Genomic DNA, 55,189 nt, shown 5'->3' with positions numbered 1-55,189 from the left:
CGGCGGTCGTCGGCAAGCACGCCACGGTCGAGAAGCAGGACGTCACCGTCAGCGGTTCCGGTGACAACTTGATGGTCAACAACGCCAAGGTCATCTGCGGTGGCGTGAAGACCGCGAACGCGACGGTCTACCTGATCGACACCGTCCTGCTGCCCCCGGCGGCCTGACAACGAACCGGTAGCCGCCCGGATCACTCCGGAATCGGCCACCGACTGAACTGACTGGGCGGCGCCACCTCTGCCGGGGCGCCGCCCAGTCGCGTGCCGGCGACTGTGCAAGCGCCTGCCGGCCAGCGCGGTACCACCTCGGAGGTCGACTTCTACGTCCGGATCAGGTTGCTGTCTGGTCATGCTCAGGCGCTCCTTCGAACTCGGCGAGGCAATGGATCAGGGCGCGGAGCTGAGGGCTCAGGTGATAGGGAAGGGGATGGTCGGGAAGCGCGATGGTGGCGGGGTGCCAGCCGGTTGCGTCGACGAGGTAGACGGTCGGAGTGAGGGGACCGGGTGCGCTCTCGAAGGCGGTGTGGGTGAGGTGAAGCATCGCGCTGAGGGCGGGCAGCACCGAGAGGTCGCGGATGACGTGGATCAGCAGCAGATCGCGGGCGGGAAGAGCCACCAGTACGCCGTACTTCGGGTCCTCCAGGTGGAGGGATTCCCGCAGGACGGTGTCGAGGACCAGGGCACGGGATGCGGACCAGCTGGTCTCGCTGAGCATCGCAAGTTGGGCTCCGTTGTGGTCGAGGTAGGTGACGTTGTCGGTGAGCTGGGTGAGGTTGGCCAGAGCGAGCCGATATGCCTCGGATCGGCTGAGGCCGAGGGCCGCGGGATCGAAGTGGAGGGTGAAAGTGCCGTCGCTGCTGGTCGCAGGCACGGCAACGAGCCCGGGCAGGAACTCCGGTAGGTCGGCAGTCCACTCCGGCGGGACCGCCGCCGTGGCTGCCAGCCGGAGACAGAGCCGGCTCGCCAGGTCAGCGGAATCGGCCGGCCGCCGCACGTTGGCGAGCAAGCCGTCGAAATGCTGCTCGACCTGTTGCGCCCAGCGTTGCCGCGGCTCCCTCACCACCGTTCTGGCTAGATTCCCCAGTCCGAACTGCGCGCCGCCGAGCTGATCGGACGACGTGGCGACGCTGAGCGTGCCGGTTTCGTGGACATAGCTCGTGGTCAGGCCTCGAGCGGACAAGGCCGCACGGGACAGCTGGATCAGGTGGTCGGCCTCGGGATCGGTGAGTGGGAGAAGTCCGGGATGGTTGCCTGCGGCCCGCTCGGCGGGAAGGTTGTGCTGGGTGGTCATCGTGTCCACCTCCTCGACAGAGAAAGTACGAGCGCGGGCAGCGTCGGCGAGGTGGCAATTCCGGGCCTGTGGACAACCGGCGGATATCCTGCGTCAACCCGCTGGGACGTCTTTGTCAAGGAGTGGATCCGATGATGACCGGTACGCCGGCTTCCAGAGCGACCTCGGCGACCCGGCTGTCGGTGTCGCACATCACCGCGCAGAACGAGACGAACCTGCTCGGCACGGTCCACGGTGGTGTGGTGATGACGTTGGTCGACTCGGTCGCAGGCGTGGTCGCCGCCAGGCACTCTGGCGGTCCCGCCGTGACCGCGTCGATGGACGAGATGGTCTTCCTGGTCCCGGTCCGGGTCGGCGACGTCGTGCACTTCAACGCGCAGGTCAACTGGACCGGCCGCAGCTCGATGGAGATCGGCGTCCGGATCACCGCCGACCGATGGGACTCGGTCGGCCCGCAGGTCCACGTCGCCACGGCGTACCTGGTGTTCGTGGCGGTCGACGAGGAAGGCAAGCCGCGCGAGGTGCCGCAGGTCGTGCCGGAGACCGACGAGGACCGCAGACGGCTGCGCGAGGCCGAGATCCGCCGCAGTCACCGGCTGGCTCGCAGGCAGGCCATCATCGCCTCCCGGGAGGCGCCCGAATGACCCTGCTGGCCAGCGCCAAGCGGCACCCGTCGGCGATCCTGCTCGTAGTCCAGCTGCTGGGCGTTCTGCTCTACCCGGCGATGGAAGGTTCCCGCGGCGGGCGCGTGGCGTTCGAGATTCTGGGCATCGTCGTACTGGTTCTCGCGGTCTTCTCCGTGCGCTCGACGCCGGGCCTGACCTGGGTCAGCATCTGTCTCGGGATCCCCGCTGTCGTGCTGTCGGTCGTGAACGCGTTCCGCCCGACGGACGTCATCGTGCCGGTCTCCGGCGTCATCCACGCTGCGTTCTACTTCTACGCTGCGTACAGCCTGCTGCGGTACATGCTGTCCGACCCGGATGTGAGCACCGACGAGCTGTACGCGACCGGTGCCACTTTCACCTTGGTGGCTTGGGGTTTCGCCTACCTGTTCGTCTTCGTGCAAGCAGTGGTGCCGCACAGCTTCACCGCAGCCGTCAATCCGAACGCCGACCGCACCTGGATGGAGTTGCTCTTCTTGAGCTTCACCACGTTGTCCAGCACCGGCTTGAGCGACATCGTCCCGATCACGTCGTGGGCCCGATCCGTAGTGATGATCGAACAGCTGGCAGGCCTCGGCTACGTGGCAATGGTCGTCTCCCGCCTCGTCGGCCTCACCGTCGCCAGGCGCAGCTCCTAGTCAGCCAGCCGAGCCCTAATCACCCAGCCCAGCCCTAGACTCGCCGCCAGCCCGCCAGCAAGTCAGCGGCCGCCCGATACGCCACCTCGGGTGCGTGCTCCATCGCAGCCACCCGGTAGCTCACCAACGCTCCCTCGTGCAGCAGGAGCAAGCGGTCAGCCAATTCCTCCGTACTACGGAACCCGGCCCGCTCCGCCTGCGCCCGGAACTCCGCACGCATCCACTGCTTCTGCCCCACGATCACCGGCATCGCCGGATGGTCCGGCGCGGCCAGTTCGACACTGGCGTTGATGAATCCGCACCCGCGTCGCGACTCAGCCATCCAATCGGTCAGTGCCGCGAACAGCGCGAGAATCACCTCTTCGGGAGTCTGCGGTGCCCGGCTCCGCAGTTGCTCGTCCAGGAACAGATGCCAGACCCGGTTCCGCTGCTCCAGATACGCGGCGATCAGGTTGTCCTTGGAGCCGAACCGGTCGTACAGCGTCTTCTTCGTCACCTCTGCCGCATCCGCGATCGCGTCGACACCGACAGTGCGGATGCCGCGCTCGTAGAACAGTGACGACGCCGCGGTGAGGATCCGCTCGCCGGCCGGCGTGAGCGGTTTCGCCGTACGGGGGCCACGATCGGTGAGCAGGACGGACGAGGCAACCATACTGACAGTATACCGACCGGTATGGTTACCTCGGAGCCATGACCGCTCAAACCCTCGAGAAGACAGCCATACGCCGCCGGGCGCTCCCGCTCCCGCTCCTCGCCGGTGCCGGGTTCGTCGTGTTCTGGAGCAGCGGCTTCATCGGTGCGCGCTGGGGAACGGAGTACAGCTCGGCCTTCGATCTACTCGCCTGGCGCTACCTGGTCGCGGGAAGCATCGCGGCGATCGTGTTGCTGGTGCGCAGACCGCGGCTCAGCAGGAAAGACCTGGTCACCCAGGCGGTGATGGCTTTCCTCTGCCAGTTCGTCTACCTCGGCCTCGTGTTCGTCGGTATCGATCACGGCATCACAGCAGGAGTCACTGCGCTCATCGGCTCCCTACAGCCCATCCTGATCGCCACGGTGGCCGGCCCGCTCCTTGGCGAGCGGGTGACCGGGCGCCAGTGGATCGGCCTGTTCCTAGGCGTCGCCGGGGTTGGCCTGGTAGTTGCGGACGACCTCACCGCCGGCAACGCAGCGCTTTTCCTGATTCCGGTCGGCGGCCTGTTCGGATTGGTGATCGGCACCATCTTCGAAAGGCGCCGCAAGCCGACTGTTGGACTGCTGACTGCCCTCTGTCTGCAGACTCTCGTGTCGGCAGTCCTCTTCGTCTCCGTGACTGCAGTGACAGGGCAGTTGACCGTGCCCCGCGACCCAGCGTTCTACGGTGCCGTCCTGTGGCTGGTTGTCCTCGCCACTGGAGGCGGCTGGGGGCTGTACCTGGTCAACCTGAGGCTGTCCGGCGCCACCAGGATCAGCAGCCTCCTGTACCTCGTACCGCCAACCACCATGCTGTTCGCCTTCCTCCTGTTCCACGAGACCATCGGCGTACTGGCGACGCTCGGCATCGTCGTGTGCGCGGCAGCAGTCGTCCTCATTCGGCTGAGAGACCAACACCGCACCTCCTGACGGCCTGCCCGGGCGGCGCATGTCGGTCGACCTGGCTACGCTGCCGTCATGGCGGAACCGCGGTGGCTGGACGAAAAAGAGCAGCATGCCTGGCGAGCGTTCATCGCTGCCCAGCGCGTGGTCAACGGCCGGATCGAGCAGCAACTGCAGCGCGACGCCGGCATGCCACACACGTACTTCGAAATCCTGGTCCGGCTTTCCGACGCCGCCGACGGCCGGCTGCGGATGAGCGAGCTCGCGGTGGCGACGCTGGGCTCGCGCAGCCGCCTGTCGCACGCCGTGAACCGGCTGGAGAAGGTCGGCTGGGTCCGGCGGGAGGGGATCGAGTCCGACCGGCGTGGGCAGGTCGCGATCCTCACCGAAGAGGGCAGGCAGAAGCTCAAGGAGACCGCGCCAGGTCATGTCGAGACCGTTCGGCAGGCGGTGTTCGACGCACTCACTGATGAGCAGGTCGGCCACTTGCACGACATCTGCGCGGCCCTGGCCCGGCACTCGGGCGGGTCGTACGACAGCGCTGCCTGGGAGACGCACTGACCAGGCCGGTGGGCGCAACCCGGGTCACGGCGGCGGTGGCGGCCGCAGCGCTCCTACTCGGCGGCTGCAGCGACAGTTCACCCACCGCCGGCCCCAGTACGCCGCCGTCGGACTCAGCAACCGTCACACCGACGACCCAGCCCACTGAGACACCGACCCAAACGCCAAGCCAGACGACGCCCAGCCAATCGCCGACTCAATCACCGACCACACCGCTCGGTTGTCTGGACCAGAAGCTGCAAGCCCTCACGCTGCACGAGCAGGCTGCCCAGCTGATCATGACCGGCATCAGCGCCTCCGGCATGACGTCGTCAGAGCGATCGATCGCCGACGCCCGCAAGCCCGGCGGACTCCTGCTGATGGGTAGCGGCGGCAGCCTCTCCCACACCCGTACTGCGACCGCTGCAGCGACTGCGACCGCCACAGTGAAAGGCATCCGCCCGCTGATCGCAGCCGACCAGGAGGGCGGTCAGATCCAGCGTCTCAAGGGCGCAGGCTTCGACAGGTTCCCATCGGCCACCGTGCAAGGCACCTGGTCCACGGCGAAGCTGACGAGCCGCTCCACCGAGTGGGGCAACCAGCTCAAGCAGGCTGGGGTCAACGTAGACCTCGCGCCCGTGGCAGACGTAGTACCGGCGTCGGAGCGCAGTACGAATGAGCCGATCGGCAAGCTGGACCGGGAGTTCGGCAGCACGTCGGCCGTTGTCGGGCCGCACGTCGCTGCTTTCGTGCGCGGAATGGCTGCTGCCGGTGTCGCGACCTCGGTCAAGCACTTCCCGGGGCTCGGCCGGGTCCGAGGGAACACGGACTTCTCCTCGGGCGTGGTCGACGACGTCACGGTTCGTGGTGACGCGAATCTGGCCGGCTTCGCGGCCGGGATGCAGGCCGGCTCGGAGTTGGTGATGGTCGCGACCGCGACGTACACCAAGATCGACCGCGCGAACCGGGCGGTGTTCTCCGCCACGATCATCCGCGGCATGCTCCGCGAAGATCTGCGGTACGCCGGTGTCGTCATCACCGATGATGTCGGCGCTGCCGCGGAGGTGGCGTCGGTGCCGGCCGGTGAGCGGGCTACCCGGTTCGTGGCGGCTGGTGGTGACATGGTGATCACCGCCAAGTCGTCCCTGACCTCGGTGATGATCAACGCACTGGTGCAGAAAGCCCAACAGGACAAGGCGTTCTCGGCCTTACTGCAGGCCAGCGTCCGCCGGGTCCTCACCCTGAAGCAGAACCACGGCCTGGTGAGCTGCAGTTGAGCCAAGAAGATCAGCAAGAACAAGAACCCGACTACCGCTTCACGCTGGCCAACGAGCGGACCTACCTGGCGTACCTGCGCACTTCCTTGGCCTGCTACGCGGGCGGTCTGTCTGCCGCGCAGTTCCTCAATCTAGGTGGCGCGCGCTGGCCGGGTCGGGTGATCGGGATCGTGCTGGTGACGGCCGGGATCGTCACGACCGTCGGCGCCTTCCGTCGCTGGCAGGTCAACCTGAGCGCGATGCGCCTCGGCGCGCGCCTGCCGGTCACCCGCATCCCTTTGGTGCTCGGGGCAACGATCGCCGTGGTCGGCCTGATCGGCCTCCTGTTCAGCCTGCTGCGATGACCCAGCCACCCGGGTTGCAGCCCGAACGCACCCTGCTCGCCTGGAGACGAACGTCACTCGGCCTGGTCGCGAACGGAATCCTGCTACTGGCCTCCGGCCTCGGTACGTCGAACGTGCGCCTTGGGCTCGGCATCGTCGTCACCGTGCTGGCCCTGTCCTGCTGGACCACTGTCAGTGCCGTCTACCGCCATCTCCGTCACGAACCAGGCGGTCTGGGCTCAGATCGCGTACTACGGGTCGCCGCCGGCCTGGTGCTGCTGGTGGGCCTGTTCGACCTCTATGCGGTGATCACTCGCTGAAACTGATCGGTAACGGATTGGTCGTGTTGAGTCTACGTGTTCATCATCTCGCGGTACCTTGACACCGCCGATGCTCCGTCAGCGGTCCGTTGCCCCTAGCATGTTCACGGTTTGTCCCTCGTTCACCCGGAGCTTGAAGTGCCGTTACGTCTGCGTCCGAACGACCCGACGTTCTACGACCTTTTCACCGAGTCCGCCAACCACCTGGTCGACGGATCCCGCATCCTCGCCGAACTGCTCGGCAGTACGGCCGGATCCGGCCTGTCCGCGAGCCACCAGATCGCCGCCCAGATGAAGGACGCCGAGCACGCTGCGGACGAGACCACACACTCGATCATCCGCCGCGTCAACTCGACCTTCGTCACGCCGTTCGACCGCGAGGACATCTACCGGCTGGCCTCCGACCTCGACGACGTGATGGATTACATGGAGGAGGCGGTCGACGCCGTCCACCTCTTCAACCTCAGTGAGCTGCCGGCCGAGGTCGCCGAGCAGATCGAGGTACTGCAGCGGATGGGCGCGCTCACCGCCGAGACGATGCCCAGGCTGCGCACGATGAAGGACCTCGCGGAGTACTGGATCGAGGTCAACCGGCTGGAGAACACCGGTGACGCGGTGCACCGCCGGATCATCGCCAAGCTGTTCAGCGGCGAGTACGACGCGCTGACGGTGATGAAGTACAAGACCGTGGTCGACCTGCTGGAGGCCGCGATCGACGCCTTCGAGCACGTCGCCAACACGGTCGAACAGATCGCCGTCAAGGAGAGCTGAGCGTGGAGTTCGCGCTCGTCGTCGCCGTCATCGTCATCGCGCTGGCGTTCGACTACACGAACGGTTTCCACGACGCCGCCAACGCGATCGCGACCTCGGTCTCGACTCGCGCGCTGACGCCGCGGGTCGCGCTGGCGATGGCGGCGGTCTTCAACTTCGCCGGCGCCTTCCTGGGCACCGAGGTGGCCGAGACGATCGGCAAGGGCGTGATCACCTTGCCGTCGGGCCGGCACGGGCTGGTGGTCGTCATCGCCGCCCTGATCGGCGCCATCAGCTGGAACCTGATCACCTGGTACTTCGGTCTGCCGTCCTCCTCCTCGCACGCCCTGATCGGCGGCCTGGTCGGTGCGGGGCTCGCCTCGACCAGTGTCGTGCTGTGGTCCGGCATCGTGGACAAGGTCGTCATCCCGATGGTCCTGTCGCCCGCGATCGGATTCCTCGGCGCGTTCCTGCTGATGCTCGGGATCCTGTGGATCTTCCGGCGCAGCAACCCCGGCCGGACCACCCGCGGCTTCCGGCTGGCCCAGTCGGTGTCGGCGGCGGCGATGTCGCTCGGACACGGTCTGCAGGACGCGCAGAAGACGATGGGCGTGATGTTCCTCGCGCTGCTGACGACCGGTCACGTGAACAAGGAGGACGGGATCCCGATCTGGGTCAAGTTCGCCGCCGCGACCGCGATCTCGCTCGGCACCTACTCCGGCGGCTGGCGGATCATGCGCACGCTCGGCCGGCGCATCATCCACCTGGATCCCGCGCGCGGGTTCGCCTCCGAAGCGGTCGCCGCGACCGTGCTGTACGTGATGGCGATCGGGCTGCACGCGCCGGTCTCCACCACGCACACGATCACTTCCGCGGTGATGGGTGCGGGCGCCACCAAGCGGCTGTCCGCGGTCCGCTGGGGCGTCGCGAAGGGCATCGTCGCAGCGTGGGTTCTGACCATCCCGGCGGCCGGCCTGGTCGCCGCGGGGGTCTACGGGTTGGTCCACCTCATCCTGGAGTAGCCGGGCGGCAGCTCGCAGTACGGGCCGTCGCCGGCAGCGCGTAGTACGGGCAGTGCCGGCTGTTCGTAGTACGGGCAGTTCAGCTTTTGAGTAGTTCACGGCGAATTAACCCCGGGGCCTTAGCGTCGAGAGCGTTCTCCTGACCGCCGCCCAGTCCCGGGATGTGATCGTGATGGATCTGTCGTTCCTCGTCGTCGTGGTGATCGTCACCGCGCTCGTGTTCGACTTCACCAACGGCTTCCACGACACCGCGAACGCGATGGCGACGTCGATCGCGACCGGCGCGCTCAGACCCAAGGTCGCCGTCGCGCTGTCCGCCGTGCTCAACCTGGTCGGCGCGTTCGTCTCCACCGAGGTCGCCAAGACCATCTCCAGCGGACTCGTCGACGATGCGAAGATCACCGTTCCGATCATCTTCGGCGGCCTGGTCGGCGCGATCCTGTGGAACCTGCTGACCTGGTACGTCGGACTGCCGAGCTCCTCCTCGCACGCGCTCTTCGGCGGGCTGATCGGCGCCACCTGGATCGCCGCCGGCAGTGGAGCGGTGCACTTCGGCACCGTGGTCCAGAAGATCATCGTGCCGGCCGTGGCGGCGCCGATCGTGGCCGGTGTGGTGGCGACGATCGGGACGTACCTCGTCTACACGATCACCGCGCGGGCGCGGAAGAAGACGGTCGACGACGGGTTCCGGGTCGGTCAGATCGCCTCGGCGTCGCTGGTCTCGCTCGCGCACGGCACCGGGGACGCGCAGAAGACGATGGGCATCATCACGCTGGTACTGATCACCTCCGGCAGCCTGGCGCACGGCTCGCGCCCGCCGCTGTGGGTGATCTTCGCGGCCGGGCTGGCGATCGCGGCCGGCACCTACCTGGGCGGCTGGCGAATCATCCGCACGATGGGCAAGGGGCTCACCGAGATCGAGTCGCCGCAGGGTTTCGCGGCGGAGAGCAGCTCCACCGCCGTACTGCTGGCGTCGTCACACCTCGGCTTCCCGCTGTCCACCACCCAGGTCTGCTCAGGCAGCATCCTTGGCGCAGGACTCGGCAAACGGCTCGCAGAGGTGCGCTGGACCGTCGCCGGACGCATGGCGCTGGCCTGGCTCTTCACGCTTCCCGCCGCAGCTCTCGTCGGCGCGCTAGCAGGCCGCGTCGCCAACTCGGGCAACCTCGGCGTCGCGATCATCGCCATCGCCGCCGCAGCGGCCGGACTAGGCCTGTACGCCGCTGCGCGACGCAAGCCGGTCACGTCGTCCAACGTCAACGAGTACCCCGGTACGCCGACCCCGGCACCCGCCGCCACCGCAGCCTGAGGAGACGCAGATGCACATCGACTGGACCGCCCTCGCCCAGGTAGCCCTCGCCAGCCTCCTCTTCGGAGTAGGCCTGGTCGTCCTGTTCGCAATCGGCATCACCGCCTGGTCCCGCCGAGCCGTCGCCGTCGAAGCCGGAAAGTCCGCGTCGCCTGTCGACACAGCAGCCGCCGCCTTCTGCTTCGCCGCTTGCGTAGCCGCAATCCTCTACGGCCTCTACTTGATCATCCCGCAGTTGCACTAGCCCTGAGCCTTCTCCTGTGGGCTCGGGAATGATTCCCGGGGAAGCGGGATGGTGGACCCTCCTAGCGGGATCGGCGCGGGCGCAGGCTGAGAGGCATGAGCGACGGCGCGGATTCTCTTGTACTACTTGAGATTGCTCTTGAAGAGTTTGGGCGGAGACTTCGGCTCGTCGGGCCTGGGGACTGGCGGCGGGCGACGCCGTGCACCGAGTGGGATGTCCGTGCCCTGGTCAACCATGTCGTCGGGGCCAACGTGCGCTATCAGTTGCTGCTCGACGGTGCCTCGACCGAGCAGGTCGAGGCGACTCGGTCCGTCGATCACCTTGGCGACGACGCGGTGGCGGCGTTCGTGGCGAGTGCGGAGCGCATGATCGCGTGCTTCCACAAGGGCGGGGTGCTTGAGCGCGTCACCCATCACGTGACGGGTGATCGGACCGGGCACGAGTTGGTGGCGATGCGGATCCTCGACGCCGCAGTCCACGCCTGGGATCTCGCCCGTGCGATCGGTGCGGACGAGACCCTCCCCGACGACGTCGTCGCCTTCCTGCTCGCGTACTCGGCCGAGCTCGATCTCGGTCCGCAGCAGCACGCGTTCGCGACGACGGACGCCGTACTGCGCAACGCGTCACTACAAGACCAGCTGCTCCACAAGCTGGGCCGCAACCCGAACACCAAGGAGATCCGATGAACCACACCCAGCAGTTCCTCGCCGAGATGATGCCGCGTATTCACGAGGCCGAGACAGCGCTGCACAACGGCGATGCCGGTCCGCGGTTCGCGATGTGGTCGCACACCGATCCGGTCACCGTCTACGGCGCTGCGTTCAGCCCGATCGGCTGGGCTGAGGTCGCTCCGATGTTCGACGACCTCGCCACCCGCTTCTCCGACTGCAGTTCGTGCGAGTGGGAGGTGGTGGCGGCAGACGTCGGCGAAGACTTCGCCTACCTGCTCGCGATCGAACGGACCACCTCGTCGATCGATGGATCCGAGGTGAGGTCGTACATGCTCCGCAGTACGACGATCTTCCGGCGCGAGGACGGCGAGTGGAAGATCGTTCACCGCCACGCCGACCCGATCGACGAGTCCGCCGACTTGGTCTCCCGGCGCCTGACGAAGAGCTGAGACGACGGGCGACAGCTCTTTACAAGACCGGAATTCTGCGCCCGAGGCGTGACCGTTTGATGCGCCATACTCCGCGGGTGGACGAGATCGAGTTGCCGTTCCGTGGCTGGTTCAAGGGGACCGTGCCGGTGATGCATGCGCCCGAGGGTGACCGGACCGTGCTGGAACTTCGCTGCCCACTCGGCAGCCTGAAGGTCTTCGGGCTTGTCGACACGCCTGACCATTCAGAAGGCGGCGAGGAACTGGGCCTGGGTATGTTCAGCCGCCAGCGGATCCGTTGTGTCGTACCGCGGAAGTACACCCACGTCCAGATCGTTCCATCGATCAGGTCACCCGGATTTGCCAGGTGGCACCTGGGTTATCGGCCCGCCAGCAGCCTTCCCGAAATCCACGGCTCGGTCAGCGGCGGTCACACGGCCGTGTTCCGTTACACCGGGCGCGCGACCACAGCCCAGCTCACCGTTCCGAAGTCGTACGCATACCTGAAGCACTACAAGTTCACCGGCAACCACTACACAGACCTGACTTTCGCCAACGCCCCCTTCCGCGGCAAGGTCGAGATCCCCGGCCCCGGCCTCATCGTCGTCGACAGCGTCGTCTCCTCCTGGACACTGACCCTGCCGGCGTAAGACCCGGCTGCGGCTCAGGGGTACTGCCGGCTGTCGATCGGGGCGGCAGGGGTGCGGAGGCCGGGGGTGCTTGCGGCGACGGCGGCTACCGCTGCGATGCACAGGAGTGCGCCGGAGGCGAGGGATCCGACAGGGGAGGTGAGTTGTGCGATGATCCCGCCGCGCAGGTTGCCGAGGTCGGGGCCGGCCTGGCCGACGATCTGCTCGGCGGCACTGACCCGGCCGAGAAGCTCGGTCGGTGTGTGCAACTGGACGATCGTGCTCCGTGAGACCACGGCGATGGTGTCCGCGGCGCCTGCGACCGCGAGACAGACCAACGCCAGCCACGGCACCGGCGAGAACGCGAACAGCAGCAAGGCGACACCCCAGCCGGCCGAACCGCACAACATGACCACACCGTGCCGCGGCAGCCGCGTGAACGATCCGGAGAACAGCGATGCGGCCACCCCACCGACCGCGATCGCGGTCAGGAACAATCCCAGCGTGCGCGGGTTGTTGCCGAACCGCTCCGCGTTGATCACCGGAAACAAGCTGATCGGCATCGACAGCACGGTCGCCGCCAGGTCGGTCACCAGCGCGCCACGGATCACCGGTGTCGACACCACGAAGCTCAACCCGTCCCAGACCCCGCGGAGCCCGGGCTTGGCGGTTGCCCCGATCCGCATCCGGGGCAGCCCGAGTACGCCGTACAGGGCGGCGAGGAAGCTCAGCGCGTCGATCAGGTAGCAGATGCCGACACCCCAGGCGCCGATGATCAGACCACCGAGCGCCGGGCCGATCAGCATCGCGCCCTGGAACCCGATCCGGTTCAGCGCGATCCCCGCCGCCAGTTGGTCGCGCGTCAGCAGCTGCGGCAGGACCGTCCTCGCAACGGGGCCCGCGGTCGCACCGAAGGAGGCCTGTACGGCGATGAGGCCCAGCAGCACCCCCACCGGGACCCGGCCGATCACCAACTGGCTCGCCATCACGGTTGCTGTGAGCAACTGTCCGCAGGTGGTGACGAGGTAGATCTTCCGTCGTTCGAGCCGGTCGACGAGCGTGCCGGCGAACAGCCCGAGCAGGATCAGCGGCAACGCCTGAGCCAGTCCGACCGCGCCGGTCCAGGCCGGGCTCGAGGTCTGATCCCAGACCTGGAACATCACGGCGACGAACGTCAGTTGCCCGCCGAATCCGGACAGCACCTGCCCGACCCACAACCGCCGGTACGCCGGTACGCGCAGCGGCCCGAGGTCGATGAACGCGCGCCTCACTTCGCTTCCCCTTCAAGGTGCTCGCTGACGCGCTGGTAGAAGCTCTTCCGCTCCAGAGCGGCCTCGACGTCGCGGACCACCTGGGTCATCGGGTACGGCAACTCGGCCTCGAGCTCGGTGATCGCGGCCTCTGTCGCCCGCCACTCGGCGGCGAGCAACTCGACGAGCTTCTTCGACTTGGCGGTCAGCGTGACCCGCTTACTCCGCGCATCAGCACCCGGCACCGTCCGCACCAGCCCGGCGCTGCGCATAGCAGCGACCTTCTGACTGAGCGCCGAATGCGTCCGCCCGATCACCTCGGCCAACTCGGTGATCGTCATCGGCCCACGCAGGTGCAACTGCAACAGCTCACGCACGTACGTCGGCTTCAGGCCCTGGATCTGGCGGTCGCTGTAGATCCGCCCGATCTCCCCATCCATCCGACCCAGCAACTCATGCAACGCCCGCCACTGACTCTGCTCGGTAGGATCGTCCATGCCAAAAGAATAACAGCACTTATATAAGTGCTGTTACTTCTTTAATGAGCCCGGAGGAGGAGCCTGCGTGGGTGGGGTCGGCGCGTTCGTAGTACTAGCGGTTCCAGCGGCGGACGGCTTTGGCGATGTCTTTGGTGCGGAGGGTGCTGATGCCTTCTTCCCAGCTGCGGTAGAGGGCTTCGCCGAGGAGGGTGGGGTTGAGGAGGGCTTGGGGGCGGACGGCCATCGCCCAGGTGGCCGCGGCGGCGTGGCCTTGCTGGAAGAGGAGGTGGTTCGCGGTGGCGTCGATGCGGCTCTTGGCTTCACCGTGCAGGCCGTTGGACGCCCAGTTCTGGACCAGCACCGGGTCCTTGGCTGTGATTCGCGCCAGATACGTCAACGGGCCGCGCCAGAAGCCGCGGCTGCCGATGTTGTCCAGGCTCTCCAGCGGAAACCAGCCGTTGGAGCAGCGTCGGCCGTTGACGGCCGCCTCGAGTTCTCGCGCCTGGTCCGGACGCAGGTCTTGCGTCGCCCAGGCGATGAAGAACCCACCGACGTCCGGAATCTCCTCTTCGACGTGAGGGGGGATCGTCAGCGTCCCCGGCTCGAAGAGGTGCAGTTCCTCGTCAAACTCGAACAAAATTCTTCCCCCACCCCGTGACGGCCGGCCAACCGCACGAGCGACCGGCCTGCGTCGAGAGGGACCCCCCAGGTACCTGCTTCGACAACAAAGGCCCTTCGTACTCCGGCCTCGCCACCTGGTCAAGGTGCTGTCCGGAAATCTTCCCGCAGGCGTGACAAAGCCAGGGAAATCGCTTACTCGCGGCGATGGGGCGGTTGCGTACTGCGGCAGGTGCTACTTGTTCTTCCGGCGCTCCGCGCGCAGCCGGAGTTCCTCGGCGTCGAGCCGGTCGGCCTCTTCGGGGGTCGGCGCGCCGCCGCCGTACGAGGCGGGCAGCCACCAGGCGCCCGGCGGCTGCTCGTGGTACTCCCGGATGGTCCGGTCGAGCAGACCGGCCATCGTCTTGTGCAGGTGCTCGGTCGCCTCGGTCGCGTTGTCGGCGCGCGTCACGGTGATCGGCTCGCCGACCGTGATGGAGACCCGCTGGTGCCGGGAGAAGTCGCGCGGGTGGTCCTTGGTCAGCATCCGCTGGGTGCCCCAGAGCACCATCGGGATGATCGGTACGCCGGCCGCCGCGGCCATCCGGACCGTCCCGGTCTTGAACTCCTTCAGTTCGAACGACCGGCTGATCGTCGCCTCCGGGAAGACGCCGACGATCTCGCCCTCGCCGAGGTAGCGCAACGCCTCCCGGTACGACGCGGAGCCGGCGTCCCGGTCGACCGGGATGTGGTGCATCCCCCGCATCAACGGACCGGAGTACCGGTTGCGGAACAGCACCTCCTTGGCCATGAACCGGACCAGCCGCTTGCTCGGCTGCGCGCCGAACCCGCCGATCACGAAGTCCACGTAGCTGATGTGGTTCAGCGCGAGCACCGCGCCGCCGGTGCGCGGCACGTTCTCGGTGCCGGTCATCCGGAACTTCAGATCGAGCACCTTGAAGGCAGTCTTGGCGAAGCCGATCACCGGCGGGTACAGGATGTCGCGCATGTCCTGACGCTACCGGTTCCACCCTGACGCCACACCGGTCCGCGCGGAAAGCCGAAGTGATGCGCCACACGGAGCCGGTACGCCGTAAGCCTGGGTTGGCTAAGGTTGCCGGTGACAAATTGATATCGCGGGAGCTCGCGCTGTAGCGGGCTGAGAGGGCGGCTGGACTGCGCACCGCTGCGCCGGGATCACCGGGCAGGTGGGGCGAACCGGCGCCGCCGACCGCCGAACCTGTCCGGGTAATTCCGGCGTAGGGAGCACAGACGTGACCTCGATCGACAATTCTGTTCGTCCGACCGTCACCACCGGGCCCATCTCCGGGTCCGAGAAGATCCATCGCGGGGAGCTCGGCGTACCGGCCAGGCGGGTGCACCTCACCAACGGGGAGCACTTCGACCTGTACGACACGTCCGGGCCGTACACCGATTCCAAAGCACAGATCGATGTGCAGACCGGACTCCCGCCGCTGCGGAGCGACTGGATCAGCAAGCGGGAGCCGCTCACCCAGTTGGCGCATGCGCGGGCCGGCACGATCACCGAGGAGATGCGCTACATCGCCGTACGGGAAGGCGTCGACGCTTCGTTCGTGCGCGACGAGGTGGCGCGCGGCCGGGCGGTGATCCCGGCGAACCACCGCCATCCCGAGTCCGAGCCGATGATCATCGGGAAGAAGTTCCTGGTGAAGGTCAATGCGAACATCGGCAACTCGGCCGTCTCGAGTTCGATCGAGGAAGAGGTCGAGAAGCTGGTCTGGGCGACCCGTTGGGGCGCGGACACGGTGATGGACCTGTCCACCGGCAAGAACATCCACGAGACGCGCGAGTGGATCGTGCGGAACTCGCCGGTGCCGATCGGGACCGTTCCGCTGTACCAGGCGCTGGAGAAGGTGAACGGCGATCCCACCGAGCTCACCTGGGAGGTCTATCGCGACACCGTGATCGAGCAGTGTGAGCAGGGCGTCGACTACATGACGGTGCACGCCGGAGTACTGCTTCGCTATGTGCCGCTCACCGCCCAGCGGATCACCGGGATCGTCTCCCGCGGCGGCTCGATCATGGCGGCCTGGTGCCTCGCGCACCACCAGGAATCCTTCCTGTACACGCATTTCGCCGAACTCTGCGAGATCCTGCGCGCGTACGACGTGACGTTCTCGCTCGGCGACGGGCTGCGGCCGGGGTGCATCGCGGACGCCAACGACGCCGCCCAGTTCGCCGAGCTACGGACGCTCGGTGAGCTGACCAAGATCGCCTGGGAGCACGATGTCCAGGTGATGATCGAGGGCCCGGGACACGTGCCGATGAACAAGATCGCGGAGAACGTGCGGCTCGAGGAGGAGCTCTGCGGCGAGGCCCCGTTCTACACATTGGGGCCGTTGGCAACAGATGTCGCACCGGCGTACGACCACATCACCAGTGCGATCGGCGCGGCCCAGATCGGCTGGCTCGGTACGGCGATGCTGTGTTACGTCACGCCCAAGGAACACCTCGGCCTGCCCGATCGCGATGACGTGAAGACCGGAGTGATCACCTACAAGATCGCTGCCCACGCAGCCGATCTGGCGAAGGGGCACCCGGGCGCGCAGGACTGGGACGACGCGTTGTCGAGGGCAAGGTTCGAGTTCCGCTGGGAGGACCAGTTCAACCTGTCGCTGGATCCCGACACGGCCCGCTCGTACCACGACGAGACGCTGCCGGCCGAGCAGGCGAAGACGGCCCACTTCTGCTCGATGTGCGGGCCCAAGTTCTGCTCGATGCGGATCACCGCCGACATCCGCAAGTACGCCGAGGAGAAGGGCCTGACCTCCACCGAAGCCATCGAAGCCGGCTTCGCCGAGATGTCGGAGACGTTCAAGTCCAACGATTCCCAGGTCTACCTGCGCCTCGTCGACTGACTGCGGTCCGCTCCCGCCTGCTCCGGGCGGGAGCGGCTCGTCGCGCTGGTGTTCCGGCGGCGGCACCAACGGGTGGAAAGATCAGTTGTTTGTTTCGAGACCGGCCGGTCCGGCGTTGAAACGGCCTGACTCGATCTTGACTCGGAGTGAAGGCGGGCGGTGAGTCGGGGCGCGGGATGGGCTGGATTGAGCGGAAAATAGGGGGATCGGCGGGTCCGCGGGGCGATCACACGGAGTGATCGGGTGAACCGATTCAGGTTTTTTCCTTCACTCTACGTGAATAAGACTGTAGCCTTAATCATGCGCTGGGAAGGAGGTGCAGGGCGGTGGTCTTCGTTCTCACGGTAGATCAGCGAGCCAGCCGAACGACATCGGACGTGGTTCCCGACCTGCTGAACACGCTCAACCGGCGGCCCCGGCGGACCGGGCTGCTGCGGAAGTTCGAGCGGACGGCAGGCGACGAGGTGCAAGGCGTGATGGCCGAGGCACGGGCGACCATCGACGTGATCGTCCAGCTGATCCGGGCCGACCGGTGGTACGTCGGGCTCGGGATCGGCGAGGTGGACGAGCCGTTGCCGCGCAGTACCAGGGCGGGCAGTGGCGCCGCGTTCGTGAACGCGCGCGAGGCGGTGAACCGGGCCAAGGCCAGTCCCCACCACATCAACGTGATCGGGACCGACGAGCACCACGCCGAACAGGTGGAGAGCGTGCTCTGGCTGATGGCTTCGGTACTACGGCGGCGCAGCGAGCGTGGCTGGGCGGTGGCCGACCTGCTCGCGGAGGGTCTCAGTCGTCGCGAGATCGGCGTGAAGCTGGGCATCAGCCAGTCGGCGGTGACCCAGCGGGCTCAGGCGGCGGGTGTCGTCGAGGAGCAGCGCGGCCGGGCACTCGCGGCCGAACTGCTCGGCTCCGGTGCTGCTGCATGACGGCAGTCGTGCTGTCGGTGACAGCCGTCGGGTTGGTGTTTGCGGTCCTCGCCTTGGTGCTCAAGGCCGGGTCTGTGCTGGAAATCGTGGTGAGCGGGCTGATGCTGGCCTGCCTGGCCGCGGTCGGCCTCATCCTGCTCGCGGGCGACGGCGTCACCGGCTGGCGCGAGGGCTGGTGGAACGTCCTGCTCCTGCTGGCCGGGGGCCTCGCGGTGACCGGCGGCGGCCCGTTGACGACCTCTGTGCTGTCCTTGGTCGACCGTGGCAACACCCGTGCGCAGTCGACCCAGAAGGCCGGTGAGGTACTGCGGGGTGGCGCGCTGATCGGCGCGCTCGAGCGCGGTGCCATCTACGCGTCGATGGTGGCCGGCTTCCCGGAAGGCCTCGCGATCGTGCTGGCGATCAAAGGGCTGGCCCGGTACCCCGAACTGCGGAGCCCGGACCAGCCTGCGTCGGTGACTCCGCAGGCGGTGGCCGAGCGGTTCATCATCGGCACCTTCACCAGCGTCCTGTGGTCTGTCGCCTGCGCCGGCCTGGTGCTCTCGCGCTGAGCGATATCGGCGCAGGCTTTGACTGTTTATGCGCATAACCTGACGTAATTCGCTAGCTATGCGCAGTTTGCTCTTGACTTCACCTCGCCTGCCGCGCACGATCCTGTCTCCGCCCCGCTCTTGTGAGGATCGCGATGAGGCCCCTGAAACCGCTGCTCGGTGCACTCGCCCTCGTCGTCGCTTCGGCCGCCACCCTTTCGGTGACGGTCGTTCCGGCGACCGCGCAGACCACGTCCAACCCCAGACCACAGACGATTCCCGCCCTGCAGGAGTGGACCGGTGGCACCGGTTCGTTCAGCTACTCCAGCGCGACCCGGATCGTCCGCTCGACCGCCCAGGCGACCACTTTGGCGACGACCAGCCAGGTCTTCGCCGATGATCTCCGCGCCCTGACAGGCCGAACGCCGACGGAAACGACCGGTACGACGGCCGATCTGCGCGCCGGCGACATCTACCTCGCCCTCGGGTCCACCGACACAGCTCTCGGTACCGAGGGATACGCGTTGTCGGTCACGGACCGGATCAGCATCACCGCCCGCGACGACAGGGGCGCCTTCTACGGCACGCGCACGGTCCTCCAACTGCTCAAGCAGAGCAACGCGATCCCGCAGGGCACCGCGCGCGACTGGCCGCTCAAGCCCGAGCGTGGCCTGATGATCGATGCCGGGCGCAAATACTTCACGGCCCAGTGGCTGAAGGACCACGTGAAGGAACTGGCCTATCTCAAGCTGAACTACCTCCACCTGCACCTGAACGACCACCAGGGCTTCCGGATCGAGAGCACCTCACACCCGGAGGTCGTCTCGGCCGATCACCTGACCAAGGCCGAAGTACGCGACCTGATCGCGCTGGCCGCGAAGTACAAGATCGTCGTCGTGCCGGAGATCGACGCGCCCGGTCACCTGACCCAGGTGCTCAACGCGCATCCCGAACTGAGGCTGGTCAGCAAGACCGGCGCGGTACAGAACGGCAACATCGACCTGAGTAAACCCGGCACCTACACGCTGCTCCGCGACCTCTACCAGGAGTACCTCGCGCTGTTCCCGGGCCCGTACTTCCACATCGGCGCCGACGAGTACCAGATCGGGAACTACAGCGACTTCCCGCAGCTCGAGACGTACGCCAAGGCCACCTACGGCGCCAACGCGATCGGCAAGGACGCCTACCTCGGTTTCATCAACTGGGCGAACGACATCGTCCGTGCCGCAGGCAAGACCACCCGGGCCTGGAACGACGGCATCGGCGGCGGCTCGGCCGTCACCGTGAACCCGAACGTCATCCTCGAATTCTGGTACAACTACGGCCAGTCCCCGCAGGCGCTCATCGACGGCGGGCACCTGATCTCCAACGAGAGCTGGGATCCGACGTACTACGTGCTCTATCAGGGCGGGCCTGGTGGGCCCGGCAGCCAATGGGGCTACGACACCTGGACTCCCGATCTGTTCCAGGGCAGCCAGACCATCACCGAGGCGTCGAAGGCCAAGAACCTGGGCACCAAGCTGCACGTCTGGTGCGACAACCCTGACGCGGCCACCCAGGACCGGATCGCCTCCGACATCCGCGACGGACTGCGCATGGTGGCGCAGCAGACCTGGGGTTCGCCCAAGCTCAGCACACCGTGGTCGAACTTCATCTCCGTGATCTCCACCATCGGGCGCAACCCGGCGTGGCCGTCAACCGTGCAGGACGGGAACCTCGCCGCCGGTAAGCCGGTGACGGCTTCGAGCACCGAAACGTCGAGTCTGGTGGCGGCCAATGCGGTCGACAGCGAGCTGAGCACGCGTTGGTCCAGCGCTTACAACGACAACGAGTGGATCACCGTCGACCTCGGCGCCGCTGTGCCGATCGAGCGAGTCAAGCTGCGCTGGGAAACTGCCTACGGCAAGGGCTATCAAATCCAGGTGTCCAACGACAACGCGACTTGGACGACCATCTACACGACAGCAGCAGGTGACGGTGGAATCGACGACCTGACCGGCTTGACCGGCACGGGCCGATACGTGCGGATGCAGGGGGTTGCCCGCGGTACGACGTACGGCTATTCGCTCTACGAGTTCGAGGTCTACGGTCCGGCGATTCAGTCGGGGGCGACGTACCAGATCAAGAACAGCGGGCTGGCCATCGACGTGCCGGCTTCCTCCACCACGGCGGGCACCCAACTGACTGTCTACAATCCGCATTCCGGGGCGAATCAGAAATTCGTTGCCACTGTCAACAGTGACAGCACGTTCACGCTGAAGAACGTCAGCAGTGGACTCTGCGTGGATCTCTACGGCAGCTCGAATGCCGCGGGCGCGGCGATCATCCAGTACGGCTGCAGTGGAAACGCCAACCAGAAATGGAAACTCGCCACTGTCGCCGGGGGCAACGCAATTGTCTCGGCCGCGAGCGGACAGGCGATCACGGCGGCGTCGGCAACGAGTGGAGCGCTGCTCGTCCAGCAGCCGAACACCGGTACAGCGTTGCAAAGCTGGACTCTGACCAAGGTCTGAAGCTTGTCCTGCCGGTGGCATCTCGCGGTGCCACCGGCAGGTGCTACTGCTTGACGACGATGCTGGCGACGACCTTGTCGTGCCACGTCTGGTGCTGCTGGTCCCACAGCGGCCAGAGCAGGTCGAGGAAGCATAGGTTGGCCAGAAAGATCCCGCACACCTCGCGCCCCAGGCACCGGCCGACGCCCAGCGGCCGTCCGGTGCTCTTGGCAACGAGTTTCAGGCCGAGCACCTTCTTCCCGAGACTCTGCCCGGTCCGGCCCTGGCGGATGATCCGGTTCCAGATGATCAGCACGAAGTACGCCAGGTAGCCGACTGCCATCGCGGTCCGGCCCGAGTCGGTCATCTGCTCCATGCTGCCGGAGATCGCGACGCCGGCGACCACGCCGATCGGGACCGGAAGCAACGCGAACAGGCTGTCGATGATCGACGCGCCGACCCGTGACCCCCAGCCGGCCAGCTGGCCGCCACCGAGCGGTGCGAAGCCGTAACCGCCTTGGTGGTAAGGGTCGTAGCCCGGCTGGACCGGGCTGTAGGGCTGCAGCCCCTGGTTGCCGCCGGGTTGCCCGGGCGGAAACTGTCCCGGCTGTCCTGGTGGGTATCCGCCTGGTTGCCCGGGCTGTCCTGGCTGTCCTGGGTATGACATCAGACCTTCACCACGTAGGTGTTGAGCACCTTGTCGTGCCACGTTTGTTTCTGGTCGTCCCACAACGGCCAGAGCGAATTGAGGAAGCAGGCCTGGTCGAAGATGCCGCGCAGCAGGTCACGTCCGAGCGCTTTACCGGGCCCGATCGGTTGATAGGTCCGGGCATCGACGAGTTTCAGGTGCAGCGCGCTCTTGCCGACGCTCTGCCCCGTGCTGCCCTGCCGGATCACGCGATTCCAGATCCACAGGCTGAGGCTGGCGAGTCCACCGAGCAGAAGGACGACGACAGCCCAGGCCTCTGGACGGTCATCGGGATAGGAGCGGTCTGCGCGGGACAGCACGTTGGCGAGGAAGATCGCGTAGCAGAACATGACCGGGACGCCACTGACCAGACCGTCGAGGAGGGCCGCACCGACGCGTGGGCCCCAGTTGGCCAGCTCCGCGCCACCAGGAGGGCCGTAGCCGAACCCGTACGAGTAAGGGTTCTGCGGTTGGCCATAAGCCTGCTGGGGATGCGGCTGCCCGTACTGCGGTTGCCCTGGTTGCCCCGGCTGCTGGCCGTACTGCGGTTGGCCCGGCGCACCGTAGTACGGGTCGGGGTTGTCCTGTGGGCCTAGGGGAGGGGTGCTCACGGGACTCCTTTCTGTCGCGCCGAGTATTTCGTACCGGGCGGGAACGCCGAAACGCCGTGGCCTTGTCGGCCACGGCGTTCGGATGTGCGGTGCTACGTCAGAGCTTGATGACGTAGGTGTTGTTGATCTTGTCCGCGAAGGTCTGCTTCTTCTCGTCCCACAGCGGCCACAGGTAGCCGAGGTAACACGGCAGGCCGTCCAGGATGTGGGTCAGCTCGCGCAGGAACGCCTTGCCCGGGCCGACGTTCTGGCCGGTGTCGGCGGTGATCAGCTTGAGGCCGACCGCCTTCTTGCCCCAGCTCTGGCCGGTCTGGCCCTGCTGGATGATCCGGTTGTAGATCCAGACGCCAATACCGATCAGCGTGAACAGCAGGCTGATGATCGAGGAGCCGTTGCTGCTCAGGGCGTTACCGATACCGATCGGGATGCCGTAGATGATCGCGTCGATCAGGAAGGCGCCGACCCGGACCGGCCAGGTCGCGAGGTTGCCACCCACCGCGCCGCCGTACCCGTAGGCGCCGTAGGGCTGCGCGCCGTACGGCTGCTGGCCGTACGCGCCCGGCTGCTGGCCATAGGGCTGCTGCCCGTACCCACCCGGCTGGCCCGGTGCGGCGCCGCCCTGGCCGTACTGAGCCGGCTGCCCCGGGTACTGACCCGGCTGGCCGTACTGCCCCGGCTGCTGCCCGTACTGCGGCTGGCCCGGCTGGCCGTACTGGCCTGGCTGACCGTACTGGCCCGGCTGGTCGGGGGTCTGGCCGTACTGTCCGGGCTGCTGCCCGTACTGACCCGGCTGACCGTACTGGCCCGGCTGGCCGTCTTGGGGAGACTGTCCGTACTGCCCCGGCTGCTGACCGTACTGACCCGGCTGCTCGGGCGTCTGGTCGGGCTCGCCCGGCTGGTTCGGGTTCTGCGGGTCGAAACCCGGTGGTGGCGTCGGAGTGCTCACGACGGTCCCTTCTTGAATGGTTGAGGAGTCACTGCAGGCTAGCGATATTGCGGCTCACCGGCTACGCACCGCTCCGGGGAGCCCGGATCCACAGCGCCGAAGCGGTTACCGTGGTCCCATGTATCCGGCACACCCTATGCGTCCAGACGCCCAGCCGGAACCAGGCGCACTACCAACTGGACCGGAGCCCCTGGACCGCCGCGTCCTCGGACTGGCAGCCACCCTGGCCGGCGGCGCAGTACTTGCCGGAGTCAACAGCCTCTCCAACGGCCGCATCGGCCTCCCGTGCCCCTTCCACGCGATCACCGGCCTGAACTGCCCGTTCTGCGGTACCACGAGAATGGCGGCGGCTTTCCTGCAAGGAGATCCCGGACGAGCCTGGTCGTACAACCCACCCATGTTCGTGGTTCTCCCCGTCGTAGCAGCGCTGGTCGGATACATGCTGCTCACCTGGACGCTGGAACGCCTCACCCGGTTCCGCCTGCCTCGGCCCCGGTTCGGGGCGCGCCTACAACGCGTCGTACCGCTGGCGTTCCTCGCGGCGATGGCTTTGTACGGCGTGTTACGCAATCTGTTCTGAGCGAAGCGCTGTTGGTTAGCTCGCATCGGGTGTTGCTGTGGGCATCGTGTTGGCAAGCAATCCCTTGTTTGAGAGGAAGATAGGCGCTCGCCTTTGCAGTTGCGACCGGAGGAGCAGCGTGGGGACTGCTCCTCCGCAGTACGAGGGAACTCAGCCGAAGCGGCCGGTGATGTAGTCCTCGGTGGCTTTTTCGTTGGGGTTGGAGAAGATCTGCTTCGTGGGGCCCATCTCGATCAGCCGGCCCGGTTTGCCGGTGGCGGCGAGGTTGAAGAAGGCGGTCTGGTCGGAGACGCGGGCTGCTTGCTGCATGTTGTGGGTGACGATGACGACGGTGAAGCGGTCCTTGAGCTTCTCGATCAGGTCCTCGATCGCCAGCGTGGAGATCGGGTCGAGGGCCGAGCAGGGCTCGTCCATCAGGATCACCTCGGGCTCGACCGCGATCGCTCGCGCGATGCACAACCGCTGCTGCTGGCCGCCGGAAAGACCCGCACCGGGCTTGTCGAGCCGGTCCTTGACCTCGTTCCAGAGGTTGGCGCCCTTGAGCGACGCCTCGACCACCTCGGCCAGTTTCTTGCGGTCCTTGACGCCGTTCAGCCGGAGCCCGGACGCGACGTTGTCGAAGATCGACATGGTCGGGAACGGGTTCGGCCGCTGGAAGACCATGCCGACGACCCGGCGTACGGCGACCGGATCGATGCCCGGTGCGTACAGGTCCTGGTCGTCGAGCACGACCTTGCCTTCGACCCGGGCGCCGGGGATGACTTCGTGCATCCGGTTCAGGGTGCGCAGGTAGGTGGACTTGCCGCAGCCGGACGGGCCGATGAAGGCCGTGACGGACCGGGGTTCGATCGTCATCGACACGTCCTCGACGGCCTTGAAGTCGCCGTAGTAGACGTTGAGGCCGCTGACCTCGATGCGTTTCGCCATATCGACTCAGTGCCTCTCGACTATTTGGACTTGATGGTGCTGAACCGCGCGATGGTGCGGGCCAGGATGTTGAGCAGGAGGACCAGCAGGATCAGCGTGAGCGCCGCCGCCCAGACCCGGTCCGCGGCCGGCTGCAGCGCCAGTTCGGTCCGGTCCTGGTTGATCATCGTGGGCAGCGCGCCCATGAAACCGTCGAACGGGTTCGTGTTGATGTTCTTGGAGTAGCCGACCAGGATCAGCAGCGGCGCGGTCTCACCCATCACCCGGGCCAGACCGAGCATCACGCCGGTGATGATGCCGCCGAAAGCCGTCGGGACGACGATCTTGAGGATCGTCTTCCACTTCGGTACGCCGAGCGCGTACGCCGCCTCGCGCAACTCGTCCGGGACTAGCTTCAGCATCTCCTCGGTGGAGCGCAGCACGACCGGCAACATCAGCAGGACAAGGGCCAGCGAGACCGCGAACCCGACTCGGTTGAAGCCGAGCACGGTGATCCAGACCGCGTAGACGAACAGTGCGGCGACGATCGACGGCACACCGGTGAGGATGTCGATCATGAAGCTGACGACCTTGGCCGCCTTGGTGCCCTTGCCGTACTCGACCAGGTAGACCGCGCCCATCACGGCGATCGGTACGGCGATCAGCGCGCACAGCAGCGACATGATCAGAGTGCCCATGATCGCGTGGTACGCGCCGCCGCCGACTCGCCGTACGGTGATGCCGCGCTGGGACTGGCTCCACCAGTTCGCGTCCAGGAGCAGGTGGTAGCCCTTGCTCACCACGGTCCACAGGATCCACAGCAGCGGGACGAGCGCGATCAGGAAGCAAAGGACGATCAGCACGGTCGCCAGCGTGTTCCGGAACGCCCGGGCGCCGGACTTCCCGGTGAGGTCGAGCGCCTTGCCGTCGTACGCCGGCCGGTTGGCGGCGAGGGTGGTGGTCACGGAGTCGCTCCTTCGAGGGCCTTGTCCGGGCGGGGCCTGCGTTGCCGCTTACCTCCCGGCGTACTGCGGGCAACGATGATCCGCGCGGCCGAGTTGACCAGGAAGGTCACCACGAACAGCACCAGGCCGGCCGCGATGTACGCGCCGGTCTTCTCCGGCGAGTCGAACTCGGCGGCGTTGTTGGCGATCTTCGAGGCGAACGTCTCGCCGCCGGCGAAGATCGACGAGTTCCACGGGTCGTTGCCGTTCGGCACCGACAGGATGATCAGTACGGCGATGGTCTCGCCGAGCGCCCGGCCGAGACCGAGCATCGAGGCGCTGACCACGCCGGAGCGCCCGTACGGCAGGACCGCCATCCGGATCATCTCCCAGCGGGTGGCGCCGAGGGCCAGCGCGCCCTCGCGATGGGTGACCGGGGTCTGCGCGAAGATCTCCCGGCTGATCGCGGTGACGACGGGCAGGATCATGATCGCCAGTACGACGGACGCGGTGAACACGACGCCGAGGTCCTCGCTGGCCGGCTTCTCGAACAACGGGATCCAGCCGAGCGCGTCCGCGAGACCGTCGATCACCGGGCGCAGGATCGGTGCGAAGAAGAGGATGCCCCACAGGCCGTAGATGATCGAGGGCACCGCGGCGAGCAGGTCGACCGCGTGCGCGACCGGCGCGGCCAGCCGCTTCGGGGCGTAGTACGTGGTGAACAAGGCGACGCCGACCGCGATCGGGACCGCGATCACCATCGCGATCACCGAACTGATCAGCGTCGTGTAGAAGAGGGCCGCGATACCGAACTTGGGGTCCGCGCCGCCCGGCTCCCAGATCCGGGAGAACAGGAAGCTGCTCTTGTCGTCGGCCAGCGCCGGGATCGCCAGTGCCAGCAGGAAGATACCGACGAACGCGACGATCAGGACCACCAGCCCGCCGGATCCGCGGGCGAGTCCGGCGAACAGCCGGTCGCCGAGATGTCCGACCGGCCCGAGGTCGAGGTTCTTCGCCGGTGCCTCAGCAGCCGGTGTCGCACGAGCCGGTGGCTCGCCGGCCGATGGCTCACCGGCCGGCGGGTCGGGCGGTGCCGTGCCGTCTGTACTACTCATGGGTGCTGCTCCAAGCGCCTGAGTCGATGGCTTACGAGGCGAAGCCCCGGCCGCGGAAACCGGCCGAGGCTCACCTCACGACGTACTGCGGTAGTCAGTTCAGCTGATCGACTGGATGGCCGCGTCGACCTTCGTCCGCAGCTCCTCGGGGAGCGGCGCGTAGTGCAGATCGGTCAGCGCGCCCTGGCCGTCGGCGCTGGCGAAGTAGCTCAGGAAGCTCTTCACCAGAGCGGTCTTCTCGGCGCTCAGGCCCTTGCTGCAGGCGATCTCGTACGTGGCCAGGATGATCGGGTACGCACCCGGGGCCTTGGTCGCGTAGTCCAGCTTCAGCGCCAGGTCGCTACCGGTACCGGCCGGCTTGGCCGCGGCGAGCGCCTTCGAAGCGGAGTCGGCGGTCAGCTCGACCGGTCCGGCGCCGGTGTCGATCTGCGCGATGCCGAGCTTGTTGTCGATGGCGTAGGACCACTCGACGTAGGTGATCGAGTTCTTGGTGCTCTTGACGCCCTCGGCCACACCGGCCGACTTCTCCTTGCCGGCGCCCGTGCCGGTCCACTTCTTGGCCGGCTTGCCGGTCCAGGCGCCGCCGCCCGCGGCGGACAGGTACTTGGCGAAGTTCTCGGTGGTACCGGACTCGTCCGAGCGGAAGAAGACCGCGATCGGTGCCGACGGCAACTTCGCGCCGGCGTTCAGCTTCGCGATCGCCGGGTCGTTCCAGGCCTTGATGGTGCCCTGGAAGATCTTCGCGGCGGTCGGGCCGTCCAGGACCAGCTTGTCCAGGCCGTCGACGTTGTAGGCGACCGTGATCGGGCCGATCACCATCGGCAGGTTCAGCGCCGGGCTGCCCTGGCAGCGCTTGGCCGCGGCGGCCGCCTCGGTCTCACCGCCGTCGGTGGCCACGGTCTTCAGCGCCGAGTCCGAACCGGCGAAGTCGACCTGGCTCGCGTTGAACTGCTTGATGCCCGCACCGGAACCGGTCGGGTTGTAGTTCACCGTGACGTCGGCGCACTTCTCGTTGTACTTGGCGATGACTTCCTCGATGGCGTTCTTCTGCGCCGTGGAGCCCTCGGCGTTCAGCGTGCCCTTCGGGCAGTCGCCGCCGGAGGCGGAGGTCGAGCCGGAACTCGACGGGTTCGAGGAGCCGGACGGCTCCGGGTCACTGCCACAGGCGCTCAGAGCGAGGACGCCGAGGGATGCCACGGCGACGGTGCCGACGCGGAGCAGGCGGTTGACGGACACGAGAGTGTTGCCCTTCTGCGGGAATCAGACTTGGTGAACTTCCACAAAAGGTAGGGAGACCAAGTGACCGGGCGGGCGGTCGCGGATGAACGAGTGGTGAACGGTTCAGCTAACTTTCGCGACGACCGGCATGCCACCAGGCGGCCATCAGGTGAACTGAGTTAAGACCCGTGACTCTGCGTGATTTCGAGCGCTCGTTCGTCACAGTCCGAGGCCGTCTCTATGCACGCGGAGTACGACGTACCGGCGTACTCCGATCAGCTGGAGAAGTCTTCCGGGGCGACGCCGTCGAGGAACTGGCGGAAGCGTTCGAGCTCGGCCTGCTCTTCTTCCGGGGTGGCCACGCCGGCTTCGAGCAGGACCTGTTCGGTGCAGCGGATCGGCGTACCGAGCCGGACGGCCAGGGCGACGGAGTCGCTGGGGCGGGCGGAGACGCGGGCGCCGTTGCCGAGGACGAGTTCGGCGTAGAAGACGGCGTCGCGCAGTTCGACGATCTCGACGGCTTCGATGTGGACGCCGAAGGCTTCGATCAGGTCGCGCATCAGGTCGTGGGTCAACGGCCGGGACGGGCGCAGGCCCTGCTCCTCGTACGCGATCGCGGTCGCCTCGACCGAGCCGATCGAGATCGGCAGGTAGCGGTAGCCCTCGGTCTCACGCAGCATCATCACAGGCGCCCGGTTCGGCGATTCCATCCGGATCCCGATCAGGGTGAGTTCTCGCATCTTGGTCATGGTGCGCCCGAACCTCTCCGTGAGCCGGCGCCGGTCGGGCGCCCCTAATGCAGCCTCGATAGGAAGATACCCGCTGGTTCTCGGGTAACTCCGGCCACCGCCCCGTGGAGACAGTCTCTTGACGTAAACATGTTGTCACCAACTGTTGCCGACGGCAGCCGATCAGGGCGCGCCGAATCGTTCGTGGACGATCCGGCCGCCGGCCAGCCTGTGGGCGACGACGAAAGCGCCCGGCGCGTACTTGCCGACGGGCAGTCCCAACTCCCGAGCCAGCGCGGGCAACACCGGCCGGTGCGAGCAGATCGCCGTCACCTTGCCCTTGCGCCACGCCTTGTCGCCCAGCCCGCGCATCGCCTTCGGATGAGCTTCGTAGCCGAGCTCAGAGATCTCTGGATGCAGGTGGACCTTCTTACCGATCTCCTGCGCGTACGGCGCCACTGTGGTCGCGCACCGCTCCGCATCGCTACTCAGCACCCGATCGACACCAAGAGCAGCCAGTACTGCGACCAGCCGCTCGGCCGTCGCCTGCCCGTCCCTGGTGAGCGGCCGGTCGGTGTCCTTGCCGTCCCAGTCCTTGCGCTTCACCGCCTCCGCATGCCGGACGACCACCAGCGACGAGGTGACCTTCGCGGTGCCGTCGAGCAGATCGAGGATGTCGACGTCGCGGGGATAGCTGAGTCGGTCGCGGGCCTCGTCCGGGCCGAGCCAGTCGAGCTTGTCGACCTCGTCGTTCGGACTGAACTCGCGCGACTTGCCGTCCACGGCGGCGGACCAGTAGTGCACCAGCTTCGGCACGGACGCGCCGTTCTTGCGTACGTCGTACCGCTGGACGCCGAGCGGCGGACCGAGGATCACCCGCTGACCGGTCTCCTCTTCGATCTCGCGGCGCGCGGCCACCAGCACGTGCTCGCCGGCGACCAGCTTCCCCTTCGGGAGAGACCAGTCGTCGTACCGGGGGCGATGCACCAGCAGGACCTGGCGCTCGCCGCGGTGCTCCCGCCAGACCACGCCACCCGCGGCGATCACTGTCGCCGTACTCACGGTCTCAACCCTACGGAGTCGGATCCGTCGGGAGACGGCGGCGCCCCCGAGTCGCGATCAGACGTTCTTGCAGATCGCGCAGCGGCTCGCCGTCCGGACCGGTCAGCCGGGCCTGCCAGGTGTCGTCGGGCTGCAGCCACCACGACCCGGTGCCTTCGTCGAAGCCCATGTCGAACAGGTCGCCCAGCTCGGTCACGTGGTCGGCCTCCTTGAGCTGGACAAGCACCTCGACCCGGCGGTCCAGGTTGCGGTGCATGAGGTCGGCCGAGCCGATCCAGACTTCCGGCTCACCGCCGTTCTCGAACCAGAACACCCGGCTGTGCTCGAGGAACCGGCCAAGAATGCTGCGGACTCGAATGTTGTCGGACATCCCTGGGACGCCGGGCCGGATCGTGCAGATGCCCCTGATCCAGAGGTCAACAGGTACGCCGGCCTGCGATGCGCGGTACAGCGCGTCGGACAGAGCCTCGTCGACCAGGCTGTTCACCTTGATCCTTACCCGTGCCGGGCGACCAGCGAGGTGGTGCTGGACCTCTCGCTCGATCCGCTCGAGCAGACCACGGCGTACGGACTGCGGTGCGACCAGCAGCCTCCGGTAGCCGCTGCTGCGACCGAAGCCGGACAGGTGGTTGAACAGATGCCCGACGTCCTCGGTGACCACTCTGTCGCTGGTCAGCAGCCCGAGGTCCTCATAGAGCCGTGCGGTCTTCGGGTGGTAGTTCCCCGTGCCGATGTGGACGTAGCGCCGCAGGCCGTCGGGTTCCTCGCGGACAACCATTGAGAGCTTGCAGTGCGTCTTGAGCCCGATCACGCCGTACACGACGTGGCACCCGGCGTGCTCCAGCTGACGGGCCCACTTGATGTTCGCTTGCTCGTCGAAGCGCGCCTGGATCTCGACCAGCACCAGCACCTGCTTGCCGGCCTCGGCGGCGTCGATCAGCGCGTCCACGATCGGGGAGTCACCGCTCGTGCGGTAGAGCGTCTGCTTGATCGCCAGCACGTGCGGGTCGGCCGCGGCCTGCTCGATGAACCGCTGCACGCTCGTGGAGAACGAGTCGTACGGATGGTGCACGAGTACGTCGCGTTGCTTGAGCGCGTGGAACAGGTCGGCCGGGTTGGAGGTCTCCACCTCGGCGAGGTGCGGGTGGGTCGACGGTACGAAGGCCGGGTACTTCAGCTCGGCCCGGTCCAGCGCCGCGATCGCGAACAACCCGCGCAGGTCGAGCGGACCGGGCAGCTTGAATACCTCGGCCTCGGTGACGCCCAGCTCGGACACCAGCAGATTGAGGACCTGCGGCTCGATCGACTCTTCGACCTCGAGCCGGACCGGGGGACCGAACTTGCGCCGCAGCAGCTCCTTCTCCAGCGCGGCGAGCAGGTTCTCGGCGTCGTCCTCCTCGACCTCCAGGTCCTCGTTGCGGGTGACCCGGAAGGTGTGGACCTGGGTCACCTCCATGCCGGGGAACAGCTGGCCGAGGTGGACGGCGATCACGTCCTCGAGCGGCACGAACCGGTCGTCGGCCACCCGGACGAACCGGGGCAGCAACGGTGGCACCTTGACCCGGGCGAAGTGCTCGCCACCGGAGTCGGGATTGCGGACCACGACGGCCAGGTTGAGCGACAGGCCGGAGATGTAGGGGAACGGGTGCGACGGGTCGACGGCCAGCGGAGTCAGCACCGGGAAGACCCGGTCCTTGAAGAACGTCGTCATCCCTTCCCGCTCGGCGGTGTCCAGCTCGTCCCAGCGGAGAATCTCGATGCCTTGCTCGGTCAGCGCCGGCTGCACGATCTTCCGCCAGGTCTCCGCCTGCCGGTCCATCAGCTCCCGGCTCCGGGTCAGGCTGCGGTCGAGCACTTCACGCGGCAACAGCCCGCTCGCCGCCCTGACCGCGACGCCGGCCGCGATCCGGCGCTTCAGCCCCGCGATCCGGACCATGTAGAACTCGTCCAGGTTGTTCGCGAAGATCGCCAGGAACTTGGCCCGCTCGAGCAGCGGCACGCGCTCGTCCTCGGCCAGCTCCAGCACCCGCTGATTGAACGCGAGCCAGCTCAGCTCCCGGTCCGAGAACCGGTCCGGCGGCAGATCGCCGGCCTCCGCGATGTCGTACGGGGGCTCGACGTCGTACTCCCGGTTGTGCGACGCCAACAAGTCTCCAGCCACGTCGTCCAGCATCGCATCCCCGGGTGAACAGCAGGTTGCGCAGGCGGCGAGCCGGGGGTTGTTGCTAGCGTCCTTCCTTGTGAACCGACGAGTGGACACCCTGCTGCGAACCGCGCTGGGCACGGTGCAGGGCAACGCCCTGAAGCCGGTGACCGTACTGCCGGAGGCGCTCCGGCGCCGCCTGGCGGGCGCCCCGATCCAGATCGACGGCAACGTCCTCGACCCGGATCTCCAGGTCCTGATGCGGCTGGAAAACCTGCTCCCGTCGGGCCGCAAGTCGGTCGCGAGCGCCCGGTCGAACGTGGTGACGATGGCCAAACTGGTCGCCGGGCACCCCCGCGACCTACAGCGCGTGACCGAACTCACCGTCCGCGGCGCCGACGGCCAACTCGGCGCCCGCCTCTACGTACCCCGTACTGCGGGTCGCGGGCTGCTCGTGTTCTTCCACGGCGGCGGCTGGGTCGTCGGCGATCTCGACAGCCATGACGCCTACTGCCGCGATCTCGCCGCGGAAGCCTCGATCGGGGTGCTGGCGGTGGACTACCGCCTCGCGCCTGAGGCAGAAGCGCCGGTCGCGGCCGAAGACGCCATCGCAGCCTTCAGCTGGGCCGTCGAGCACGCTGAAGACCTGGGCGCGGACCCTTCTCTGGTCGCCGTCGGTGGAGACAGTGCCGGAGGCAACCTTGCCGCAGTGGTCGCCCAGCAGTGCGTACTACGCGGTCTGCCGTCGCCCGCACTCCAGTTGCTGCTCTACCCGTCGGTCGACATGGTCGGCCGCCGCCCCAGCCGGGATCTCTTCGGCGAGGGCTTCTACCTGACCGAAGAAGACATCATCTGGTACCGCGAGCACTACACCCCGGATCCCGCTGTGCGCTCGAACCCGCTCGTCTCCCCGATCTTCACCAAGGACCTGTCGGGCCTGCCCCCGGCCCACATCGTCACCGCCGGCTTCGACCCCCTCCGCGACGAAGGCAACGAATACGCCGCCCTCCTGAGGGACGCAGGCGTCGAGGTGACCCACATCTGCGAACCGGGCATGATCCACGGCTTCGCCAACATCCTCGCCCTGGGCGGCGAAACCCGAGCCGCCCAACTCCGCATCGCAACCCGCCTCCGCGAAGCGCTCTTCTGACCCTTCAGCGCTGCGGATCCACCAACACAGGCACCGCTTCCCGAACAAGCAACGCAGTCGCCGGCCCAGCGATCGGCACAGTCCCATCCACGTACTGCCACCCCGTGCCGGCCACGTCATACCGCGCCGCGTAATTAGTAGTCAACGTCACCTTCACACTGCCCCGCTTCATATACTTATGCGTAATCTCCTTAGCCGGATACGCCTTCCCCGGCGTAGTAGTCGTCACCACCACCCCATCCCCAAAATCCCACGTATAACTAACCGGCGTAGCCTCCACCACCACCGCAAACCCCAACAAATCAACAGTCTTCACGGACACCTTGCTCTCATCCGTATAAACAATAGTGTCGAGGTTAACAAGTGTCCGCCCTACCGGCTGAACCTTCACCCCAAGCCCCGGAAACAAAACATTCTTGTATTGCGCCAATATCTGCTCCCAAGTAACATCCTCCGGCCGAGGCAACCGCCGCACCACCCCACCCGGAGGCGGCGGCACATCCCGCCGATCCGGCGTAAACGGCTGACACCTGGTAGGCCCCGGCACGGTCCCATCAGTACCCATCCGCCCACAAATCCCCAGATTCAACCGGAAGGGTTGTCTTTCTGCATCGGAAGCAGGGGTGGCTCTGCGGGATGAGGGCCGATTTCTTCCGGTGCCAGAAGTCGTCGATCGTTGGGACTTGGGATTGGGTTCCGTCGCCTCATGGAGGCGACTGCTCTGCCTCGCGTCGACCGTCAAACCCCATCGCCGCTTCTCGACATGAGTTTTGGGTGGAGGCTTGGGCTTTGTATAGGTCGCGGCGCTTAGAGATGTCTCGGCAGCAGCGGCGAGGGTTCCGGCTGAGGCTAGCAGCAGCCAGCAGGTGACAGTGGCGGTAGCCGAAAGCACCAACGAGCTCCACCACTTGTGGTAATTCATTGGTCGATCTGCATCTCGTACATCACCCAATTCCCTGCCGACGGCGAGAGGGTGAACTCCATCGTGCCTGTGCTTCCCGGTTGTGCTATCGGAGATGCCCCAGGCGTCGGGCGTTCCTGATACGTTCCAGTCTTGATCGTGGCGGATCCGCCAAGGCGGCCCGACTTACCGCGGTAGATCTCTTTGACGGCGACGAGTTGGTCCTTGAAATCGCCCTTCAGCCCTCCATTCTTGGCATTGGTCTTTCTTGCATAGTCGGCGAGAGCTTTGCAGCCGAGACAACCCTTGTCGCTCTCGGTCAAAAATGCTGATGGATCTCCGGTGATGTACGAGTAGTTGAGAAGTTCGACGTAGTAGCCGATGAAGGCTTCCCCAGCTGCGAGGCTGGAGCCGGATGCCGTGGTCGGTCGCTCGGGCGGAGCGACTGAGTTGGTGGGTGACGTAGGTGTCTCGCTGGGACCTGATGGCGTGCTGGTCGCTTCGGACGGTTGGGACAGTGTCGTATCCGGCCGACCGGCCTCTGGGCTTTTCTGCGTACACCCGGTCAGGAGCGCGACGCAGAGGCAGGCCAGGGTCAGGTAGGCGGGGAATGCGGGCCTGTTGCGGGTAGTCACGCTTGTCACCTCTCCGTAGTCGACCACGATCGTAACCGGGCGTGGGTGCGGAGGGTGATGGGAAAAGGTGCAGCTGTGGATAACCGCGTGAGGGCCAGGAGCCGCCCGGCTGGGGGGTAAGTGGCTCGGACGGCTCCTGGTTGGTGGTGGGACGGGTGGTGGGCCGGATTATGACGCCACGTGAGGGGACGAATCCGGTGTGACACCGTTCACAGGCGCGAACTGGACGTCCAGAGCCGCAGTCTCGAACCCGAGCTTCGTGTACAGAGCGTGAGCCGCGGTGTTGGTCCCATCGACATAAAGCACCACCGAATCCAGCCCGCGATCCTCCTGCAGATGCCGGATGCCTTCCAGCGTCAGCGCCTTCCCGAGACCCGTCCCCTGGTACGACGGCGCGACGCCCACGACGTACACCTCGCCGTACGGCGCCTCGCCCTCGTCCTCGTGCACCTTCGTCCAGTGGAACCCAGCCACCTCGCCCGAAGCATCGTCCACAGCGAGAAAGAACCCCGCCGGGTCGAACCACGGTTGTTGTAGCCGGTCGTTCAGCTCCGACTGATCCCAGCTGCCCTGCTCGGGGTGATGCGCGAAAGCGGCCGCGTTCACGGCAAGCCACGCCGCGTCGTCCTCACCCGGTACGAACGTCCGCACCGAAATCCCTGTCGGCCAAGCGGCCGCCGCCACGGGAGCGCTCGGTCGCCGGAGGAAATACAGCTCCCGCGCAACCTCGAGCCCCAGCCGGCCGGCCAATTCGTCCGCGCCCGGAAGCCGCCCATGGGCCCACACCCGCAACCGGGAACCCCCGTGATCGAGGAGCATGCGCAAGAGCGAAGTACCGAAGCCCTGACGCCTGTACTGCGGGGCAACCACCAGTTCGGCCGATCCGTCGGGTCCCAGGGCTCCGTACCCGGCGAGGTCGCTCAGACCGGGATCGCCGGCGTAAGCGAGCACGTGAACGTCGTCTGGATGCTCGCCGTCGAGGTGCAGCAAGGTGTGCTCGGAGAGCGGGTTGACGCCGTCGCTCTGAGCAGCCGAGCGAGCGAGCTCGGTGACGGCGGCGGCGGTGGCCGGGGGCAACGGGGAAGGTACGGCTTCGAGTGTCACCTCAATACCGTAAAAGGTCCGGTCGAGTTCATCGTCGAGACATTGGCCGGGCACGCCGTCGCAGGGTAATTTTCCCGGAACCGCGCACCAGCGGTGATCGAAACGACGACGGAGAAGACATGGCCTTCACAGGACGAGACAAGAAGTGGCTGAGTGGACCCCGGGCCGTCGGCCTGGTGGCCGCCGGTGCCGCTGTGGTGCTCGGGCTGGCCACGGGGGGAACCGTGACCCAGGCTGCGCCGGCGAGACCCAAGCCGACGCACACCCAGATCCAGCTGCTCGCGATCAACGACTTCCACGGCAACCTGGCGCCGAACCCGGCCACCAGCTCGAGCGGCAACGTGAACGGCACGCCCGCCGGCGGCGCGGAGTACCTGGCGACCCAGCTGGACCTGCTGCGCCGGTCCGCTCGCGCGCAGGGCCAGGAGACCGCCACGGTCGCCGCGGGTGACCTGATCGGGGCTTCGCCGCTGCTGTCGGCCGCGTTCCACGACGAGCCGACCATCGAGGCGATGAACGAGATGGGTCTGGACGCCACCTCGGTCGGCAACCACGAGTTCGACGAGGGGTACAAGGAACTTCTGCGGATGCAGAAGGGCGGCTGCCTGAACGACGGCGACGGCCAGAACAACCAGAACTCCTGCCCGGACCACAAGTTCGAGGGCGCGGACTTCAAGTATCTGTCGGCCAACGTGTTCTACGAGAACACCGACAAGACCCTGTTCGCGCCGTACACGGTGAAGAAGTTCCGCAACGGCCAGAAGGTCGCGTTCATCGGCATGACGCTGGAGAACACCCCGAACATCGTCACCAAGTCCGGCGTCCAGGGCCTCGCCTTCAAGGACGAGGTGGAGACCGCCAACGCGCTGGTGCCGAAGCTGAAGAAGCAGGGCATCGAGGCGATCGTCGTACTGATCCACGAAGGCGGCCTGCCGTCCGACCCGAAGGCGTTCAACAGCTGCCCGGGGATCTCCGGCCCGATCACCGACATCGCCAAGAACCTCGACCCGGCGATCGACGCGGTCGTCTCCGGTCACACCCACCAGTCGTACAACTGCTCGATCAACGACCCGGCCGGTAAGCCGCGCCTCGTCACCAGCGCGTCCTCGTTCGGCAAGATCGTCACCGAGATCCGGCTGAGCATCGACAACGCCACCCACGACGTGGACCGGCTGAACACGATGGCCAACAACCACATCGTCACCCAGGACGTGCCGAAGGACCCGCGGCTGACCAAGCTGATCACGAAGTACCAGACGCTGGTCGCGCCGATCGAGTCCAAGGTGATCGGCCACATCACCACGCCGTCGATAGTGAAGACGCCGGACGACTCCCAGGAGTCGCCGCTGGGCAACCTGATCGCCGACGCGCAGCTGGCCGATCCGTCGACCGTCACCAACGGCAAGACGCCGGTGGTCGCGTTCATGAACCCGGGCGGTATCCGGGCGGATCTCGCCTCGACCGGCGGCGCGGTCACCTTCGGCAGTGCGTTCACCGTGCAGCCGTTCAACAACTACCTGGTCTCGATGGACATGACCGGTACGCAGATCAAGGCCCTGCTGGAGCAGCAGTTCTCCGGTCTCAACCAGGCCTCGAACAAGGTGCTGCAGGTCGCCGGCATCACCTACACCTACAACCCGGCCGCGGCGCCGGGTGCCAAGGTGGTCGCCGACTCGATCAAGATCGCCGGTCAGCCGCTGGTCGACGCCACGACATACCGGATCGTCACGAACAACTTCCTCTCCGACGGCGGTGACGGCTTCCCGGCTTTCACCACCGCGACGGACAAGTTCTTCGGCGGTCTCGACATCGACGCGTTCGCCAACTACCTCACCGCCCACGACCCGTACACCCCGGGCCCGACCGACCGCATCAGCATCTCCTGACCTCACCCGCCGGCGTACGGATCAGCTCCGCCTGGACCGTACGCCGGTACGCCGGTACGCCGTACGTCGGCCGCCCGTCGCGCTCTACCTCGAGCGGGATGGGCGGCCGGGTGGCGTCTCGGGCTGATCCGGTGGCTACATCAGGAACCTGACGATGACGAAGGCGAGCGCAAGAGCGGTCGAGAGGGCGGCCTTGCCGGAGCCGAGGCCTCGGCGGAGGGCGGCGCCGAACACCGCGAAGGTCAGCGGCACCAGCATGATCAGCAGCGTGACCCCGGCCGCGTGAACGCCGACGTGGGCGCGGCCGACGAGTACCAGGCCGAAGATCAGTGCGAACGTGAGTCCGAGCCAGGTCATGGTCTGGATCGGCCCGTCCGCGGTGCGGTCGCCGCGATGTGATGCGCGGGTCGCGCGGCGGTGCGAAGTCGGAGCAACGTGCGCCATCGGTCACCTTCCGTGAAAAGACCGAATACGCACGGTAGCAGCAAAAACACACCTTGGTCCAAGGTCCATTTTCCAGTCGCTCCGCACCCAGCAGACGTGGTCGCGGAAGGCCGGGCGTACCGACGGACAGGAGGTATGCCCGCAAACAGGCCGCGCACAGACCAGCCGAGCGTGGCGACCACCTCTCGAACCCAGTACGTCCTGTCCGTCGGTACGCCACCCCCGCTCAGAGCCGGTCCGATGGGTTCGGCTGACTCAGCCGGGTCGAGCCAGTCCGAAGGATCGGGCTGACTCAGCCGGACCGAGTCGCGGCCGCAGTACGGTTTGCGGGTTGTGCGCCCGCGCCCAGAGCCGGAGTGCGTACGAAGGCTGTCGGCGCGTGGCGGATCAGACGGTGGTGTCGGCGGTTTCGCGTTGGGTGGTGGGTGGGATGACGAAGCGGTAGCCGACGTTGCGGACTGTGCCGATAAGGGATTCGTGCTCGGGGCCGAGCTTTGCGCGGAGGCGCCGGACGTGGACGTCGACCGTGCGGGTGCCGCCGAAGTAGTCGTAACCCCAGACCTCCTGGAGCAGTTGCTCGCGAGTGAACACCCGGCCGGGGTGCTGCGCGAGGAACTTGAACAGCTCGAACTCCTTGTACGTCAGGTCCAGCGCGCGCCCGTTCAACTTCGCCGTGTACGAGGCTTCGTCGATCACCACGTCACCGCTGCGGATCAGCGAGGTGTCGGGATCCTCGTTCCGGGCCGCGGCCAGGCGGCCGATGACCAGGCGGAGCCGTGCCTCGATCTCGGCCGGGCCGGCCGTGTCGAGCAGGACGTCGTCGGCGCCCCAGTCGGCGTTCACCGCGGTGAGGCCGCCTTCGGTGACGACGAGGAACAGCGGTACGTCGATGCCGGTGGTCCGGATCAGCCGGGAGACGCCGCGTACCGTGACCAGGTCGCGGCGGGCGTCCAGCAGGACCGCGTCCGCGTCCGGCGCGTCCACGAGGGCAGCGACCTCGGACGGCAGGATCCGGATCTGGTGGGGTAGCAGGGCGAGCGAAGGCAGCACCTCGGTAGAGGCCTGCAGCGCGTTCGTCAGCAGAAGCAACGTGCTCACGCTGTCTCCTTGTGCTGGTCGGCGGATCCCTGGTGAGTGATCCGGGCCTTTTGCACGTCAGGCCCCAGCGGCGTCATTGCCGGGGGCCCGAGACACACTGGTTTGGAACAGCAAGCTGACATAATACCGGAAGACTTAACCGATTAGTGAGGCTGCTCCCACATGCCGGAAGTGACCATCAGGTACTTCGCCGCGGCGCGCGCTGCGGCGGGGGAGTCCACGGGGACCGCGCGGGCGGGTTCGCTGAAGGAGCTCGTCGACGCGGTTTCGGCCGATCGTCCTGAGCTCGCCCGGGTGCTCGGCATCTGCACTTTCATGGTCGACGGCGAACGCGTAGACCTCGACACCTCCCTCCACGACGGCGCCCTGATAGACGCCCTCCCACCCTTCGCCGGCGGCTGACCGACAGAGGCTGCGCTCCCGCGTCGATCGCTGCGGCCGGCTGAACTGGCGTGTGCCTGCGCCTGCTCTTGCTGTGCGTTCGTCGTGGGGCTGGCTGAGCTGGCGGGTGCCCGCCGACGTTCTTGCTATGCATCCCTCGTGGGTGGCCGGCTGAACTGGCGTGTGCCCGCCCCTGCTCTTCCTTGCTGAGTTTAATCGTTTGGGTGCGGGCGGGGAGATGGTTATCCACAGGCAGGCCCGGGGAGCGGGACCGCGGTGGGCGCTGCGGCGGACCTGGGGGGCGGTAGGTTTTGGGGGTGGCACAGGAGTCGGGGGATTTGCTGACTACGGTCGGGCGGGCCGGGGCGTTGTTCGGGCGGGCCTGGCCTCGATTGTTTGCGGTGTTCTTGATCGCGCAGCTCGTGCATCGCGGGGTCCAGTGGGTCGCGGTGCAGGCCGGGGCGAAGGCGGAGGCCGCGGGCATCGCCGTACTGGCGCTGGTTGTGCTCGTCTCGCTGGCGATGTATGTCTCGATGTTCCTCGTACTGCGGGGCGAGTTGCCGTTCCATCGCCGGGCTGTGGCCGAGGGCGTGCTGGCACCGGACGGGATGGAGCCCGGCAAGGAGTACCGGCCGCTCGACGCCATCGCTTCGGCGCTCCTGCCGTTCCTGGCGTTCTACGCGGCGTACAAGTTCCTCCAGTCGGAGGCGATGGACTACGAGTACAGCCTCGCCGTTCACCGGGTGAACGAGATCGGCGCCACCGTCATGAACGGCGGTACGGTCGCCGCCCAGCCGACCGGGCTCCATGCGCTGTCCACCTGGTTGTTCATCGGATTGGGCGTCACCGCCTACCTGCTCAGGCTGATCTTCAAGAAGCGCAAGGGAACCGACGGCGGGCCGGTCCGGAAGCTGTTCGTCACCTACCTCGAGGCGTTGTGGATCTTCGTCGTCGCCTATCAGGCCACGTCGTTCATCCCTTCGCCGAAGACCTGGCTGAAGGAGCGGCAGGTCTGGTTGTGGGTGCACGACTCCTACATCTGGGTGCTCGACCACGTGCTCGGCGTGGAGAAGGTCCGCGAGGTCTGGGACTCCGTCACCGGATTCGTTGCCGCCGGCATCGGTGATCTGTGGAGCGCGGCCGTGCTGCCGCTGATGTGGATCACGATGACCGCGGTGATCTACGGCCGGGCCGTGCACAAGGCCGAGAAGCCGCAGCAGGTGCGCTGGCGGTTCGACCGGATCACCCATCGCTGGCAGCGGACGCCGCAGATCGTCCGCGCGGCCGGGAACTCGATGGTGTCGGACTGGAAGGACCGCTGGACGCCGGTGATCTCCGCGTTCCGCCTGGTGGCCCGCTCGGGGATCCGGCCGATGCTCGGCTACTTCCTCGCCTGGGCGGTCGTCACGTACGTGGCCGCCGAGGTCGGGATCATCCTGCGCGACTACGTCCTCGGGCCGCACTCGCTGGAGTTCTGGAAGGTCATCGACGAGCCGTTGAGCCTGGTCACCGACGGCCTCAAGATCGCCCTGCAGATCAGCCTGCTCGCGGCGGCGTACGACCGGATGATCGGCGGACTCGCAGGCTACTTGCGGCCGCGAACGAGAGCCGTCGTTCCCGCGCCCGAGGACAACAGCGTCACCGACCTGACCGCCGCTACCTCGGGAATGCCAGATAGTGAGGCAGTGACGTAGCCCAGGTGATCGTCGGCTGCACAGTCGCCGCGACATCCTTCGGTACGACGAACACCGCCACCGTCTCGAACGGCTTCCCCGCCTTCGGCTTCAGGTAGTACTGCGCGATCGCCGGCGGCCGGAAGCTCTGGGGCTTGTCGTCGTACCCACCGGTGCAGCCCGTCGGTCGATCCTGGAAGGCGTCCTCCAGGATCGACTCGTCCCACGTCCGCCCGTCGGGTGCCCGCAGGTGGATCTGGCAACCGCCGAGACCCTTCTCGAGGTTGGCGAGGTCGTCCACCTGCAACCGGAAGTACACCCGCACCCGAACTGTTCCGGCCGGCAGTTGCGCCGGGGTGTCGCGTTGATCCGACTGCTCCGGATCGACCTCCGTGGTGGCCGCGTACCAGGTGGCGCCCATGTACGCCGTACCGCCGGCCGCGACGACCACGGGGTCGCGCGGCTCGGAGTTGCGCCAGGACTCGTAGTCGCTGTGGGTGAAAACCCAACCAGACAAGGGGATCGCGGCCACCAGCGACACCAGGGCCAAGGTGTTCGTGCGCAGCCAGCCGCGCCGGGACCGCCGGGCGCCCCTCATGAGGCATCCGCGTTGGTGAGAACGGCAACGGGCTGGCGCAGGCCGGCCAGCTGGTCCTTCTTCACTCCCAGCGAGATCGTTGCCTGCGGCTCCAGTTCGGTGAAGAACGGCTTCTCCGTCACCAGCAGGACGGCGCCGGGCAGCTTGTCGGCCGGCATCTCCACCACGAACGAGCCGCGGGCCGGGATGTCGGGCGCGAACTGGAACCCGGTCAGGTCGGCCTCCTGTAACCCACTGCGGTTGGAGCCGAGGTACAGGTAGCCGTCCGAGGTACGGATCTGCACCTTGCCGAGGTGGATCGGCTCCTTGGTCGCCTTGACCGTGGCGTCGATCACGACGAAGTCGGACAGGGTGTCGCGATCCGGCGTGGTCCTGGGGACCCGCAGCTTCTTGCTGATCCGTACTCCATCGACAGTGAGGTCGAAACGCGGTGTGTGGACGGGTTTGCCGATCACGCCGTTGACGGCGACCGGCTGCTGGAAGTCCTGCTGGGTCGGCGTCCACCGGTACAGCGCGATGATCGCGACCAGCACGAACACCGTGAGACCGACGTTGACGATCCGCCGGCCGGTCATTTGACGACCTTCACGGGCACGGTGCTCTCGGCGGCGAGCTTGTCGGGGTTCCACTTCTCGTGATGATCCAGGATGGAGTCGTCGACGTGCTCGTAGCCCTGCACGGTGAGCTTCACCTCGGCCGGTGGTTTGGTGGCCTTCGGCAACTTCCATACGTACGCGACCTCTTCGGCGTACTCCGGGGTCAGCACAGGGTCGGCGGTCTGATCACGCAGATTGGTCGTGCCGAGCGGCGCGTCGGTGTCCTTGATCCCCGGTACGCCGATCAGCCGGATGAGGCCGTTGCCGTCGTCGCCGGGACGGACACCGGTGTCGTCGGTGAGCTTGAGCTTGGTCACCACGGCGATCAGCGTGCCGCCCGGGTCGGGGGTGTACAGCGGCTTGAGGTCGGGGACGACGACCACGCGCTCGATCGTCACCTCGAACCGGCCGGCGTCGATCGGCGTACCGGCTGCCACCTGCGGCGTCTGGTCGGCGGCCTTCTTCAGGCCGCCGAATGCCGCGGAAATCGCCAGCAGGACGACTGTTGCCCCGATCACCCAAGTGCGGAGCGTCCGGCCGCGCACCTTCACATCGCGAAGATCCGGCAGTTCCTCCGGCTCCGCGTTCCCCGTTTCCTGCACGCCCGAAGCCTAACGACCACAGGGGACCAACCGACGCCACCGGCCGTCTCCTGTGCAAGGCGACACCAAGCAGAGCCGGTCGATGCCGTGCGGTGTGGAAGTCGTAACCCCGGGATCGGCTCGGGTCAGCCGGGCGCAGCGTCAGTCGTGGGGGCGGCCGCGGAGGCGTTTGGTTTCGCTGCGGCGGCGCTTGTCCTCGGCGCGGCGGCGGATCGCGTTCTTGCTGGGTCTCGTCGGACGGCGAGGGCGGGGTGGCGCGGCGATCGCTTCGCGGAGCAGATTGGCCAGCCGGATCCGGGCGGCTTCGCGGTTGCGCCATTGGGACCGTTGCTCGGAAGCAGCGACGGTCAGTACGCCGTCCACCAGGCGCGACGCGAGTCGCTCGAGCGCGCGCTCACGTAGTACGTCGTTCAGCGCGGTGGTCGCGGCTACGTCGAAGCTGAGCTCGACCCGGCTGTCCGTGGTGTTGACGGACTGGCCACCGGGCCCGCTGGAACGCGAGAACCGCCATTCCAGCTCCGACTCGGGGATCACCACCCCGGTCCGCACCACCAGCCCGCTGTCCATACCTCCATTCAACCGGAATCCCTGGACCGCCAGCACTGATTAACCAGCCGCCCGAGACATCCCTCACGCTCAGCCGACCACCGAAACCCTGCTCGCAAGGGCTTTGGTCAGTGTTGGCGGTTCGGCGGAAGGTGCCCGGCCAGGGCGGACTGCAGCATCGCCTGGGCGGTCCAGGTCATCGTCTCGACGGCGTCCTCGCGCGACAGCCGGGCGACGTCGGTCAGCCAGCTGAGGGCCTCGATACCGACCGCCGAGCGAATGGCGACCGCCAGTCGGTGGATCGCGCCGTCCGGAAGCTGCTCCGCGAGCGGCGCGAGCGCTTCCTCGAACCAGCCGATGGCCCGGCCCTGGCGCAGCGGCAATGCGGCCCGCTCGACCGGGTCGGCCTCCAGCGACAGCCGGAGCATCGTGCGCTGCTGGGCCTCGGTCTCGACGATCAGCCCGAGGAAAGTGCGGATCGCCAGGTCCAGCCGATGCGCGATATCGCTCGGCGGATCGGCGGGCAGCATCGAGGTCGCGTCGGTCTCCGGGTGGGCAGCGGCCAGCAGCGCGCGCTGGTTCGCGAAGTACCGGTACGCCGTGGGCCGCGAGATCCCGGCCTCGGCGGCCGCCTCCTCGACGGTCGGTGTCACGCCATCGGCGACCAGCGATTTCGCCGCCTGGACGAGGGCGTCGCGGGTCCGCTGCTTCTGCCGGGTCCGGCCGCCGGCCTCGTACGGTGTTGACACGAGGCTCATGATACCCCAGTCTCGTGGTGAGACTTAAGTCTCACAAAACTGGAAAGGCGGGGAGCGCGATGGCTGTGAGCAGAGTGCGGGACGCGATCGTCAGGGCAGCCGATGAGGGAGACCGGCGCTGGTTCTTCGGCGGTGGAACGCATCGGTGGATGGCCACCGCGACCGAGACCGACGGGGCTTATCTGTTGTTCGAGGACAACATGGAGCAGGGCAAGACGACGCCGCTGCATCTGCACCCGGAGGCCGACGAGTCCATGTACGTTCTGGACGGCCGGATCCTGATGCACCTCGACGGCGAGCAGCGCGAGGTCGGTCCGGGCGGCCTGGTTCTGGTACCGCGTGGGATGCCGCACGCGTTCCTGGTGGTCTCGGAGACCGCCCGGGTGCTCTGCCTGCTCACCCCCGGCATCGGCCAGGAGTTCTACTGGGGTGCGAGCGAGCCGTTCGATCCCGATCAGCCCGGCGTCGTCGATTTCGGCCGGATCCACGCCTCCGCGCAGGCCAACGGTGGCATCGAGATCCTCGGCCCGCCGCCGTTCGGGTCCAAGGGGTGAACGTCCGGTTGAGCTGAAAGAGCACCGGCGTACTGTGGATTGTTGTGAGTCCTGGGATCATCGTGCTGGTCTGTGCGGTCGCCGTCGGCGTCGGTCTCAGTGTGTTCAAATCACGGTTCGACGGGCGCTTCCGCGGGACGCACCCGGTCAGGAAGGCAGCAGTGCGCGAGCAGGTCGAGAGCGAGGCGGGCGACAAGGTTCGGCTGACCGAGGGTGACCTCGGGGTCGAGCTCGGCGAGCGGGCGACGTTGCTGCAGTTCTCGTCCGCCTTCTGTGCGCCTTGCCGGGCGACCCGGCGGACGCTCGCCGAGGTCGAGTCGATGGTCGAGGGCGTCCGGCACGTCGAGCTGGACGCCGAGTCCCACCTGGACCTGGTGCGCCGGCTGGACATCCTCCGTACGCCGACCGTGCTGGTCCTCGATGCCGCCGGCGCCATCGTGACTCGGGCCAGCGGCCAGCCTCGTAAACCGGACGTCATCGCGGCCCTGGGTGCCGCGGTCGATCACCAGCCGCACTGAGTTCTCGCTGCCTGATTACTCAGACGACCTCGGTGTGCGGGATGCTGTGCCGGTGAGCTTTCCGCATGGCTGGTACGACGATCCCAAGGACCTGTCCTCGCAGCGGTACTGGGACGGCACGGCGTGGACCGATCACCGCCGCCCGCGGCCAGGCCCACCGCCGTACGAGGGCGAGTTCGGTCGACCGCAGCAGCAGCCTGCCCAGGCTCCGCAGTACGGACAACAGCAGTACGGACAACAGCAGTACGGACAACAGCAGTACGGACAGCCGCAGTACGGCGCCCCGCAGTACGGGCAGCCTCACCAGGGGCCGCACGGCGGGCCGCAGTACGGGCAGCAGGCCTTTGGTTATCGGCCTGTGGTGCCGTCGACGCCTGATGGTGTGCCGTTGTCGGGGTGGTGGAAGCGCGTCGGGGCGAGGTTCCTGGACGGCCTCATCGTCATGGTGGTGAGCCTGCCGCTCACCGGCTACTTCTGGTACCACTACCTGCAGGCGGCTCTCGACTACGAGAGCGACATGTTCGACAGCGCCCGGGCCGGGTCCACGCCGCGGTTCAACACGACCCTGCCGTGGGACGTCTACAAGTGGATCCTGCCGGCCACCGGGATCGCCTTGCTGGTTTACTTCGTGTACGAGTTCTTCTTCCTCACCAGGAAGGGCGCGACGCCGGGGAAGATGGCGGTCGGCATCAGCGTCCGGCTCCGCGACGTCGCCGGTCCGCCGACCCCGGTCGCCGTTCTCAAGCGCTTCGGTCTGTACGGCGCGCTCAGCATCCTCGGCGCGGTCCCGCTCGTCGGCACCCTGTTCGGACTGCTGGGTCTGCTCGACTACCTCTGGCCGCTCTGGGACGACAAGAAGCAGGCGCTGCACGACAAGGTCGCGGACACCAACGTCGTCGTGGGGCAGTCTCGCCACCGGTGACGCACAACTGGTCACTCAGTGTGGAGCTTCTCGCATAGTGATCAGTTGTCTCAATAAGTGGGACAATCGGATCCCGGCCTGCCGGCTTTCCGTACTCTCGGTGCCGTGGAGTACACGACATGGCTGACCAAGCGCAGGGCAGTGGACAACTGCCGCATGCGCTCGTCCCTGTGTCGTCCCTGCTGACCAGGCGGCGTCTCGAACGCTCCGGAACCGGTCGCTGAGCACGGTTCCCAGTACGTCGCCTTCCGCGTCTTCGGGCGGACCCGGCTCGTTCCACCTCCCACCGGAGAGTCGTCATGTCCAGTCGGACGGCAGCACAATCCCAGGTCGACCCCCGCGGACTCCGCTTCGCGGCCGGCGTCACGACGGTTGTCCTCGCGTTGACGCTGGTACTGAACAGCCCGTGGCCGCTGGCGGTCCAGGCCGTCGTGTTCGCGATCTCGGTCGCGTTCGGCGTCCAGGCCTCGCCGTACGGGCAGCTCTTCAAGCGGCTGATCCGGCCGCGCCTCGGTCCGCCGAAGGAGACGGAAGACGCGACGCCGCCCCGGTTCGCCCAGCTGGTCGGGCTGGTCTTCGCCGTCGTCGGCCTGATCGGCTACCTGGCCGGCGTCGAGGTGCTCGGGGTGGTCGCCACCGGTTTCGCTCTGGTCGCCGCGTTCGTTAACGCGGCGGTCGGGCTCTGCCTCGGCTGCGAGGCCTATCTGCTGATCCAACGCATGCGTACGCCAAGCACCGCTACTACTACCTGAACCGCTACTACCACCTGAGGAGCAGCACACATGAGCAGGGAATCCGCGCTCGTCTCGGCCGACTGGGTCGAGGAGCACAAGTCCGACGAGAACGTCGTACTGATCGAGGTCGACGAGGACGTCTCGGCGTACGACGCCGGTCACATCGCCGGTGCGATCAAGATCGACTGGCAGGACGATCTCCAGGACCCGGTCCGTCGTGACTTCGTCAACCAGGAGCAGTTCGAGGCGCTGCTGTCCTCGCGCGGTGTCGGCAACGACGACACCGTCGTGCTCTACGGCGGCAACAACAACTGGTTCGCGGCGTACGCGTACTGGTACTTCAAGCTCTACGGCCACAGCGACGTCCGCCTGCTCGACGGCGGCCGCAAGCGCTGGGAGCTGGACAGCCGCGAGCTGACCGACGAGGTCGTGAAGCGCGAAGCCACGCAGTACAAGGCAAAGCCGCAGAACCTCGACATCCGCGCGTTCCGCGACGAGGTCAAGGACGCCATCGGCGTGAAGAACCTGGTCGACGTCCGCAGCCCCGACGAGTACGCCGGCCGGCTGCTCGCCCCGGCCCACCTGCCGCAGGAGCAGGCGCAGCGCGCGGGTCACATCCCGACCGCGGCCAGCATCCCGTGGAGCAAGGCGGCCAACGACGACGGCACCTTCCGTTCCGACGACGAACTGAAGACTCTGTACGCCGACGCGGGTGTCGACTTCGGCAAGGACACCATCGCGTACTGCCGGATCGGTGAGCGCTCGGCGCACACCTGGTTCGTGCTGCACGAGATCCTCGGCCAGGAGAACGTCAAGAACTACGACGGTTCGTGGACCGAATGGGGCTCGCTGGTCGGCGTACCGGTTGCCCTTGGCGACGAGCCCGGGAAGGCCTGACCATGTGCGGAGCAAAGCAGGGTGGCCTCGACCTCAAGGGCGTCGACGTCGACAAGGAAGCCGTGATCCAGGGTCAGGTACTGCGCGGCGAGGAGCCGGTCGGCGGCGCCTACGTGCGGTTGCTGGACTCCACTGGTGAGTTCACGGCCGAGGTGCCGACCTCGGCGACCGGGCACTTCCGGTTCTTCGCGGCGCCGGGCTCGTGGACGTTGCGGACGCTGGCCCCGAAGGCGGAGCCGGTCGACCGCCAGGTCGTGGCGCAGTACGGCGAGGTCGCCGAGGTGGCAGTAGCCGTCTGACCCGTCCCCAGGAAGTAGTAGCAGGCCCCGAAGGGCCCGGATCTTGCGCGTCCGGGCCCTTTCGGCATTTCTCTAACGCACAAACGACTTTCGCCGGCAAGACCTCGTAGTTCTCGACGTTGGAGGCTATGTAACGGTTTGATCTCGGAGGGCACTCTTCTCGTTACCTACTGCGACCACCTGAGTTGTGTCTGTGTCCTGGCCCGCTCGTTAGGGTCACGTCATCACTCAGGGAGGAGGGGTCATGAGACCCCGCATCGGATACAAGAAGCTTGCCGCGGTCGGCGTTGCCGCCGCCGTCGGCGTGGTTTCTACGATCGCATTGACTTCGGGCTCGGCGTCCGCCGCCGAGGTTTTCGGTTACAGCGGTTACTCGATCGGCACCGACGCCAAGACCGGGCTGGCCAACAGCGGCCCGCAGGTGCTCAGCCAGATCAGCTGCACCACGAACCCGCACGCGTCGCAGAGCAACGACCTCGCGACCGCGAACGTGAACGACCAGGCCGTCGCGAAGACGGTCACCACCGACACGCACTCGTTCAACGACGCGCGTGGCAACGGTGTGACCAGCAACGCGACCGCCGCCGACATCCGGCTCGGCAACCTGCTGCACATCACCGGCGCGAAGACCACGACCACCGCGTGGTACAAGGACGGCAAGCTGCAGTACACGGGTAGCACCACCTTCGCCTCCATCCGGATCGGCGCTGTGTCGCTGCCGAACCTGCTGAACCCGAAGCCGAACACCAAGATCGCGATCCCGGGTCTGGGCTACGTCGTGCTGAACCGCGTCGGCGGTGTCAAGACGAGCACCGGCATCTACTCGTACGCGCAGGCTGTCGTCGTGCACGCCAACGTGCGCAACCAGTTCGTGCCCGAGGGCATCGACGTCGCGATCCTGAAGACGCGCGCCGAGGTCACCACGCCGTCGATCGCGATGGTCACCGGCGAGGCATACGGCACGAAGGCCAACGTCGACAAGCTGGTCACCTCCGGCCCCACGTCGTACCAGGCCACCTGCCAGGGCACCGAGGGCAAGACCGTCCGGGTCTCCGTCGGTGAGCTGAACATCCCGCGGGTCGCGTTCGTCGGTGCTGTCACCACCACCAAGAACGGCTACATCGGCAAGGACAAGGCCGCCATCACCTTCACCTCGAAGACGGCCAGCGTCAAGGTCGGCAACCTCGCGATCGGCGCGATCGAGTCGTCGGCGTCCGCGTGGAAGACCAAGGACGGCAAGGTCGGTCTGGCCTACAGCTCGGACGTGGTCTCCATCCGCGTCGGCAACAAGGTCTACTCCGTGCCGAACCAGCCGAACGCCACGCTGAACATCCCCGGTATCGCCAAGCTGACCTTCAACCAGGTCGTGCGCAAGGACCGGTTCATCTCTGTCAACGCCCTGGTGATCGACGTCTACAGCCTGAACACCAAGGTGATCGTGGGCCACTCGGCCGCCGGTGTGATCGGCTGATCAAGCCGGCCACCACCCCACCCTGAGTCGAACCTCACCGATTCAGACGGGCACCACCCGGACCCCCGGTCCCGGATCCCACCGATCCGGCCCGGGGGTCCGGTCTTTCCCGCACTACTCACCGCCCAACCCCCGTACTACGCGCTACCACGCCCCGCGCGCCGACTCCCGCGCTCGCACATGCCACCCCGCGCCCCGCGCCCCCGCGCTCGCACGTGCCACCCTGCACTCCGCATTCCCGCGCCCCTGCAGCCCGCGCTCGCACGTCCCACCCCGTACTCCCGCGCCCCCGCGCGGACCTCCGCGCTCGCACTCCCGCCCCGCGCCCCGCGCCCGCACTCCCCGCGCGCGCTCGCGCGTGCCACCTCGCACTCCCCGCGCGCGCTGGCGCGTGCCACCCCGCGCCCCGCCCCCGCGCGGACTTCCGCGCTCGCACTCCCGCCCCGCACTCCCGCGCCCCGCGTTCGCCGGCGCGCGTTCTCCGTGGTTTTGCGTTTTGCTTGGTTTGGTTCAGGTTTCGAGGGTGAGGGTGACTGGGCCGTCGTTGATGAGGGAGACCTCCATCTGGGCGCCGAACTTGCCGCGGGCAACCTTGGCGCCGAGGTCTTCGAGGGCAGCGCAGAAGGCGTCGTACAAGGGTTCTGCGACCGGACCTGGTGCGGCAGCGCTCCACGAAGGACGGCGGCCCTTGCGCGTATCGGCGTACAGGGTGAACTGGCTGATCGCGAGGATCGGCGCGCCCTCGTCGGAGCAGGAGCGCTCGTCGCGCAGGATCCGCAGTGTCCAGATCTTCGCCGCGAGTGCGGCTGCCTTCTCGACGGTGTCGTCGTGGGTCACGCCGAGCAGTACCAGCAGTCCCGGTTCCTCGATCGCGCCGACCACCTCGCCCTCGACGACCACCGAAGCCCTCGTCACCCGCTGCACCACAGCTCTCATGGGCAGAAGTGTGCCAGCCGGGAGAATGTCCGGTATTCGCGCCCACCGACCGGCAAATATCTCGTTTCCGGCCCGCATCTGGCACGATTCGTTCATGACGTCGACGTTGCTGACCGTTGCCCCCACCGGTGCCGAGACCGCGAAGGCCGACTGCCCGGCGCTGCCGACCACGCTCGAGGAGCTGGTCGAGACCGCGAAGCGCTGCGAGGCCGCAGGCGCGGCGATGATCCACATCCACATCCGCGACGGTGAGCACCGGCCGACGCTCGACCTCGGCCGGCTGCGAGAGACCGTGACCGCTGTCCGCGAGAACACCGCGCTGATCGTGCAGTTGTCGACCGGCGGCGCTGTCACTGACCCGTTCGAGCACCGACTGCGGGTCCTCGACGCGGCCCCGGACTCCTGCTCGCTCACGATGGGCACGGTGAACTTCGGCGACGACGTGTTCATGAACCCCTGGCCGTTCGTGACCGAGCTCTACCGGCTCACCCAGGAACGCGAGATCGTGCCCGAGTTCGAGCTGTTCGACCTCGGCCATGTCGCCGCGCTGCACCGGTTGCTGGACAAGTTCGGCCTGCCGTACGGCGGAAAGGTGCACTGCGACCTCGTGATGGGCGTGCCCGGCGGCATGCCTGGTACCACGGACGCGTTGGTTGCCGCGGTCAACGGCCTTCCCTCGGCGGTGACGTCGTGGTCCGCCACCGGAGTTGGACGCAGCACGTTGCCGGTCGCCCTGGCGGCGCTCTCCAAGGGCGGCCACCTGCGAGTCGGCATGGAGGACACGTTGACGCTGGCGAAGGGTCAGCCCGTTTCGCACAACGCGGAGCTGGTCGAGCGGGCTGCCACGCTGGCGACGCTTGCTCAGCGTCCGCCGATGAGCCCGGACGAGGCCCGCGACCTCCTGAACGTCAAGCGCCTGCGCTGAACCACCGCGACTACGGTCCCCGTCAGCAGGATTGTGGCCTCTAGCAACAACCAGTCGAGAAGGTAGTTGCGCGGCAGCACTGTCGGGTTGACGCCCTTGCCCTGGCGGATCAGGAGCGGGATCGCGACGAGGGTCGTGATTCCGGCGTACAGGATAGTCGTGCGGACTGTAGTGACCACGCGGTGCCGGTCGGGGCCGATCGACCAGCGGGCAACCAACCAGCCGACGGCCAGGGTGAACGGCATCAGAAGCAGATCGTCGACCACCACGGCACCCCCCAGCCACAGAGGCAGTCTCAAGAGCGCCCCGCCGGTGACGGCCTGCAGTAACAACCGCAGCCCCCAAAGCCCGACGCCGACTCCCAGTACGCCCAGCGCGCCACGAACAAGCAGAGCGATATTGGCCCGGTCACCTTCCCCTCCAGCGCCGGGGGAGGTGGCGCCACCGTCGGTCGCGCCGGCGCCGCTGCGCTCGCTCGGTGGGACTGCTGCGGCGTCGGCGCTGCGCTCGCTTGGTGGGACGGTTGCGCCTGCTGCGCCTGCTGCGCCGCTGGCGCCGCTGCGCTCGCTTGGTGGGACGGTTGCGCCTGCTGCGCCTGCTGCGCCTGCTGCGCCTGCTGGGCCGGCGGCGGCGCTGCGCTCGCCTGGTGGGACTGCTGCGCCTGTGGCGGCGCTCTCCGCCGTAGTGGGACGGTCGGGTGGGCGGCTCGTCATGCGAGCACCTCCAAGCGGTGGACCCACTTCGTCTGCAGGACGCCGGGGCGGTTGGGCGCGATGATGCGGGCGGGGAAACCGTGGTCGAGGTCCAGGTCGTCGCCGTTGAGCTTGAGGGCGAGCAGGGTGAGCGGATCGGACGCGAACTGAGGTGGTAGCTCACTCGTCGCGTAGAAGCCGCCCTTCTCCATCGAGACGACTCGCAACCGGGCGCCTTTGGGGGCACCGCAGAGTTCGAGCAGGTCGCGGACCCGGATCCCTTCCCAGCGGGCGCCTTGGCTCCATCCCTCGACACAGGCGATCGGCAGGTTCGATCGGCTCTGTGGCAGGGCGCGTAGTTCTTCGAGTGAGTAGGAGAGCTCCTGCGGTCCCTGCACCGTGAAACGCCAGTCGGCGTCGACCGCGGTCACGCCGGCGTCTTTGGCCGTGCGGTTGACGGGCAGACCCTGCGGCCCGACGTTGGGCCTGCGAGGAGCCAGTACTGCGATGGGCCCGAACGCCGGTACCGATTGACCGATCGAGGCGATACCGACAAGGGTTCCCGCGCCCACCACGGTGCGGAACAGTCCTCGCCTGGTCAAACCGGTGATTGCTGGCGGCAACGATTCGGGGTGCGTGGCGATCGGCGTACGGTCTGCTGGAGTGGCTCGCCAATGGGCGGTGATGAGGGGGAGTTTGACAGCGAGGTGGACGAGCAGGGCGCCGATGATGATCCAGGCGAGCGCGTAGTGGGTTTCCTTGAAGGGGAAGGGCCACGGGTACCACTGGAGGGTGTTCAGGAAGCCGATGAACAGTTCGAGGGCCATCGCGGCGACGAGGACGAGGATCGACAGGCGTTCGAGCACTGTGCCGAGGGCTTTGCGACTCGGCGGCCACGGGAGCTTGGCGAACAGCTTGGGGTAGACCGTCCACAGCTTCGCCAGCAGGAGCGGGACCGACACGGTGCCCGTCAGCACGTGGAGGCCCTGCGTCACGCGGTACAAGGAAGCAGGTCGCGTCGGGATGTCCAGCCAGCTGGGTGTCTGTTGCTGGAAATGGCTGAAGAGCCCGGTGAGGAAGCAGATCACCACGGCGATCCCCAGCCAACGGCCGATCATCGTGGCCGTGCGCGGATGATGCAGCGGCGACGGGAACGACTTCTCCGTCGGCGGATCGGGCAGCTTCATGTTTCCATCACAGCGCAGGAATCCGTACGCCGGTGGCCGCCGCCGATTACTGCTCGCGAACGCCCTCGCGCCCTGCCCGAAGCCGCTCTGGAGGCAACCCTTTATCGCTTACTTTTCGCAAACAACCCGCGGCCTGTGTCATCTCGACGCCCGGTCTACTGCATCCTCGAGGCTGGCCTGTGGGCGACCGGCTCTGCGTGCGGGGCAGGGATCAGAGGTGCGTCTCCAGCGGGGTGGCACCGGGCGGCTCTAGGCTGGGGAAGTTCGATCGAGAGGAGCGGGACAGGTGAGGACACAGCAGCGGTCGTCGGACGACGACGAGCGCGCTATGGCCGACCTCGCGGAGGTGTACGACTGGAATCGGGTCTGGGGACCGCCCGAGACCGGTCTGGACGCCATCCGCGCGCTGGTGTCGCGGGTGACCGCCGCCACCGGCTGGCGTCCCTGGGCTCCCGGCAACATCGACCCCGATCGGTACACCTGGGGACTGGTCACCCGGCGCGAGACCGTGATGCTGGTGCTGCCCGACGCGGTGCTGCCCGACAGTCCGCGGAGCGGCTGGTCGGCGTACGACATCGAGGCCGACGAGGTCGAGCTGGCCGAGGAAGGCCTCGACGATCGCTGGCCCGGGCAGCTGGCGCTGGCGCGCAAGCACTGGGGCGACCCGGTGTTCGTTGGCCCCGGCAACGATCCGCGAATCCCTGATGAGTGGCGTGATCGCCGCCGTCACCTGGCGGTCTGGCTGCGGCCGGGCGCCGAGCTGCACCTGTACGCGACCCAGCCCGAGGCCGGAAAGCCGAACGTTTCGGTCGGTTTCGGGTATTCCGTTTATGCGAGCGAGGTGGCCTGATGGCGTCGATCGAAGAGGACCTGCTGAGGGACCTGTACAAGATCTTCCGGAAGCTGACGGCCAGGCTGCTGCGCAACCGCCAGACCCGGCCGAGCAGCCGTGACCGCGAACTCCGTGTGCTGATCGAGGAGTTCCGCAACATGCTGCAGGAACACCAGGAGGCGAACCGCATCTACCAGGCGCTGTCGCCCGAGGAGCGGCAGCAGGTCCGCGAGCGGCTGGCCCGGCAGATGCAGGAAGACCTGGATCGCGGGCGGACGGACGACCTCGACCCCGACGTACGGCGTGAGGTCGACGAGCTGAATGCCGATCGGGACGGGGATCGGGGCGACCCGGACGACGCGGCGCGCCGTGATGCCGAGGCCGAGGCGGAGGCGAACCGGACGGACCTGAACCGCGACGGGGTCGACGATGTCGAGAACCAGCGCGACGCCACCGAGGACCGGGAGAACGAGCGCGACGACCAGGCGGTCGACGAGGAGCGCGAAGAGGTCGACGAGCAGGAGCGCGACGAGACCGAGGAGTCGCGGGAGGAAGAAAGCTCGAACGAGCGCGAGGACGAAGAGCGCGCTGAGCAGGACCCGGAACGCGACGGGCCGAGTGTGGTGCCGGCAGCGGCTGCGGGTGCGGCCGCTGGGGTGGCGGCCGAGGAGTTGGCCGAAGAAGTGCGCGAGGCGCAGGAGAACGAGTCGGACGGTGGCGGACTGGACGTACCGGAGGACAAGCCCTGGCTCGAGTCCGACCGGATGGACGGCAACCTGCGCGAGGAGGACCGGATCGATACCGCGCAGCCGCAGGCCCAGCCCGACCAGAGCCAGCCCGGCCAGCAGGCGGATCAACCCGGCCAGGAGGCGGACCAGCAGGGCCAGCAAGCCGAGCAGCCCGAGCAGGAGCAGGACGGTCAAGGGCCGCTCGTTGCCGAGGACGGGGCTGTTGAGCCGGTGATCGGGGCTGAGAACGAGCCGGAGCGGCAGGCGGAGCAGGAGGCGCTGGAGCAGGACGGGCAGGGGCCGGTTGTTGCTGAGGATGGTTCGGTGCAGCC

63 protein-coding genes (1 of these 63 cut by a window edge) are annotated in these 55,189 nt (G+C 67.2%); 34 read left to right on the top strand and 29 right to left on the bottom strand.

The features are described from left to right. Positions 1 to 167 carry the final stretch of a fasciclin domain-containing protein gene (locus DIZ26_RS30460; protein ID WP_112247837.1) on the top strand. The gene continues 505 nt to the left of window position 1, outside the view, so only the last 167 of its 672 coding nucleotides appear in the window; its start codon lies off the left edge, out of view; it ends in the stop codon at positions 165 to 167. Between the two features lie 163 nt (positions 168 to 330). On the opposite strand, the gene DIZ26_RS30455 is transcribed toward DIZ26_RS30460, so the two are convergent. Further along, positions 331 to 1,290 carry a hypothetical protein gene (locus DIZ26_RS30455; protein WP_112248124.1) on the bottom strand — a complete coding sequence of 320 codons (960 nt, stop codon included), beginning with the start codon at positions 1,288 to 1,290 and terminating at the stop codon, positions 331 to 333. 131 nt (positions 1,291 to 1,421) lie between these two features. Between DIZ26_RS30455 and DIZ26_RS30450 the strand changes: the two genes are divergently transcribed. Together DIZ26_RS30450 and DIZ26_RS30445 are read left to right on the top strand one after the other, a co-directional pair. After that, entirely contained in the window at positions 1,422 to 1,934 is a 513-nt protein-coding gene (locus DIZ26_RS30450) for an acyl-CoA thioesterase (RefSeq protein WP_232828708.1), read from the top strand. Next, complete coding sequence (locus DIZ26_RS30445) at positions 1,931 to 2,590, top strand: potassium channel family protein (RefSeq protein WP_112247835.1); 660 nt, start codon at positions 1,931 to 1,933, stop codon at positions 2,588 to 2,590. Before DIZ26_RS30450 ends, DIZ26_RS30445 begins: the two co-directional genes overlap by 4 nt. A gap of 34 nt (positions 2,591 to 2,624) precedes the next feature. Here DIZ26_RS30445 and DIZ26_RS30440 read toward each other — a convergent pair whose 3' ends face one another. Next, positions 2,625 to 3,242, bottom strand: a complete 618-nt coding sequence (locus tag DIZ26_RS30440) for a TetR/AcrR family transcriptional regulator (RefSeq protein WP_112247833.1) — start codon at positions 3,240 to 3,242, stop codon at positions 2,625 to 2,627. Between the two features lie 38 nt (positions 3,243 to 3,280). Between DIZ26_RS30440 and DIZ26_RS30435 the strand changes: the two genes are divergently transcribed. From DIZ26_RS30435 to DIZ26_RS30380, 12 genes are all read left to right on the top strand, one after another. After that, entirely contained in the window at positions 3,281 to 4,189 is a 909-nt protein-coding gene (locus tag DIZ26_RS30435) for a DMT family transporter (RefSeq protein WP_112247831.1), read from the top strand. 48 nt (positions 4,190 to 4,237) lie between these two features. Next, positions 4,238 to 4,723: a MarR family winged helix-turn-helix transcriptional regulator gene (locus DIZ26_RS30430; RefSeq protein ID WP_112247829.1), complete on the top strand. Its 486-nt coding sequence runs from the start codon at positions 4,238 to 4,240 to the stop codon at positions 4,721 to 4,723. A gap of 8 nt (positions 4,724 to 4,731) precedes the next feature. Further along, positions 4,732 to 5,979, top strand: a complete 1,248-nt coding sequence (locus DIZ26_RS30425; RefSeq protein ID WP_232828707.1) for a glycoside hydrolase family 3 N-terminal domain-containing protein — start codon at positions 4,732 to 4,734, stop codon at positions 5,977 to 5,979. Next, positions 5,976 to 6,323, top strand: a complete 348-nt coding sequence (locus DIZ26_RS30420) for a YidH family protein (protein WP_112247827.1) — start codon at positions 5,976 to 5,978, stop codon at positions 6,321 to 6,323. The genes DIZ26_RS30425 and DIZ26_RS30420 overlap by 4 nt, the downstream gene beginning before the upstream one ends. Further along, positions 6,320 to 6,622, top strand: a complete 303-nt coding sequence (locus DIZ26_RS30415; RefSeq protein ID WP_112247825.1) for a DUF202 domain-containing protein — start codon at positions 6,320 to 6,322, stop codon at positions 6,620 to 6,622. Before DIZ26_RS30420 ends, DIZ26_RS30415 begins: the two co-directional genes overlap by 4 nt. A gap of 138 nt (positions 6,623 to 6,760) precedes the next feature. Then, positions 6,761 to 7,393, top strand: a complete 633-nt coding sequence (locus DIZ26_RS30410) for a DUF47 domain-containing protein (protein WP_112247823.1) — start codon at positions 6,761 to 6,763, stop codon at positions 7,391 to 7,393. Between the two features lie 2 nt (positions 7,394 to 7,395). Then, entirely contained in the window at positions 7,396 to 8,394 is a 999-nt protein-coding gene (locus DIZ26_RS30405) for an inorganic phosphate transporter (RefSeq protein WP_112247821.1), read from the top strand. Positions 8,395 to 8,563: 169 nt separating this feature from the next. Continuing rightward, entirely contained in the window at positions 8,564 to 9,703 is a 1,140-nt protein-coding gene (locus DIZ26_RS30400; RefSeq protein ID WP_408610284.1) for an inorganic phosphate transporter, read from the top strand. A 10-nt stretch (positions 9,704 to 9,713) separates the two neighbouring features. Next, a complete protein-coding gene (locus DIZ26_RS30395; RefSeq protein ID WP_112247819.1) occupies positions 9,714 to 9,947 on the top strand; it encodes a hypothetical protein in 234 nt (77 codons plus the stop codon). Positions 9,948 to 10,042: 95 nt separating this feature from the next. Next, complete coding sequence (locus tag DIZ26_RS30390; RefSeq protein ID WP_112247817.1) at positions 10,043 to 10,633, top strand: TIGR03086 family metal-binding protein; 591 nt, start codon at positions 10,043 to 10,045, stop codon at positions 10,631 to 10,633. Then, positions 10,630 to 11,067, top strand: coding sequence for a YybH family protein (locus DIZ26_RS30385; protein WP_112247815.1), 438 nt, complete (start codon positions 10,630 to 10,632; stop codon positions 11,065 to 11,067). Before DIZ26_RS30390 ends, DIZ26_RS30385 begins: the two co-directional genes overlap by 4 nt. Positions 11,068 to 11,144: 77 nt before the next feature. Then, positions 11,145 to 11,696, top strand: a complete 552-nt coding sequence (locus tag DIZ26_RS30380; RefSeq protein ID WP_112247813.1) for a hypothetical protein — start codon at positions 11,145 to 11,147, stop codon at positions 11,694 to 11,696. A gap of 14 nt (positions 11,697 to 11,710) precedes the next feature. On the opposite strand, the gene DIZ26_RS30375 is transcribed toward DIZ26_RS30380, so the two are convergent. The 4 genes from DIZ26_RS30375 to DIZ26_RS30360 all read right to left on the bottom strand — a co-directional run bounded on the left by DIZ26_RS30375 (position 11,711) and on the right by DIZ26_RS30360 (position 15,010). After that, a complete protein-coding gene (locus tag DIZ26_RS30375) occupies positions 11,711 to 12,946 on the bottom strand; it encodes an MFS transporter (RefSeq protein ID WP_112247811.1) in 1,236 nt (411 codons plus the stop codon). Beyond that, positions 12,943 to 13,422, bottom strand: a complete 480-nt coding sequence (locus DIZ26_RS30370; protein WP_198676366.1) for a MarR family winged helix-turn-helix transcriptional regulator — start codon at positions 13,420 to 13,422, stop codon at positions 12,943 to 12,945. The genes DIZ26_RS30375 and DIZ26_RS30370 overlap by 4 nt, the downstream gene beginning before the upstream one ends. 94 nt (positions 13,423 to 13,516) lie before the next feature. Next, the gene (locus DIZ26_RS30365; protein WP_112247807.1) at positions 13,517 to 14,041 is read right to left on the bottom strand and encodes a hypothetical protein; all 525 of its coding nucleotides are present in this window, start codon (positions 14,039 to 14,041) and stop codon (positions 13,517 to 13,519) included. A gap of 216 nt (positions 14,042 to 14,257) precedes the next feature. Beyond that, positions 14,258 to 15,010, bottom strand: a complete 753-nt coding sequence (locus DIZ26_RS30360) for a lysophospholipid acyltransferase family protein (RefSeq protein ID WP_112247805.1) — start codon at positions 15,008 to 15,010, stop codon at positions 14,258 to 14,260. A gap of 265 nt (positions 15,011 to 15,275) precedes the next feature. On the opposite strand from DIZ26_RS30360, the gene thiC reads away from it, so the two are divergent. The 4 genes from thiC to DIZ26_RS30340 all read left to right on the top strand — a co-directional run bounded on the left by thiC (position 15,276) and on the right by DIZ26_RS30340 (position 20,870). After that, complete coding sequence (thiC, locus tag DIZ26_RS30355) at positions 15,276 to 16,901, top strand: phosphomethylpyrimidine synthase ThiC (RefSeq protein WP_112247803.1); 1,626 nt, start codon at positions 15,276 to 15,278, stop codon at positions 16,899 to 16,901. Between the two features lie 377 nt (positions 16,902 to 17,278). Then, positions 17,279 to 17,827 (top strand): SatD family protein, encoded by a 549-nt coding sequence (locus tag DIZ26_RS30350; protein ID WP_232828706.1) that lies wholly within the window; start codon positions 17,279 to 17,281, stop codon positions 17,825 to 17,827. Further along, complete coding sequence (locus DIZ26_RS30345) at positions 17,824 to 18,378, top strand: hypothetical protein (RefSeq protein WP_112247799.1); 555 nt, start codon at positions 17,824 to 17,826, stop codon at positions 18,376 to 18,378. The genes DIZ26_RS30350 and DIZ26_RS30345 overlap by 4 nt, the downstream gene beginning before the upstream one ends. Before the next feature lie 134 nt (positions 18,379 to 18,512). Then, complete coding sequence (locus DIZ26_RS30340; RefSeq protein ID WP_112247797.1) at positions 18,513 to 20,870, top strand: family 20 glycosylhydrolase; 2,358 nt, start codon at positions 18,513 to 18,515, stop codon at positions 20,868 to 20,870. Positions 20,871 to 20,913: 43 nt separating this feature from the next. Here the strand turns inward: DIZ26_RS30340 and DIZ26_RS30335 are convergent, their stop codons facing one another. The 3 genes from DIZ26_RS30335 to DIZ26_RS30325 all read right to left on the bottom strand — a co-directional run bounded on the left by DIZ26_RS30335 (position 20,914) and on the right by DIZ26_RS30325 (position 23,094). Next, on the bottom strand, positions 20,914 to 21,516 hold the full coding sequence (locus DIZ26_RS30335; protein ID WP_112247795.1) for an RDD family protein: 603 nt from the start codon (positions 21,514 to 21,516) through the stop codon (positions 20,914 to 20,916). Continuing rightward, positions 21,516 to 22,148 (bottom strand): RDD family protein, encoded by a 633-nt coding sequence (locus DIZ26_RS30330; protein WP_157979854.1) that lies wholly within the window; start codon positions 22,146 to 22,148, stop codon positions 21,516 to 21,518. Before DIZ26_RS30330 ends, DIZ26_RS30335 begins: the two co-directional genes overlap by 1 nt. 97 nt (positions 22,149 to 22,245) lie before the next feature. Further along, entirely contained in the window at positions 22,246 to 23,094 is an 849-nt protein-coding gene (locus tag DIZ26_RS30325; RefSeq protein ID WP_112247790.1) for an RDD family protein, read from the bottom strand. A 118-nt stretch (positions 23,095 to 23,212) separates the two neighbouring features. On the opposite strand from DIZ26_RS30325, the gene DIZ26_RS30320 reads away from it, so the two are divergent. After that, positions 23,213 to 23,674: a DUF2752 domain-containing protein gene (locus DIZ26_RS30320; RefSeq protein WP_232828705.1), complete on the top strand. Its 462-nt coding sequence runs from the start codon at positions 23,213 to 23,215 to the stop codon at positions 23,672 to 23,674. A 150-nt stretch (positions 23,675 to 23,824) separates the two neighbouring features. On the opposite strand, the gene pstB is transcribed toward DIZ26_RS30320, so the two are convergent. The 7 genes from pstB to DIZ26_RS30285 form a co-directional block, all read right to left on the bottom strand. Next, positions 23,825 to 24,601, bottom strand: a complete 777-nt coding sequence (gene pstB / locus DIZ26_RS30315; RefSeq protein ID WP_112247786.1) for a phosphate ABC transporter ATP-binding protein PstB — start codon at positions 24,599 to 24,601, stop codon at positions 23,825 to 23,827. A gap of 20 nt (positions 24,602 to 24,621) precedes the next feature. After that, positions 24,622 to 25,545: a phosphate ABC transporter permease PstA gene (gene pstA, locus DIZ26_RS30310; protein ID WP_112247784.1), complete on the bottom strand. Its 924-nt coding sequence runs from the start codon at positions 25,543 to 25,545 to the stop codon at positions 24,622 to 24,624. Beyond that, the gene (gene pstC, locus DIZ26_RS30305) at positions 25,542 to 26,639 is read right to left on the bottom strand and encodes a phosphate ABC transporter permease subunit PstC (RefSeq protein WP_112247782.1); all 1,098 of its coding nucleotides are present in this window, start codon (positions 26,637 to 26,639) and stop codon (positions 25,542 to 25,544) included. Before pstC ends, pstA begins: the two co-directional genes overlap by 4 nt. Positions 26,640 to 26,738: 99 nt before the next feature. Next, a complete protein-coding gene (pstS, locus tag DIZ26_RS30300; protein ID WP_112247780.1) occupies positions 26,739 to 27,875 on the bottom strand; it encodes a phosphate ABC transporter substrate-binding protein PstS in 1,137 nt (378 codons plus the stop codon). Between the two features lie 257 nt (positions 27,876 to 28,132). Further along, positions 28,133 to 28,606, bottom strand: coding sequence for a bifunctional nuclease family protein (locus DIZ26_RS30295; RefSeq protein WP_112247778.1), 474 nt, complete (start codon positions 28,604 to 28,606; stop codon positions 28,133 to 28,135). Between the two features lie 162 nt (positions 28,607 to 28,768). Continuing rightward, a complete protein-coding gene (locus tag DIZ26_RS30290; protein WP_232828704.1) occupies positions 28,769 to 29,647 on the bottom strand; it encodes an NUDIX hydrolase in 879 nt (292 codons plus the stop codon). A 10-nt stretch (positions 29,648 to 29,657) separates the two neighbouring features. After that, entirely contained in the window at positions 29,658 to 31,820 is a 2,163-nt protein-coding gene (locus tag DIZ26_RS30285; protein WP_112247776.1) for an RNA degradosome polyphosphate kinase, read from the bottom strand. A 67-nt stretch (positions 31,821 to 31,887) separates the two neighbouring features. Between DIZ26_RS30285 and DIZ26_RS30280 the strand changes: the two genes are divergently transcribed. After that, entirely contained in the window at positions 31,888 to 32,940 is a 1,053-nt protein-coding gene (locus DIZ26_RS30280) for an alpha/beta hydrolase (RefSeq protein ID WP_232828703.1), read from the top strand. A 4-nt stretch (positions 32,941 to 32,944) separates the two neighbouring features. Here DIZ26_RS30280 and DIZ26_RS37605 read toward each other — a convergent pair whose 3' ends face one another. The 3 genes from DIZ26_RS37605 to mshD form a co-directional block, all read right to left on the bottom strand. Beyond that, positions 32,945 to 33,370: a PKD domain-containing protein gene (locus DIZ26_RS37605; RefSeq protein ID WP_157979853.1), complete on the bottom strand. Its 426-nt coding sequence runs from the start codon at positions 33,368 to 33,370 to the stop codon at positions 32,945 to 32,947. A gap of 488 nt (positions 33,371 to 33,858) precedes the next feature. Beyond that, on the bottom strand, positions 33,859 to 34,476 hold the full coding sequence (locus tag DIZ26_RS37600) for a DUF6318 family protein (RefSeq protein ID WP_157979852.1): 618 nt from the start codon (positions 34,474 to 34,476) through the stop codon (positions 33,859 to 33,861). 168 nt (positions 34,477 to 34,644) lie between these two features. Next, entirely contained in the window at positions 34,645 to 35,580 is a 936-nt protein-coding gene (gene mshD, locus DIZ26_RS30270) for a mycothiol synthase (RefSeq protein WP_112247770.1), read from the bottom strand. Between the two features lie 119 nt (positions 35,581 to 35,699). On the opposite strand from mshD, the gene DIZ26_RS30265 reads away from it, so the two are divergent. Beyond that, positions 35,700 to 37,466 (top strand): bifunctional metallophosphatase/5'-nucleotidase, encoded by a 1,767-nt coding sequence (locus DIZ26_RS30265; RefSeq protein WP_112247768.1) that lies wholly within the window; start codon positions 35,700 to 35,702, stop codon positions 37,464 to 37,466. Between the two features lie 135 nt (positions 37,467 to 37,601). Here DIZ26_RS30265 and DIZ26_RS30260 read toward each other — a convergent pair whose 3' ends face one another. Both DIZ26_RS30260 and DIZ26_RS30255 read right to left on the bottom strand, forming a co-directional pair. Then, on the bottom strand, positions 37,602 to 37,910 hold the full coding sequence (locus DIZ26_RS30260) for a hypothetical protein (protein ID WP_112247766.1): 309 nt from the start codon (positions 37,908 to 37,910) through the stop codon (positions 37,602 to 37,604). A gap of 387 nt (positions 37,911 to 38,297) precedes the next feature. Further along, positions 38,298 to 39,008 (bottom strand): response regulator transcription factor, encoded by a 711-nt coding sequence (locus DIZ26_RS30255; RefSeq protein WP_112247763.1) that lies wholly within the window; start codon positions 39,006 to 39,008, stop codon positions 38,298 to 38,300. 162 nt (positions 39,009 to 39,170) lie between these two features. Here DIZ26_RS30255 and DIZ26_RS30250 point away from each other — a divergent pair, with 162 nt between their 5' ends. Next, entirely contained in the window at positions 39,171 to 39,410 is a 240-nt protein-coding gene (locus tag DIZ26_RS30250; RefSeq protein ID WP_112247761.1) for a MoaD/ThiS family protein, read from the top strand. A gap of 296 nt (positions 39,411 to 39,706) precedes the next feature. Next, positions 39,707 to 41,083 carry a hypothetical protein gene (locus DIZ26_RS30245; protein WP_232828702.1) on the top strand — a complete coding sequence of 459 codons (1,377 nt, stop codon included), beginning with the start codon at positions 39,707 to 39,709 and terminating at the stop codon, positions 41,081 to 41,083. Here the strand turns inward: DIZ26_RS30245 and DIZ26_RS30240 are convergent. From DIZ26_RS30240 to DIZ26_RS30220, 5 genes are all read right to left on the bottom strand, one after another. Next, positions 41,046 to 41,660 (bottom strand): hypothetical protein, encoded by a 615-nt coding sequence (locus tag DIZ26_RS30240; RefSeq protein WP_112247758.1) that lies wholly within the window; start codon positions 41,658 to 41,660, stop codon positions 41,046 to 41,048. The genes DIZ26_RS30245 and DIZ26_RS30240 overlap by 38 nt on opposite strands. Next, positions 41,657 to 42,235 (bottom strand): hypothetical protein, encoded by a 579-nt coding sequence (locus DIZ26_RS30235; RefSeq protein ID WP_112247756.1) that lies wholly within the window; start codon positions 42,233 to 42,235, stop codon positions 41,657 to 41,659. The genes DIZ26_RS30240 and DIZ26_RS30235 overlap by 4 nt, the downstream gene beginning before the upstream one ends. After that, positions 42,232 to 42,858 (bottom strand): hypothetical protein, encoded by a 627-nt coding sequence (locus tag DIZ26_RS30230; protein WP_232828701.1) that lies wholly within the window; start codon positions 42,856 to 42,858, stop codon positions 42,232 to 42,234. Before DIZ26_RS30230 ends, DIZ26_RS30235 begins: the two co-directional genes overlap by 4 nt. Before the next feature lie 141 nt (positions 42,859 to 42,999). After that, on the bottom strand, positions 43,000 to 43,425 hold the full coding sequence (gene arfB, locus DIZ26_RS30225; protein ID WP_112247754.1) for an alternative ribosome rescue aminoacyl-tRNA hydrolase ArfB: 426 nt from the start codon (positions 43,423 to 43,425) through the stop codon (positions 43,000 to 43,002). A gap of 107 nt (positions 43,426 to 43,532) precedes the next feature. Then, positions 43,533 to 44,153, bottom strand: a complete 621-nt coding sequence (locus DIZ26_RS30220; protein WP_112248112.1) for a TetR/AcrR family transcriptional regulator — start codon at positions 44,151 to 44,153, stop codon at positions 43,533 to 43,535. 68 nt (positions 44,154 to 44,221) lie between these two features. Here DIZ26_RS30220 and DIZ26_RS30215 point away from each other — a divergent pair, with 68 nt between their 5' ends. The 7 genes from DIZ26_RS30215 (at position 44,222) to DIZ26_RS30185 (ending at position 49,557) form a co-directional block, all read left to right on the top strand. After that, positions 44,222 to 44,716, top strand: a complete 495-nt coding sequence (locus tag DIZ26_RS30215) for a quercetin 2,3-dioxygenase (RefSeq protein ID WP_112247752.1) — start codon at positions 44,222 to 44,224, stop codon at positions 44,714 to 44,716. Positions 44,717 to 44,760: 44 nt separating this feature from the next. Further along, positions 44,761 to 45,234 (top strand): TlpA family protein disulfide reductase, encoded by a 474-nt coding sequence (locus DIZ26_RS30210; protein WP_112247750.1) that lies wholly within the window; start codon positions 44,761 to 44,763, stop codon positions 45,232 to 45,234. Between the two features lie 52 nt (positions 45,235 to 45,286). Further along, entirely contained in the window at positions 45,287 to 46,156 is an 870-nt protein-coding gene (locus DIZ26_RS30205) for an RDD family protein (protein WP_198676365.1), read from the top strand. Between the two features lie 299 nt (positions 46,157 to 46,455). Then, a complete protein-coding gene (locus DIZ26_RS30200) occupies positions 46,456 to 46,908 on the top strand; it encodes a DUF4395 domain-containing protein (protein WP_112247746.1) in 453 nt (150 codons plus the stop codon). A gap of 30 nt (positions 46,909 to 46,938) precedes the next feature. Beyond that, a complete protein-coding gene (locus tag DIZ26_RS30195; RefSeq protein WP_112247744.1) occupies positions 46,939 to 47,787 on the top strand; it encodes a sulfurtransferase in 849 nt (282 codons plus the stop codon). Positions 47,788 to 47,789: 2 nt separating this feature from the next. Continuing rightward, entirely contained in the window at positions 47,790 to 48,086 is a 297-nt protein-coding gene (locus DIZ26_RS30190) for a DUF1416 domain-containing protein (protein WP_112247742.1), read from the top strand. Between the two features lie 244 nt (positions 48,087 to 48,330). Then, positions 48,331 to 49,557, top strand: coding sequence for a choice-of-anchor P family protein (locus tag DIZ26_RS30185; protein WP_112247740.1), 1,227 nt, complete (start codon positions 48,331 to 48,333; stop codon positions 49,555 to 49,557). Between the two features lie 510 nt (positions 49,558 to 50,067). On the opposite strand, the gene dtd is transcribed toward DIZ26_RS30185, so the two are convergent. After that, positions 50,068 to 50,493 carry a D-aminoacyl-tRNA deacylase gene (dtd, locus tag DIZ26_RS30180; protein ID WP_112247737.1) on the bottom strand — a complete coding sequence of 142 codons (426 nt, stop codon included), beginning with the start codon at positions 50,491 to 50,493 and terminating at the stop codon, positions 50,068 to 50,070. Positions 50,494 to 50,587: 94 nt separating this feature from the next. Between dtd and DIZ26_RS30175 the strand changes: the two genes are divergently transcribed. Next, entirely contained in the window at positions 50,588 to 51,418 is an 831-nt protein-coding gene (locus DIZ26_RS30175; RefSeq protein ID WP_112247735.1) for a BKACE family enzyme, read from the top strand. On the opposite strand, the gene DIZ26_RS37595 is transcribed toward DIZ26_RS30175, so the two are convergent. Both DIZ26_RS37595 and DIZ26_RS30165 read right to left on the bottom strand, forming a co-directional pair. Beyond that, on the bottom strand, positions 51,355 to 52,131 hold the full coding sequence (locus DIZ26_RS37595; protein WP_157979851.1) for a hypothetical protein: 777 nt from the start codon (positions 52,129 to 52,131) through the stop codon (positions 51,355 to 51,357). The genes DIZ26_RS30175 and DIZ26_RS37595 overlap by 64 nt on opposite strands. Further along, entirely contained in the window at positions 52,128 to 53,297 is a 1,170-nt protein-coding gene (locus DIZ26_RS30165; protein ID WP_112247731.1) for a molybdopterin-dependent oxidoreductase, read from the bottom strand. The genes DIZ26_RS37595 and DIZ26_RS30165 overlap by 4 nt, the downstream gene beginning before the upstream one ends. Before the next feature lie 286 nt (positions 53,298 to 53,583). Between DIZ26_RS30165 and DIZ26_RS30160 the strand changes: the two genes are divergently transcribed. Together DIZ26_RS30160 and DIZ26_RS30155 are read left to right on the top strand one after the other, a co-directional pair. Then, positions 53,584 to 54,147, top strand: a complete 564-nt coding sequence (locus DIZ26_RS30160; protein WP_232828700.1) for a hypothetical protein — start codon at positions 53,584 to 53,586, stop codon at positions 54,145 to 54,147. Beyond that, a partial coding sequence (locus DIZ26_RS30155) for a hypothetical protein (RefSeq protein WP_157979850.1) occupies positions 54,147 to 55,189 on the top strand: 1,043 nt, incomplete at its 3' end. The genes DIZ26_RS30160 and DIZ26_RS30155, both read left to right, overlap by 1 nt.

Origin of the sequence: Kribbella monticola (assembly GCF_003261635.1) — a bacterium.
Classification (GTDB): domain Bacteria; phylum Actinomycetota; class Actinomycetes; order Propionibacteriales; family Kribbellaceae; genus Kribbella; species Kribbella monticola.
This window is presented reverse-complemented; position numbering and strand designations above follow the sequence as displayed.

What these genes read in the sequence shown, in the direction of transcription:
- DIZ26_RS30455 (WP_112248124.1), bottom strand. Translation starts at nt 1,290, where the DNA reads ATGACCACCCAGCACAACCTTCCCGCCGAGCGGGCCGCAGGCAACCAT.
- DIZ26_RS30450 (WP_232828708.1), top strand. Translation starts at nt 1,422, where the DNA reads ATGATGACCGGTACGCCGGCTTCCAGAGCGACCTCGGCGACCCGGCTG.
- DIZ26_RS30445 (WP_112247835.1), top strand. Translation starts at nt 1,931, where the DNA reads ATGACCCTGCTGGCCAGCGCCAAGCGGCACCCGTCGGCGATCCTGCTC.
- DIZ26_RS30440 (WP_112247833.1), bottom strand. Translation starts at nt 3,242, where the DNA reads ATGGTTGCCTCGTCCGTCCTGCTCACCGATCGTGGCCCCCGTACGGCG.
- DIZ26_RS30435 (WP_112247831.1), top strand. Translation starts at nt 3,281, where the DNA reads ATGACCGCTCAAACCCTCGAGAAGACAGCCATACGCCGCCGGGCGCTC.
- DIZ26_RS30430 (WP_112247829.1), top strand. Translation starts at nt 4,238, where the DNA reads ATGGCGGAACCGCGGTGGCTGGACGAAAAAGAGCAGCATGCCTGGCGA.
- DIZ26_RS30415 (WP_112247825.1), top strand. Translation starts at nt 6,320, where the DNA reads ATGACCCAGCCACCCGGGTTGCAGCCCGAACGCACCCTGCTCGCCTGG.
- DIZ26_RS30395 (WP_112247819.1), top strand. Translation starts at nt 9,714, where the DNA reads ATGCACATCGACTGGACCGCCCTCGCCCAGGTAGCCCTCGCCAGCCTC.
- DIZ26_RS30390 (WP_112247817.1), top strand. Translation starts at nt 10,043, where the DNA reads ATGAGCGACGGCGCGGATTCTCTTGTACTACTTGAGATTGCTCTTGAA.
- DIZ26_RS30385 (WP_112247815.1), top strand. Translation starts at nt 10,630, where the DNA reads ATGAACCACACCCAGCAGTTCCTCGCCGAGATGATGCCGCGTATTCAC.
- DIZ26_RS30370 (WP_198676366.1), bottom strand. Translation starts at nt 13,422, where the DNA reads ATGGACGATCCTACCGAGCAGAGTCAGTGGCGGGCGTTGCATGAGTTG.
- DIZ26_RS30360 (WP_112247805.1), bottom strand. Translation starts at nt 15,010, where the DNA reads ATGCGCGACATCCTGTACCCGCCGGTGATCGGCTTCGCCAAGACTGCC.
- DIZ26_RS30345 (WP_112247799.1), top strand. Translation starts at nt 17,824, where the DNA reads ATGACGGCAGTCGTGCTGTCGGTGACAGCCGTCGGGTTGGTGTTTGCG.
- DIZ26_RS30340 (WP_112247797.1), top strand. Translation starts at nt 18,513, where the DNA reads ATGAGGCCCCTGAAACCGCTGCTCGGTGCACTCGCCCTCGTCGTCGCT.
- DIZ26_RS30335 (WP_112247795.1), bottom strand. Translation starts at nt 21,516, where the DNA reads ATGTCATACCCAGGACAGCCAGGACAGCCCGGGCAACCAGGCGGATAC.
- DIZ26_RS30320 (WP_232828705.1), top strand. Translation starts at nt 23,213, where the DNA reads ATGTATCCGGCACACCCTATGCGTCCAGACGCCCAGCCGGAACCAGGC.
- pstB (WP_112247786.1), bottom strand. Translation starts at nt 24,601, where the DNA reads ATGGCGAAACGCATCGAGGTCAGCGGCCTCAACGTCTACTACGGCGAC.
- pstC (WP_112247782.1), bottom strand. Translation starts at nt 26,639, where the DNA reads ATGAGTAGTACAGACGGCACGGCACCGCCCGACCCGCCGGCCGGTGAG.
- DIZ26_RS30295 (WP_112247778.1), bottom strand. Translation starts at nt 28,606, where the DNA reads ATGACCAAGATGCGAGAACTCACCCTGATCGGGATCCGGATGGAATCG.
- DIZ26_RS30285 (WP_112247776.1), bottom strand. Translation starts at nt 31,820, where the DNA reads ATGCTGGACGACGTGGCTGGAGACTTGTTGGCGTCGCACAACCGGGAG.
- DIZ26_RS30265 (WP_112247768.1), top strand. Translation starts at nt 35,700, where the DNA reads ATGGCCTTCACAGGACGAGACAAGAAGTGGCTGAGTGGACCCCGGGCC.
- DIZ26_RS30260 (WP_112247766.1), bottom strand. Translation starts at nt 37,910, where the DNA reads ATGGCGCACGTTGCTCCGACTTCGCACCGCCGCGCGACCCGCGCATCA.
- DIZ26_RS30250 (WP_112247761.1), top strand. Translation starts at nt 39,171, where the DNA reads ATGCCGGAAGTGACCATCAGGTACTTCGCCGCGGCGCGCGCTGCGGCG.
- DIZ26_RS30240 (WP_112247758.1), bottom strand. Translation starts at nt 41,660, where the DNA reads ATGAGGGGCGCCCGGCGGTCCCGGCGCGGCTGGCTGCGCACGAACACC.
- DIZ26_RS30235 (WP_112247756.1), bottom strand. Translation starts at nt 42,235, where the DNA reads ATGACCGGCCGGCGGATCGTCAACGTCGGTCTCACGGTGTTCGTGCTG.
- arfB (WP_112247754.1), bottom strand. Translation starts at nt 43,425, where the DNA reads ATGGACAGCGGGCTGGTGGTGCGGACCGGGGTGGTGATCCCCGAGTCG.
- DIZ26_RS30215 (WP_112247752.1), top strand. Translation starts at nt 44,222, where the DNA reads ATGGCTGTGAGCAGAGTGCGGGACGCGATCGTCAGGGCAGCCGATGAG.
- DIZ26_RS30200 (WP_112247746.1), top strand. Translation starts at nt 46,456, where the DNA reads ATGTCCAGTCGGACGGCAGCACAATCCCAGGTCGACCCCCGCGGACTC.
- DIZ26_RS30195 (WP_112247744.1), top strand. Translation starts at nt 46,939, where the DNA reads ATGAGCAGGGAATCCGCGCTCGTCTCGGCCGACTGGGTCGAGGAGCAC.
- DIZ26_RS30190 (WP_112247742.1), top strand. Translation starts at nt 47,790, where the DNA reads ATGTGCGGAGCAAAGCAGGGTGGCCTCGACCTCAAGGGCGTCGACGTC.
- DIZ26_RS30185 (WP_112247740.1), top strand. Translation starts at nt 48,331, where the DNA reads ATGAGACCCCGCATCGGATACAAGAAGCTTGCCGCGGTCGGCGTTGCC.
- dtd (WP_112247737.1), bottom strand. Translation starts at nt 50,493, where the DNA reads ATGAGAGCTGTGGTGCAGCGGGTGACGAGGGCTTCGGTGGTCGTCGAG.
- DIZ26_RS30175 (WP_112247735.1), top strand. Translation starts at nt 50,588, where the DNA reads ATGACGTCGACGTTGCTGACCGTTGCCCCCACCGGTGCCGAGACCGCG.
- DIZ26_RS37595 (WP_157979851.1), bottom strand. Translation starts at nt 52,131, where the DNA reads ATGACGAGCCGCCCACCCGACCGTCCCACTACGGCGGAGAGCGCCGCC.
- DIZ26_RS30165 (WP_112247731.1), bottom strand. Translation starts at nt 53,297, where the DNA reads ATGAAGCTGCCCGATCCGCCGACGGAGAAGTCGTTCCCGTCGCCGCTG.